The organism is Pseudobutyrivibrio sp. (assembly GCF_015057185.1).
Classification (GTDB): domain Bacteria; phylum Bacillota; class Clostridia; order Lachnospirales; family Lachnospiraceae; genus Pseudobutyrivibrio.
This window is the reverse complement of the sequence record NZ_SVEV01000015.1, coordinates 1-57,671: the sequence shown is the minus strand read 5'-3', so window position 1 is coordinate 57,671 and position 57,671 is coordinate 1. Positions and strand designations below refer to the sequence as shown.

General features: G+C 35.4%; 58 protein-coding genes and 4 tRNA genes (1 of these 62 running past the window's edge). 36 read left to right on the top strand and 26 right to left on the bottom strand.

Going from position 1 to position 57,671, the window contains the following annotated elements:
- From E7276_RS07700 to dnaA, 22 genes are all read right to left on the bottom strand, one after another.
- Positions 1–312, bottom strand: the 5' portion of a protein-coding gene (locus E7276_RS07700; protein WP_294215867.1) for a zinc ribbon domain-containing protein. The gene continues 45 nt to the left of window position 1, outside the view; the window shows 312 of its 357 coding nt (coding positions 1–312); its start codon is at positions 310–312; its stop codon lies off the left edge, out of view.
- Between the two features lie 65 nt (positions 313–377).
- Positions 378–1,367 carry a calcium/sodium antiporter gene (locus E7276_RS07695; protein ID WP_294215864.1) on the bottom strand — a complete coding sequence of 330 codons (990 nt, stop codon included), beginning with the start codon at positions 1,365–1,367 and terminating at the stop codon, positions 378–380.
- 10 nt (positions 1,368–1,377) lie between these two features.
- Positions 1,378–1,968: a manganese efflux pump MntP gene (locus E7276_RS07690; protein ID WP_294215861.1), complete on the bottom strand. Its 591-nt coding sequence runs from the start codon at positions 1,966–1,968 to the stop codon at positions 1,378–1,380.
- 36 nt (positions 1,969–2,004) lie between these two features.
- The gene (locus E7276_RS07685; RefSeq protein WP_294215859.1) at positions 2,005–2,583 is read right to left on the bottom strand and encodes a phosphatase PAP2 family protein; all 579 of its coding nucleotides are present in this window, start codon (positions 2,581–2,583) and stop codon (positions 2,005–2,007) included.
- A gap of 40 nt (positions 2,584–2,623) precedes the next feature.
- A complete protein-coding gene (locus tag E7276_RS07680; protein ID WP_294215858.1) occupies positions 2,624–3,214 on the bottom strand; it encodes a hypothetical protein in 591 nt (196 codons plus the stop codon).
- Positions 3,215–3,393: 179 nt separating this feature from the next.
- A complete protein-coding gene (locus tag E7276_RS07675; protein WP_294215857.1) occupies positions 3,394–5,763 on the bottom strand; it encodes a peptidoglycan-binding domain-containing protein in 2,370 nt (789 codons plus the stop codon).
- Between the two features lie 163 nt (positions 5,764–5,926).
- Positions 5,927–7,147: a tyrosine--tRNA ligase gene (gene tyrS, locus E7276_RS07670; RefSeq protein ID WP_294215854.1), complete on the bottom strand. Its 1,221-nt coding sequence runs from the start codon at positions 7,145–7,147 to the stop codon at positions 5,927–5,929.
- Positions 7,148–7,240: 93 nt separating this feature from the next.
- A tRNA-Cys gene (locus E7276_RS07665) sits at positions 7,241–7,311 on the bottom strand.
- 78 nt (positions 7,312–7,389) lie between these two features.
- A tRNA-Ser gene (locus E7276_RS07660) sits at positions 7,390–7,477 on the bottom strand.
- 223 nt (positions 7,478–7,700) lie between these two features.
- Positions 7,701–9,437, bottom strand: coding sequence for a peptide ABC transporter substrate-binding protein (locus tag E7276_RS07655; protein WP_294215852.1), 1,737 nt, complete (start codon positions 9,435–9,437; stop codon positions 7,701–7,703).
- 65 nt (positions 9,438–9,502) lie between these two features.
- The gene (locus E7276_RS07650) at positions 9,503–10,480 is read right to left on the bottom strand and encodes an ABC transporter ATP-binding protein (protein ID WP_294215849.1); all 978 of its coding nucleotides are present in this window, start codon (positions 10,478–10,480) and stop codon (positions 9,503–9,505) included.
- Positions 10,473–11,477, bottom strand: coding sequence for an ABC transporter ATP-binding protein (locus E7276_RS07645; RefSeq protein WP_294215847.1), 1,005 nt, complete (start codon positions 11,475–11,477; stop codon positions 10,473–10,475). Before E7276_RS07645 ends, E7276_RS07650 begins: the two co-directional genes overlap by 8 nt.
- Before the next feature lie 11 nt (positions 11,478–11,488).
- The gene (locus E7276_RS07640; RefSeq protein ID WP_294215844.1) at positions 11,489–12,547 is read right to left on the bottom strand and encodes an ABC transporter permease; all 1,059 of its coding nucleotides are present in this window, start codon (positions 12,545–12,547) and stop codon (positions 11,489–11,491) included.
- Between the two features lie 18 nt (positions 12,548–12,565).
- Positions 12,566–13,477 carry an ABC transporter permease gene (locus tag E7276_RS07635; protein WP_294215842.1) on the bottom strand — a complete coding sequence of 304 codons (912 nt, stop codon included), beginning with the start codon at positions 13,475–13,477 and terminating at the stop codon, positions 12,566–12,568.
- 57 nt (positions 13,478–13,534) lie between these two features.
- Positions 13,535–14,086 carry a Fe-S-containing hydro-lyase gene (locus E7276_RS07630; protein ID WP_294215839.1) on the bottom strand — a complete coding sequence of 184 codons (552 nt, stop codon included), beginning with the start codon at positions 14,084–14,086 and terminating at the stop codon, positions 13,535–13,537.
- Positions 14,086–14,928 carry a fumarate hydratase gene (locus tag E7276_RS07625; protein ID WP_294215837.1) on the bottom strand — a complete coding sequence of 281 codons (843 nt, stop codon included), beginning with the start codon at positions 14,926–14,928 and terminating at the stop codon, positions 14,086–14,088. Before E7276_RS07625 ends, E7276_RS07630 begins: the two co-directional genes overlap by 1 nt.
- 113 nt (positions 14,929–15,041) lie before the next feature.
- The gene (gene gyrA, locus E7276_RS07620; protein WP_294215834.1) at positions 15,042–17,576 is read right to left on the bottom strand and encodes a DNA gyrase subunit A; all 2,535 of its coding nucleotides are present in this window, start codon (positions 17,574–17,576) and stop codon (positions 15,042–15,044) included.
- Positions 17,577–17,627: 51 nt separating this feature from the next.
- Positions 17,628–19,556, bottom strand: coding sequence for a DNA topoisomerase (ATP-hydrolyzing) subunit B (gene gyrB / locus E7276_RS07615; protein WP_294215831.1), 1,929 nt, complete (start codon positions 19,554–19,556; stop codon positions 17,628–17,630).
- On the bottom strand, positions 19,549–20,649 hold the full coding sequence (recF, locus tag E7276_RS07610) for a DNA replication/repair protein RecF (protein ID WP_294215829.1): 1,101 nt from the start codon (positions 20,647–20,649) through the stop codon (positions 19,549–19,551). Before recF ends, gyrB begins: the two co-directional genes overlap by 8 nt.
- On the bottom strand, positions 20,639–20,854 hold the full coding sequence (gene yaaA, locus E7276_RS07605; protein WP_294215827.1) for a S4 domain-containing protein YaaA: 216 nt from the start codon (positions 20,852–20,854) through the stop codon (positions 20,639–20,641). Before yaaA ends, recF begins: the two co-directional genes overlap by 11 nt.
- A gap of 4 nt (positions 20,855–20,858) precedes the next feature.
- Positions 20,859–21,980 carry a DNA polymerase III subunit beta gene (gene dnaN / locus E7276_RS07600; protein WP_294215824.1) on the bottom strand — a complete coding sequence of 374 codons (1,122 nt, stop codon included), beginning with the start codon at positions 21,978–21,980 and terminating at the stop codon, positions 20,859–20,861.
- A gap of 275 nt (positions 21,981–22,255) precedes the next feature.
- The gene (dnaA, locus tag E7276_RS07595) at positions 22,256–23,641 is read right to left on the bottom strand and encodes a chromosomal replication initiator protein DnaA (RefSeq protein WP_294215823.1); all 1,386 of its coding nucleotides are present in this window, start codon (positions 23,639–23,641) and stop codon (positions 22,256–22,258) included.
- Positions 23,642–24,112: 471 nt separating this feature from the next.
- On the opposite strand from dnaA, the gene rpmH reads away from it, so the two are divergent.
- From rpmH to E7276_RS07505, 18 genes are all read left to right on the top strand, one after another.
- Positions 24,113–24,247: a 50S ribosomal protein L34 gene (gene rpmH, locus E7276_RS07590; RefSeq protein ID WP_015550658.1), complete on the top strand. Its 135-nt coding sequence runs from the start codon at positions 24,113–24,115 to the stop codon at positions 24,245–24,247.
- A 48-nt stretch (positions 24,248–24,295) separates the two neighbouring features.
- On the top strand, positions 24,296–24,634 hold the full coding sequence (gene rnpA / locus E7276_RS07585) for a ribonuclease P protein component (protein WP_294215821.1): 339 nt from the start codon (positions 24,296–24,298) through the stop codon (positions 24,632–24,634).
- A 21-nt stretch (positions 24,635–24,655) separates the two neighbouring features.
- Positions 24,656–24,868 carry a membrane protein insertion efficiency factor YidD gene (gene yidD / locus E7276_RS07580; RefSeq protein ID WP_294215818.1) on the top strand — a complete coding sequence of 71 codons (213 nt, stop codon included), beginning with the start codon at positions 24,656–24,658 and terminating at the stop codon, positions 24,866–24,868.
- Positions 24,869–24,885: 17 nt separating this feature from the next.
- A complete protein-coding gene (locus E7276_RS07575) occupies positions 24,886–26,151 on the top strand; it encodes a YidC/Oxa1 family membrane protein insertase (protein ID WP_294215816.1) in 1,266 nt (421 codons plus the stop codon).
- A 14-nt stretch (positions 26,152–26,165) separates the two neighbouring features.
- Positions 26,166–26,795 carry an RNA-binding cell elongation regulator Jag/EloR gene (gene jag, locus E7276_RS07570; RefSeq protein WP_294215815.1) on the top strand — a complete coding sequence of 210 codons (630 nt, stop codon included), beginning with the start codon at positions 26,166–26,168 and terminating at the stop codon, positions 26,793–26,795.
- Between the two features lie 165 nt (positions 26,796–26,960).
- Positions 26,961–28,331: a tRNA uridine-5-carboxymethylaminomethyl(34) synthesis GTPase MnmE gene (mnmE, locus tag E7276_RS07565; RefSeq protein WP_294215814.1), complete on the top strand. Its 1,371-nt coding sequence runs from the start codon at positions 26,961–26,963 to the stop codon at positions 28,329–28,331.
- Positions 28,332–28,414: 83 nt separating this feature from the next.
- Positions 28,415–30,292 (top strand): tRNA uridine-5-carboxymethylaminomethyl(34) synthesis enzyme MnmG, encoded by a 1,878-nt coding sequence (mnmG, locus tag E7276_RS07560; protein WP_294215812.1) that lies wholly within the window; start codon positions 28,415–28,417, stop codon positions 30,290–30,292.
- 178 nt (positions 30,293–30,470) lie between these two features.
- Positions 30,471–31,190 carry a 16S rRNA (guanine(527)-N(7))-methyltransferase RsmG gene (gene rsmG, locus E7276_RS07555; protein WP_294215809.1) on the top strand — a complete coding sequence of 240 codons (720 nt, stop codon included), beginning with the start codon at positions 30,471–30,473 and terminating at the stop codon, positions 31,188–31,190.
- 36 nt (positions 31,191–31,226) lie between these two features.
- Positions 31,227–31,760 carry a hypothetical protein gene (locus E7276_RS07550; protein WP_294215807.1) on the top strand — a complete coding sequence of 178 codons (534 nt, stop codon included), beginning with the start codon at positions 31,227–31,229 and terminating at the stop codon, positions 31,758–31,760.
- A gap of 298 nt (positions 31,761–32,058) precedes the next feature.
- Positions 32,059–32,829 (top strand): ParA family protein, encoded by a 771-nt coding sequence (locus tag E7276_RS07545; RefSeq protein ID WP_294215805.1) that lies wholly within the window; start codon positions 32,059–32,061, stop codon positions 32,827–32,829.
- A gap of 1 nt (position 32,830) precedes the next feature.
- On the top strand, positions 32,831–33,724 hold the full coding sequence (locus tag E7276_RS07540) for a ParB/RepB/Spo0J family partition protein (RefSeq protein ID WP_294215800.1): 894 nt from the start codon (positions 32,831–32,833) through the stop codon (positions 33,722–33,724).
- A 24-nt stretch (positions 33,725–33,748) separates the two neighbouring features.
- The gene (locus tag E7276_RS07535) at positions 33,749–34,243 is read left to right on the top strand and encodes a DUF4446 family protein (RefSeq protein WP_294215798.1); all 495 of its coding nucleotides are present in this window, start codon (positions 33,749–33,751) and stop codon (positions 34,241–34,243) included.
- A complete protein-coding gene (locus E7276_RS07530; RefSeq protein WP_294215796.1) occupies positions 34,243–35,115 on the top strand; it encodes a DUF3881 family protein in 873 nt (290 codons plus the stop codon). The genes E7276_RS07535 and E7276_RS07530 overlap by 1 nt, the downstream gene beginning before the upstream one ends.
- 38 nt (positions 35,116–35,153) lie before the next feature.
- Positions 35,154–35,227 (top strand) — tRNA-Arg (locus E7276_RS07525).
- A gap of 48 nt (positions 35,228–35,275) precedes the next feature.
- Positions 35,276–36,205, top strand: coding sequence for an AEC family transporter (locus E7276_RS07520; RefSeq protein WP_294215794.1), 930 nt, complete (start codon positions 35,276–35,278; stop codon positions 36,203–36,205).
- 232 nt (positions 36,206–36,437) lie between these two features.
- Positions 36,438–37,046 (top strand): flagellar motor switch phosphatase FliY, encoded by a 609-nt coding sequence (gene fliY, locus E7276_RS07515; RefSeq protein ID WP_294215792.1) that lies wholly within the window; start codon positions 36,438–36,440, stop codon positions 37,044–37,046.
- Between the two features lie 8 nt (positions 37,047–37,054).
- On the top strand, positions 37,055–38,599 hold the full coding sequence (locus E7276_RS07510) for a hypothetical protein (RefSeq protein ID WP_294215789.1): 1,545 nt from the start codon (positions 37,055–37,057) through the stop codon (positions 38,597–38,599).
- Positions 38,600–38,799: 200 nt separating this feature from the next.
- A tRNA-Lys gene (locus E7276_RS07505) sits at positions 38,800–38,872 on the top strand.
- 164 nt (positions 38,873–39,036) lie between these two features.
- Here E7276_RS07505 and trmB read toward each other — a convergent pair.
- Complete coding sequence (gene trmB / locus E7276_RS07500) at positions 39,037–39,681, bottom strand: tRNA (guanosine(46)-N7)-methyltransferase TrmB (RefSeq protein ID WP_294215786.1); 645 nt, start codon at positions 39,679–39,681, stop codon at positions 39,037–39,039.
- 118 nt (positions 39,682–39,799) lie between these two features.
- Here trmB and E7276_RS07495 point away from each other — a divergent pair, with 118 nt between their 5' ends.
- Positions 39,800–41,185: a D-alanyl-D-alanine carboxypeptidase family protein gene (locus E7276_RS07495; RefSeq protein WP_294215783.1), complete on the top strand. Its 1,386-nt coding sequence runs from the start codon at positions 39,800–39,802 to the stop codon at positions 41,183–41,185.
- 127 nt (positions 41,186–41,312) lie between these two features.
- On the opposite strand, the gene E7276_RS07490 is transcribed toward E7276_RS07495, so the two are convergent.
- Positions 41,313–41,825: a hypothetical protein gene (locus tag E7276_RS07490; protein ID WP_294215781.1), complete on the bottom strand. Its 513-nt coding sequence runs from the start codon at positions 41,823–41,825 to the stop codon at positions 41,313–41,315.
- Positions 41,826–42,017: 192 nt separating this feature from the next.
- Between E7276_RS07490 and E7276_RS07485 the strand changes: the two genes are divergently transcribed.
- Both E7276_RS07485 and E7276_RS07480 read left to right on the top strand, forming a co-directional pair.
- The gene (locus E7276_RS07485; protein ID WP_294215778.1) at positions 42,018–42,650 is read left to right on the top strand and encodes a type IV toxin-antitoxin system AbiEi family antitoxin domain-containing protein; all 633 of its coding nucleotides are present in this window, start codon (positions 42,018–42,020) and stop codon (positions 42,648–42,650) included.
- Positions 42,650–43,504 carry a hypothetical protein gene (locus E7276_RS07480; protein WP_294215775.1) on the top strand — a complete coding sequence of 285 codons (855 nt, stop codon included), beginning with the start codon at positions 42,650–42,652 and terminating at the stop codon, positions 43,502–43,504. Before E7276_RS07485 ends, E7276_RS07480 begins: the two co-directional genes overlap by 1 nt.
- Here E7276_RS07480 and mobA read toward each other — a convergent pair.
- The gene (gene mobA, locus E7276_RS07475; protein ID WP_294215773.1) at positions 43,501–44,115 is read right to left on the bottom strand and encodes a molybdenum cofactor guanylyltransferase; all 615 of its coding nucleotides are present in this window, start codon (positions 44,113–44,115) and stop codon (positions 43,501–43,503) included. The two genes, E7276_RS07480 and mobA, sit on opposite strands and share 4 nt — an antisense overlap.
- Positions 44,116–44,162: 47 nt before the next feature.
- Here mobA and E7276_RS07470 point away from each other — a divergent pair, with 47 nt between their 5' ends.
- The 15 genes from E7276_RS07470 to E7276_RS07400 all read left to right on the top strand — a co-directional run bounded on the left by E7276_RS07470 (position 44,163) and on the right by E7276_RS07400 (position 55,744).
- Positions 44,163–45,542, top strand: a complete 1,380-nt coding sequence (locus E7276_RS07470) for an aminotransferase class I/II-fold pyridoxal phosphate-dependent enzyme (RefSeq protein ID WP_294215772.1) — start codon at positions 44,163–44,165, stop codon at positions 45,540–45,542.
- 46 nt (positions 45,543–45,588) lie between these two features.
- On the top strand, positions 45,589–46,176 hold the full coding sequence (locus E7276_RS07465; protein ID WP_294215769.1) for a guanylate kinase: 588 nt from the start codon (positions 45,589–45,591) through the stop codon (positions 46,174–46,176).
- Positions 46,177–46,180: 4 nt separating this feature from the next.
- Entirely contained in the window at positions 46,181–46,621 is a 441-nt protein-coding gene (locus E7276_RS07460) for a YaaR family protein (protein WP_294215768.1), read from the top strand.
- Positions 46,622–46,636: 15 nt separating this feature from the next.
- Complete coding sequence (locus tag E7276_RS07455) at positions 46,637–47,695, top strand: DNA polymerase III subunit (RefSeq protein ID WP_294215765.1); 1,059 nt, start codon at positions 46,637–46,639, stop codon at positions 47,693–47,695.
- Positions 47,692–48,570: a PSP1 domain-containing protein gene (locus E7276_RS07450; RefSeq protein ID WP_294215762.1), complete on the top strand. Its 879-nt coding sequence runs from the start codon at positions 47,692–47,694 to the stop codon at positions 48,568–48,570. Before E7276_RS07455 ends, E7276_RS07450 begins: the two co-directional genes overlap by 4 nt.
- A complete protein-coding gene (locus E7276_RS07445) occupies positions 48,570–49,319 on the top strand; it encodes a tRNA1(Val) (adenine(37)-N6)-methyltransferase (protein ID WP_294215760.1) in 750 nt (249 codons plus the stop codon). The genes E7276_RS07450 and E7276_RS07445 overlap by 1 nt, the downstream gene beginning before the upstream one ends.
- Entirely contained in the window at positions 49,319–50,158 is an 840-nt protein-coding gene (gene rsmI / locus E7276_RS07440) for a 16S rRNA (cytidine(1402)-2'-O)-methyltransferase (protein WP_294215758.1), read from the top strand. Before E7276_RS07445 ends, rsmI begins: the two co-directional genes overlap by 1 nt.
- A gap of 17 nt (positions 50,159–50,175) precedes the next feature.
- Positions 50,176–50,634 (top strand): divergent PAP2 family protein, encoded by a 459-nt coding sequence (locus tag E7276_RS07435; RefSeq protein WP_294215756.1) that lies wholly within the window; start codon positions 50,176–50,178, stop codon positions 50,632–50,634.
- A 32-nt stretch (positions 50,635–50,666) separates the two neighbouring features.
- Positions 50,667–51,425: an NAD-dependent protein deacylase gene (locus E7276_RS07430; RefSeq protein ID WP_294215754.1), complete on the top strand. Its 759-nt coding sequence runs from the start codon at positions 50,667–50,669 to the stop codon at positions 51,423–51,425.
- 158 nt (positions 51,426–51,583) lie between these two features.
- On the top strand, positions 51,584–51,874 hold the full coding sequence (rpsF, locus tag E7276_RS07425; protein ID WP_294215751.1) for a 30S ribosomal protein S6: 291 nt from the start codon (positions 51,584–51,586) through the stop codon (positions 51,872–51,874).
- A 27-nt stretch (positions 51,875–51,901) separates the two neighbouring features.
- Positions 51,902–52,339 carry a single-stranded DNA-binding protein gene (locus E7276_RS07420; protein WP_294215748.1) on the top strand — a complete coding sequence of 146 codons (438 nt, stop codon included), beginning with the start codon at positions 51,902–51,904 and terminating at the stop codon, positions 52,337–52,339.
- A gap of 15 nt (positions 52,340–52,354) precedes the next feature.
- Positions 52,355–52,609, top strand: coding sequence for a 30S ribosomal protein S18 (gene rpsR, locus E7276_RS07415; protein ID WP_028234190.1), 255 nt, complete (start codon positions 52,355–52,357; stop codon positions 52,607–52,609).
- Positions 52,610–52,886: 277 nt separating this feature from the next.
- Positions 52,887–53,324, top strand: coding sequence for a hypothetical protein (locus E7276_RS07410; RefSeq protein WP_294215742.1), 438 nt, complete (start codon positions 52,887–52,889; stop codon positions 53,322–53,324).
- Between the two features lie 2 nt (positions 53,325–53,326).
- Positions 53,327–53,719, top strand: a complete 393-nt coding sequence (locus E7276_RS07405) for a hypothetical protein (RefSeq protein WP_294215739.1) — start codon at positions 53,327–53,329, stop codon at positions 53,717–53,719.
- 354 nt (positions 53,720–54,073) lie between these two features.
- Positions 54,074–55,744 (top strand): HNH endonuclease, encoded by a 1,671-nt coding sequence (locus E7276_RS07400; RefSeq protein ID WP_294215737.1) that lies wholly within the window; start codon positions 54,074–54,076, stop codon positions 55,742–55,744.
- 142 nt (positions 55,745–55,886) lie between these two features.
- Here the strand turns inward: E7276_RS07400 and E7276_RS07395 are convergent, their stop codons facing one another.
- Complete coding sequence (locus E7276_RS07395) at positions 55,887–57,446, bottom strand: ATP-binding protein (RefSeq protein WP_294215734.1); 1,560 nt, start codon at positions 57,444–57,446, stop codon at positions 55,887–55,889.
- Positions 57,447–57,671: the final 225 nt, after the last annotated feature.

Below are 57,671 nucleotides of genomic sequence, written 5' to 3'. Positions count from 1 at the left end.
GTATCTAGAACCATTTTTAACTAATGCACCACAACGTGGACATGCCACGCCACCTTTAAGTGCCATAATATCGTTGTTGATTTCTTCTATTCTAAGGCGAACAGCAGTAATCTCTTTTATTTGCTCGCTATCATCATTTTTGTGCTCTTCGTAGTACTTTTTACCGAGCTTTTCGTAGAGCTTTATAAGCTCATTTTCTTTAACTTTTTTGTCATACTGAAGCTTTGTCATATCTCCAGCATTATGGGCCATTTTGCCAAGGTCCCTAGTTGTATTTGCGATGCTATCTGAAATATCATCAAATATTCCCATACCATTACCTCCCTTCAGGCATAAAAAAACCTTTAAACCTTTTGATTTTATCACAAGTACGTGTTTTATGCTATACCGCCATCACGGATGATAATATAGATTAAATACGCAACGTAAAGGACTAACATCAGTATTCCATCTGGTCTATTGAGTTTTTTCTTTTTAGCACAGAGAATCCAAACTATAACCGACATTACGATTAAAATTGATGCATCAATCGCATTTACTGCAAGGAATGTTATAGGTGAGATAGCAGATGCTGCTCCAAGTATCAGTAATATATTAAAAATATTAGAACCAACAACATTTCCTATAGCCATATCAAGCTCATTTTTTCTAGCTGCCACAATTGATGTTACTAGCTCTGGAAGAGATGTTCCAAGGGCTACTATTGTAAGTCCAACAAGTGTCTCTGACATTCCAAATTTAAGTGCGAGAGTAGTACATGATTCTACAACCCAGTCACCACCAAATTTAATTGCAACAGCTCCACCAACTATGTATATAATGCAAAGCCAAGTTGGTAAATCAACAGTTTTTTCTTCAACATCTTCCTCAGCTAGCATAGCTGCTTCCTTACGAGATTTCTTTGCTGCATTAAGCATTGAATAAAGGAACACAACAAATGCAATTATCAAAATCACACCATCTATATGACCAAGTGTCTTGCCTGTAAATCCTAAAACCACTAACGCAAGTGCACAAATAATTGAGAAAGGAAAGTCCTTTTTAATTGTGTCGTCTGCAACATCTAATGCAGAGAAGAGTGCGCAGCTACCAAGAACGACCATTAAATTAAAAATGTTTGATCCTACTACATTTCCTATAGCAAGCTGATTACTACCAGCAATTGATGCTGTAACAGAAACAGAAAGCTCTGGAAGAGATGTTCCCATTGCAACGATTGTCATACCAATAACAAGTGATGGTACCTTAAGCTTTTTTGCAATGGCAGATGCTCCTTCTACAAAAAAATCTGCTCCTTTAATCAAAAATACAAAACCTACAACCAAAAGTAATATAGCTCCTGGTATAGTTGAAAAAAATTCAATCATTATGTCCTCCTTAAAAACCTATTACAATCCCCATTGTATGTTCTAAAACTATTTTAACTCCAAGGAAAATCAAAATAATGCCGCCCAATAATTGAGCCTTGGCCTTAAATTTATCACCGAAAATATTACCGATGTAAACTGCAACCATAGATAACACAAATGTTGTTAATCCTATGATTCCAATTGCTCGTAAAATATTGAAATCATCATAGAACGAGAATGTTACTCCACAGGCTAATGCATCAATACTAGTTGCAATGGCTAAAAGAGTAAGCTCCTTAAAATCAAGGGGTGGATCCATTTCATCAACAGTATCTTTTTCTTTCCACTCTTTAATGGCGTCGATGACCATTTTTCCACCTACATATCCTAACAATATAAATGCAATCCAATGATCGTAAGCTACAATCATTTTAGCAAATGTTGTTCCAAGTGCCCATCCAATCAAAGGCATTAATGCCTGAAATCCGCCAAAAAATAGTGCTATTACTAGCATCTGTTTTTTATTTACCTTTCTCATGGCAAGACCTTTGCATATAGCTACCGCAAATGCGTCCATAGACAGTCCTACTCCTAAGAGAAAAATGTCAAATATACTCATATCATGACTCCTTTTACTATTTGTGATACTAGATATTTAACCTACCACGTCAATCTTCTTATCAAATTTCTTGTATAGGAAGTTAACAATAAAGTAGCTAATAATGCCGCCGCATACACCAATTGCTATACCAGCAAGTACGTCTGTAGGCCAGTGAACAAAGACGTATAATCTACTTAGGGCAATTGCTGCCGCCAGTATTATTGCAGGAATTCCAAGCTTTTTATTTCTCATGAAAATTGATGTTGCAACTGCAAAGCTTGCGTTTGAATGACCTGACGGAAAAGAATAATCTTTTGGAATTTTAACAAGCAATTCAATTTCTGATTCAATCCAGCATGGTCTTGCTCTCATAATTGATGGTTTTAGTATTACATTACAAACTAACGCTGTAAGAATCAAGGCTACTGCTGCTTGGCATCCAATTTTTCTCTTAGATGGAATAATGAGCAGTAGGAGAGTAACAGCTATCCAAAACCAACCAGCATCTCCTAAAAATGTGATTTTTGGAACTATAAAGTCTAGTAGCGAATTATGAATACTCTGAAACCATTTTAATAAATCATACTCCCAGTCAAAGAAAAAAACATATGAACTTTCTATAATACTTTCCATTTTAACCCTCACTTTTTAGGATCATCTTTATCAGTGAATCCTAATCTTTAGAATAAACTCCATCCATTGTAACATTTCCGCCCATAAGACCCACTACTCCATCAGTACATATATGTAATTGATTATCATATATGTAGAATACTGCATATCCATCATATCCATTTGTTAATTCGGCACAATCTACATCCTTAATATTATTGCATATCGCTAAATTTTCATTTACAAAATACGCATTGCCACTTGCATCGCCTATATTAGGAGCATCTTCTGTATTTGAAATCCCACCATGATGATAGTAAAATGTACCATCAAACTTAAATCCTTTACTCGTCTGATTTGTTATTTTAATATCTCCTGAATGCGTACCTTCTTGCTCAATGCTATGCCACTCACCCATAAAGTTGTCTGCATTCTCAACAATCGATATTTCATTATATAGCGATTCTAAATCACTTGCATTGATATTTTCTTTAATACTTTCACTTGATGGATTGCATATGTCTACTTGAGTTGGTCTCACATCAGCTATATATTCATTTTGGCTTTCATCAGTATCGTTGGTATTCTCTCTGATATATATTACACTTAAACCTATAATGAAACATAAAAGAATTATTATATTTTTCTTCATTTTTAAAATGTTTCCTCCTAGAAGATAAACATAAGCGCACGAATAAAGATTATTCATGCGCCCTTTAATCGTTTTTGATTATCTACTTGAATCAACTATAGATAATTAATTCTAAATTATTCATCATTTTAGTAGTTCTATATTAATAGTAATAGGTGTGTACAATCAATATGTTTTCACTAATGATTTCTTTCATAATCCCCATCAAAGAATAATTCTATTTCATCTAATACTCTATTATTCCATCCATTATGAAAACGTTCCCACTTTGACGATGACGTTCCCTCTTTATAATCGTCCATTATTACTTTTTCCCATTCATCTCTATCCTTACTATTTTTGGAAAGTAAAGTCTCTAAAGCATGATTTTCTGATCCTAAAGTCTCTCGATTATAAACAGAAATTACCAAAGCATCAAACTCATTTTGTGATGCTTTATATCCTGTTCTTTCTAATAGATTCTTTACAATTCCAACATAATGATTCTGATTATCATCATATATTTTATAACAAGTATTTATATCAACATATGAGTCTACTGCTGTGACATCAATACCGTATTTTTCTTTATATTCTGCTATTTTAGCATTATCATCTTTCTTTACTGTATTTCCAATGCCAATTGTATAGCAACCATCACCAGCATCTATAATCTGAATTGAAACTGGATTACCATTATCATCATATTTTGTGTGATCACTTGCTTCATAGTTTGCTAATAGTTTAAACCCTTCTTCACTAAGCGTCCCTTTATTTATATGTTCTGCCGCTTCTGCAGAAATTTCCGCTACTTTTTTTATTGCCTCAGCCACAGTAGTCATATCTGCTACGCCAGTCTCATTTGTTCTTCCTTTTTGAAAACTTCTAACTGCCGCTTCAGTATTCTTTCCGTATGAGCCATCTATAGAACCTTTGAAATAGCCCAGCTTTTTTAGATTTCTTTGCAATGCAGATACACTACTTCCATAATGTCCTCTAGCTATTGAACCCTGTTTTTTATGATTTGCGGATGTATTTATCGCGCTTTTTGTGTACTCACCAACTTGTCCATCAGGAGTTAGCTCCATCGCTTTTTGAAAGCTTATTACAGCTGATTTTGTCGAATCACCAAAATTTCCCTTTGCGTCACTGATTTCATATCCGATAGACTTCAACGTATTCTGTAAGTTCTCTACTTCAGAACCCGTACTACCAATTTTAAGAACACTGCCTGATGCTTTCTTTTTATTGACAGTTGCTGTTATTTCATTTCTTGTTGAACTACCTACCAGTCCATCCACTGTTAACTTATGATTCTTTTGAAATGATTTAACAGCAGCCTCTGTTCCTGCACCAAACACTCCATCTGCTGCACTACTAAGATATCCTAGTGTTTTCAAATCGTTTTGAAGCGAAGCAATATCGTTGCTAATTTGCCCTTTTGATAAAACTCTATTATTTTTATAGTTTAATGCCTTTGCTATAGCCTCTTGCGTACTAGGACCTGCTTGACCATCAGCAGTTAATCCATATGTCTTTTGAAATTTGATTACTGCATCCTGCGTCCCACTACCAAACTGACCATCAGCTGTGCCTGCTTTATATCCTAACGAGTTTAAGCTATTCTGCAGATTTTTTACTTTATCTCCTTCACTTCCTAGTTTAAGAATCTTATTTTCTCTTTCTTTTTTTTCTCTCACAGCTACAACAATCTTTGTTCTAGTTTCACTTCCTACCAAACCATCTTGGGTTAGACCATGATTTTTCTGAAAGGCTTTTACTGCTGATTCTGTTCCAGCCCCAAAAGCCCCATCAGCTGAGCTAGATAAATACCCTAAAGTCTTTAAATCACTCTGTAAATTTTTTACATCGTTACTTACTTGCCCTTTTGACAGTACACCATGTATTTTTTTATAAACTGCGTTAGATATAGCATCTTGTGTTGCCTTACCTGCTACTCCATCTGCACTTAAACCATATGTCTTCTGAAATGAAATAACTGCATTCTTTGTACCATTTCCAAAAGCTCCATCTGGAGTTCCCGCATTATATCCTAAAGTATTTAAATTTCTCTGTAATTCTGTAACTTTTGTTCCCTTGCTTCCTACTTTGAGAATTCCAATGTTAGCTTCTTTCTTCTCTTTTAGAGCCTTTGTGATTGCATTTTGTGTACCCGTTCCTACAATACCATCAGCTGTAAGTCCCTTTGCCTTCTGAAAGGCCATAACTGCCTTCTTTGTTCCATCTCCAAATATACCATCAGGTGTCCCTACTTTATAACCTAAAGTATTTAGATTTTGTTGAAGCTTTTTAACATCCTCACCCTTACTTCCTACCTTTAGAATTCTTGCAACTGCTTTACTTTCCATAAGCATAGCTGAGGATTTAGCAGTTCTTTCTCTGAAATAATTTTCACTCAATTCCAAAGTGACTGCCTGTCCAAAATCGACACTTGAACTTTCCATTTCATCCACTTGATTTCTTTCAAGTACTGCTATAGATTGTATAGTCTCACGACTATTTGTTTGGTTACTATTTCCAGTAGGTAACCAAGTTTCTGTTTTTAACATTATTCTGTCCTCCGTGACATAAAATACTTCGTCGACTCCTTGTCGACTAATATGTTATACCACACAGTCGTTCAATTATGCTATAACAAACTAAATTTTATTTTTGTGGCTATATAAAAAAGAAAGGAACAAATAATAAATATTTGAGTCCTTTCTTTTTTATTTATACTTCAATTTTGCAAAATGATTTTTTACCCTTTTTAAGTAAAAACTCCTCTTCAAAATTTGATTTTTCATAAACTGTAAATGGGTCTGAAACCTTTTCTCCATTAACAGAAACACCGCCTTGCTGAACATTACGACGAGCCTCTGCACGGCTAGCTGAAAGACCAGCTGATACTAAGATTTGAAGGATGTCTACTTTTCCATCTCTGAAATCAGCATCAGTAAGTGTATGTGTTGGAACATTCTCAGAATTAGCTCCACCAGCGAAAAGTGCCTTAGAAGCTTCTCTAGCTTTGTCAGCCTCCTCTGTACCGTGAACCATCTGTGTAAGCTCGTAAGCTAAGATATCCTTTGCCTCGTTGAGCTGTGCACCTTCCCAAGTGTCCATCTTTTCTATTTCTTCGATTGGAAGGAATGTAAGCATACGGATGCACTTAAGAACATCAGCGTCACCAACATTTCTCCAGTACTGGTAAAACTCAAATGGTGAAGTCTTGTTAGGATCAAGCCATACAGCGTTTCCTGCTGTCTTACCCATTTTCTTGCCCTGTGAATCAGTGAGAAGAGTAATAGTCATAGCATGTGCATCCTTGCCAAGTTTACGTCTGATAAGCTCAGTACCGCCAAGCATGTTTGACCACTGGTCATCACCACCAAACTCAAGGTTACAATTGTATTTCTGGAACATGTAATAGAAGTCATAAGACTGCATAATCATGTAGTTGAACTCAAGGAAAGAAAGTCCCTTTTCCATACGCTGCTTGTAACACTCTGCACGAAGCATATTGTTAACTGAGAAGCATGCACCTACCTCTCTAAGAAGCTCTACGTAGTTGAGGTTGAGTAACCAATCAGCATTGTTTACCATGAGAGCCTTGTCATCAGAGAAATCGATGAATCTCTCCATCTGGCGCTTGAAGCACTCAGCATTGTGATCGATATCCTCTCTAGTAAGCATCTTTCTCATGTCAGTACGACCTGATGGGTCACCAATCATAGTTGTACCACCGCCGATAAGAGCGATTGGCTTATTTCCAGCCATCTGAAGTCTCTTCATAAGAGTAAGAGCCATAAAGTGACCGGCTGTAAGGCTGTCTGCTGTACAATCAAAGCCGATATAGAAAGTTGCCTTGCCCTCATTAATTAATTTTTTGATTTCTTCCTCATTTGTTGTCTGAGCAATGAGGCCACGTGCTACTAACTCGTCATAAATCGTCATTGCATTTCCTCCTTACTTTATTTCAATAGTTAGTATATTTCATTATAAACAAAAATCCCTCGCCCCCATTACTAGGGTCGAGGGATTTGAAAGAGGTGCCAACCAGATTTGAACTGGTGATAGAGGTGTTGCAGACCTTTGCCTTACCACTTGGCTATGGCACCAAAAGAAAATAATTTATCCGCAAAGCGGTAAATTGCCTTCCCGCATTTGCTGAGATAGCCTAACAAATAAATCAAGCACGGAGAAGGAGGGATTTGAACCCTCGCGCCGGTTGCCCGACCTACACCCTTAGCAGGGGCGCCTCTTCGGCCTCTTGAGTACTTCTCCAAAGTTGTAGGTAATTCCTTTATTTGTTTGACGCAAGTGTTATTCTACTAGAGTAATGCACCATTGTCAACAATAAATTGGGGAAATCTTTATGATTTCCCCAAAAAATTTTCAAGTCAAATAATTTAGCAAATACAAGGCTACGGGAAGGAACAGCTATTGTATATTCCTTCGGAAATAGAGCTGTTCCGTGAATCAATCAAAATAAGCATAACTGCTTATTTTAATTGATTTGTGCGTGATAGAAGTACTTCATTCCCTCAACAGTACCATATACGCCCTTTACATAATCCTTTACCATGTATGGATCATTGTAGTAGTAAATAGGAACGATACACCATGTGTCCATAAGGTAATCCTCTGCCTCATGCATGAGTTCAGCACGCTTAGCAAGATCAGACTCTGTTCTGATTTCGTCTACGAGATTGTCATAGTATTCCCAATCAAGATCCTTGCTAGAGTCCTTACCAAACTGTGGATTGTTATTACCTGAATTTGTTGTGTACATTTCAAGCATGTTGATAGGATCATTGTAATCCATTACCCAACCTTCACGAGCAACATCATAGTTTCCAGATTTACGTGTCTCCTGGAATACGTTCCACTCTTCCTGCTCAATGTTCATGTTGATACCAACTACTGCAAGGTCAGCCTGCATACATTCAGCAATCTTTACGTGGCTCTCAATGTTGTTTGTAAGGTATGTGAATGAAATATCCTGTGTTAAAGCATCTGAAGCTGTGTCATAAAGTCCAATAGACTCAAGAAGCTGCTTAGCTTCCTCTACGTTTGCCTCATAATCCTCAGATGAAGCTGAGAAATAGCTCTTATCCTTGAATTCTCCGCCGTTACCATCAGAGCAACCTGCAGGGATGAATGAATCAGCTGGTACCTGATTATTCTGAGCAACTGTCTCAATGATATATTCACGATCAATTAAAAGAGCGATAGCATGACGGAATACCTTTGCCTGCTCCTCATCAAGACCAAGGTTTTCGAACATATCTGAGTTGTAGTTAAAGCTCATGTAGTATGTTCCAAGCTGGTCAAGAACATGGTATTCACTACTTGTCTGTGCTGCTGCCATTTCAGCTACTGGAATATCATCGATGAAATCAAGGTCACCTGTCTGATATGCTGTATAAGCAACTGTGTTTTCAGCTGTAAGCATTACGTTAAGCTTTGTAACTGATACTGAATCAGCATCCCAGTAGTAATCATTCTTCTCATATGTCATATCTGAATCATGATTCCAAGATGTAAGCTTGTAAGCACCGTTACATACAAAGTTCTCACCTGCATCATTAGCCCATGAACCAATTGGATCATCAGCTGTCTTAGAAGCCTCAACAGCTTCTTCATTTACAGGGAAGAAGAATGGGAATGCACATAAGTCAAGGAAATATGGGCAAACTGACTTAAGATGAACTGTAAGTGTCTTTCCATCCTCTGAAGCTACTACATCCTCATCACCAAGACCTTCTTCATATGTGAAGCTTGGGAATATTTCTGCAAGGTAGCTGTAATCTGCTGCTGTTTCAGGAGCAGCTGCACGCTTCCATGAGTAAACAAAGTCTGTTGCGTCTAAATCTTCCCCATTAGACCACTTCAAACCATCACGCATAGTGAAAGTATATGTAAGACCATCCTCTGATACTTCATAACTTTCAGCACAAGCTGGCTCAAGCATTCCGTCTGCGTTGTAACGCATTAAACCTTCGAATGAATTTACTGCAAGACATCCGCCATCAACTGCTGAGTTAAGAGCTGGATCAATGTGAGCTGGCTCTGAAGCTAACCAAATGTTAAGAGTTGTCTTGTCTTCCTTTGTTGTTTGCACTTCTGGTGCTTTGCCAGTAGTAGAGCCATCACCGCTATTATCAAAAGCAGACTTACCACAAGCGATTAGTCCAAGTGCCATAGAAGCAACAAGAACTAAAGAGACTAATTTCTTCTTCATACTATCCCTCCTAATTTTTAATCTCTATTTCAATTCCGTATGGAATGGAAACCATAAAATACCTTCTACTTATTCCAACAAGCTACCATGTGACCATTACCTCTGTCAGTAAATGGTGGCATTTCGCAAGCACATTGCTCTGTAGCATAACGACAACGTGTTCTAAATGGACATCCACTAGGCATCTTAAGAGGACTTGGAACATCACCCTCTAAGATGATTCGCTGACTCTTTCTAGCTGTTTCTGGGTCTGGAATAGGAACAGCAGAGAGCAGTGACTGTGTATATGGATGAATTGGATTATCCATAAGCTCATCTGCATCAGCAATTTCCATCATGTGTCCTAAGTACATAACTGCAATTCTGTCAGAAATGTGCTGTACAACAAGTAAATCGTGAGCGATAAACAGATAAGAAAGACCTCTTTCCTTCTGTAAATCTTCAAACATATTTACAACCTGTGCCTGAATTGAAACATCAAGAGCAGATACAGGCTCATCACAAACGATAAACTTTGGATCTACTGCAAGAGCTCTTGCGATACCGATTCTCTGACGCTGTCCACCAGAGAACTCGTGAGCATAACGTGTTGCATGCTCTGCATTAAGTCCTACAGTCTCCATTAAATCAATAATTTTCTTATGACGCTCAGCCTTAGAAGTGTAAAGCTTGTGAACATCAAGAGGCTCACCGATAATATCTTCAACTGTCATACGTGGGTTAAGAGATGAGTATGGATCCTGGAATACCATCTGCATCTGCTTACGATATGGATGCATGTTTACATCAATTTTCTTTTCGCTATCAAAAAGTACATCACCATCAAATACAATACGACCACTTGTTGGCTGATAAAGTCTAAGAAGTGTACGACCAACTGTAGTCTTACCGCAACCTGATTCACCTACAAGACCAAGTGTCTCACCTGCCTTGATTGAAAAAGAAATATCATCAACAGCCTTTAAAGGAACTGTTCTAAAACCATTCTTAATTGGGAAGTATTGCTTTAAGTGGCTTACTTCTAAAATATTCTCGCTACTCATTTACTACTTCCTCCTGCTTCATATTCTTAATATTCATCCAGCATGATGCCATGTGTGTGTCGCTAATTCTGATTTCCTCTGGCTTTTCCTTAAGACAAATCTTCATTGCCTCATCACAACGAGGACAGAAAGCACAACCATCTGGCATGTTTAAGAGATTGATTGGTGTTCCACCGATAGGAACCAATCGCTCCTTGCTATTTGACTTTGTAGGAATAGAACGAAGGAGTCCCTTTGTATACTCGTGGGCAGGAGCGTAGAAGATATCATCTGCTGTACCACGCTCGCAAACTCTACCACCATACATAACAATAATTTCATCGCACATAGAAGCAATTACACCAAGGTCATGTGTAACCATGATGATTGCCATACCAAGCTTTTTCTGAAGCTCTTGCATAAGTTCAAGAATCTGTGCCTGGATTGTAACGTCAAGAGCAGTAGTTGGCTCATCTGCAATAAGAATATCTGGTTCGCATGCAAGGGCCATAGCAATCATAACACGCTGTCTCATACCACCTGAAAGCTCATGTGGATACTGCTTAAGTCTCTTTTCTGGCTCATTAATACCAACAAGTGAAAGAAGCTCTTTTGCTCTTTCTGTTGCTTCTGATTTTTTCTTGTCAGTGTGAAGAAGAATTGCTTCTTTTAACTGATAACCGATTGAAAATACTGGGTTAAGTGATGTCATTGGATCCTGGAAAATGATTGATACACATTTTCCTCTGAAGCCAGCCATCTGCTTTTGGCTCCAATCAACGATATTTTCACCCTTATATAAAACTTCGCCGCCGGAAATTCTACCGTTGTCGGCAAGAATCTGCATAATTGAATAAGCAGTAACTGATTTACCAGAACCAGACTCACCTACGATTCCAAGAGTCTTTCCTGGCTCAAGTGCAAAATTTACACCGTTTACTGCACATACCTCTCCACGCTCTGTCTTGAAGGTGGTATGTAAATCTTTTAATTCTAAAATGTATTTATAATCTGCCATTTCTACCACCTCTACTTAGATAACTTAGGATCGAATGCATCACGAAGACCATCGCCTAATAAGTTTAATGCAAGTACAATCAAGCAGATTGCAAATGCTGGGAACAACAATCTTTCAGGATATGTCTGCATACCTGATCTTGCTTCGTTTGCAAGTGAACCAAGTGAAGGCATTGGAGCCGAAACACCAAGTCCAAGGAATGACAAGTAGCTTTCTGTAAAGATTGCTGATGGAATCTGAAGGGCAGTAGTAATAATAATTACTGATAAGCAGTTTGGTAAAATATGTCTTCTGATTGTACGAGCTGTTGATGTACCGATACACTGAGCAGCTAAAACATATTCATTTTGCTTTATTGTAAGAATCTGACCTCTGATAAGACGGGCCATACTTACCCAATACAATAATCCAAATACGATGAATAACGAAATCATATTTGTTCCAAGCTTCTCTAATACAGTACCCTTAATGAAATCACCAAGTGTTTCTCTAAGTACAACTGATAAGAGGATGATAAGTAACATATCTGGAAGAGAATAGATAATATCTACAATTCTCATCATTACAAGGTCAACCTTGCCTCCAAGGTATCCTGAGATTGAACCGTAAAGCATACCAATGATAAGTACAAGGATTGATGCAAAAATACCAACAATAAGTGAAACTCTGGCACCGTATACAACACGGATGAAATAATCTCTACCAAGAGAATCTGTTCCAAAAATGTGTGGGAATACTGATTCACCAGCATCGATTGCTTTTTGCTCTGACATACTATATTCAAATGGATGCAAGTTAGCAGTTCCTTTTACAATGTCATCATATCCGTAAGGTACGATTATTGGAGCAAAAATAATAACTAATACAAGTAAAAAAAGTATAAAAATTGACAACATAGCAAGTGGATTCTTACGAAGACGTCTCATACTGTCTTTGAAGAATGTAGTAGGCTCGCCCATTACATCTTGCTGTTTTTTCTCTTCATCTGTGGCCTTTTCAAAATCCTGCATAGAAAACTTGCTAAGATTAATCTGTGCAGAGAAAGGCGCTTTCTCAAAATTCTCTTTCATGCAAATAACTCCTTTTTCTTAGTCAAGTTTAATTCTAGGATCAACGAATTTGTAAACGATATCTGTAATAAGGTTTGCAATTACCATCATTACAGCAAGGAACAATGTTGTTGCCATAATAAGTGTGTAATCACGGTTTGTGATAGCGCTAACAAATTTTGAACCAAGTCCACCAAGATTGAAAATTGCTTCTACCACCATTGAACCTGTAAGAATACTTGCTATCATTGGTCCTACATAAGTGATAACTGGAATTAATGCATTTCTAAGTCCATGTACGAAAATAACTTTTCTTGAAGAAACACCCTTTGCTTTTGCTGTACGAATGTAGTCCTGACCTAAAGCATCAAGCATTGAAGTCTTTGTAAGTCGAGTAATATATGCCATAGGAGAAAGTGATAAAGCTATTACTGGAAGTAAAGTCATGTTTTCACCAGCTGAAAATGCTGAGAACAATCCAAGCACCATACAAAAATAGTAGAGTAGTAATGTTGCAATTACGAAGGATGGCATGGATGTGACTATGGTGATAAAGAATATAATTACTCTATCAGGCCACTTATTTCTCATAAGCGCAGCTATTGAACCAAGTATAATTCCTAAGAATATAGCTATTGCAGCTGCAATCAAACCAACCTTTGCTGTAATTGGGAAACTCTCTGCAAATATATCACTAATCTCACGGTTATTTTTGAGGGAAACTCCAAAATCACCATGAGCAATATTTTTCATATATGTTATATATTGCTCTCCAAGAGGCTTATCCAAATTATATCTTGCCTCCAATTGCTTAATAACCTGTTCACTTACAGCCTTTTCTTTGTTGAATGGTCCACCTGGGATAGCATTCATAGCAAAGAATGTAATCAAACTAATGATTACTACTGTAACAGCAGCTAGTAAGACTCTCTTTACTACATATTTTACCACGATGTAAATACTCCTTTTCTATTTCTTTCTTTATATAAAATCTTTGTCTAAAGATTTTTATACCCTTTTAAACTCGTTTATTGCAGTTTCATAAAGGTTATTTCCTTCAGAATCTACAACAACAATTACTGGAAAGTCCTCTACATAAAGCTTTCTAATAGCCTCTGCCCCTAAATCGTCATAGCAAATAACCTCTGAAGATTTGATGCATTTAGATAAAAGTGCTCCAGCGCCACCTACTGCTGCGAAGTAAACAGCCTTATTTCTAACTATTGCATCGATAACTTCTTTTGTTCTTTTTCCTTTGCCAATCATGGCTTTGAGTCCAAGATCAAGAAGAGTTGGTGCATACTTATCCATACGGCTAGCCGTAGTAGGACCTGCGGAACCTATTGGTCTGCCTGGACGGGCAGGTGATGGTCCCATGTAATATATTGTTAAATTTTCAATTGGAATTGGTAATTCCTCTCCCTTTTTAAGAGCTTCATTCATTCGGCCATGAGCGGCATCCCTTGCTACGTATATTTCGCCAGTTATGTAGCAATAATCCCCTGCATGAAGCTTAGAAGTAACTTCTGATGTTATTGGTGTTGTAATTTTTTGCTCCATTAAAGTACCCTCGTTGTATGTCTGTTTACATGACAGCAAATATTAATAGCAACTGGTAGTCCTGCGATGTGAGTAGCATAAGTATTAATATTTACTGCTAGAGCAGTAGTAGTACCACCAAGTCCCCCTGGACCAATACCAAGTTTATTTATCTTTTCAAGCATTTCATCTTCTAGGTCCTTTACCCAAGGAATAGAAGGTCTTGCTGAAAATTTTCTAGTAAGTGCTTCTTTTGCCATAAGTGCTGATTTTTCAAAGGTGCCTCCGATGCCAACACCAACAACCATTGGTGGGCAAGCATTTGGACCTGCATCCTTAACTGCTGTAAGAATAGCTTCTTTTACGCCTTCGATACCATCAGCTGGCTTTAGCATAAATATTCGGCTCATATTTTCTGAACCAAATCCCTTTGGGGCGAGAGTGATTTTAAGATTATCACCTGCCACAATGTTGTAATGTATGATAGCTGGTGTATTATCTTTTGTATTGATTCTTTCAATTGGATCACCAACTACTGATTTTCTAAGGTATCCTTCGGTGTAACCCTGACGAACACCTTCGTTAATAGCATCTGTTAATAAACCGTCTTCAATATGAACTTCCTGACCAATTTCCACAAAGAAAACTGCCATTCCAGTATCCTGACAAATAGGGATTTGCTCCTTGTCAGCAATATCTAGGTTTTCTTGAAGTTGATTTAGAATTTTCTTTCCAAGCTCAGATTCTTCTTTACTTGCAGCATCCTTTAATCTCTTAGTCATGTCTTCGGACAAATAATGATTTGCCTCAATGCACATTTCCTTTATTGCGTTAGTAATATCTTGGGTCTTAATATTCTTCATTATATTATCCTGTTATCGCTTCAATGTATCGCCACTTTAAATGACTAAAGTGAGAAAATCCAACAAAATAGGAGCTGTCACTTTCCTAACAGCTCCATCGCTATTACTCACTTTTATGATTCAGTTGTTGAATCTTCATTTAATTCTTCAACCTCTTCCGAGAGTATTGTATCACTTTTTCTAACTTTTGCAATACTAATTAACTTAGTATTTTCTTTTAAATCTATTAACTTAACACCTGAGGTGATTCTGCTAAGAAGAGCAGTACCATCAACTGGTATTCTAATAATTGTGCCAGCTGTGTTAATAAGCATTACCTCGTCATCTTTTTCGACTGCCTTTGCACCGATAAGATTTCCAGTTTTTTCTGTTATCTTGTAACACTTAACACCCTTACCACCACGGTGTATTGTATTAAACTCTGTCATTAAAGTGCACTTACCAAGACCATTTTCTGAAACAGTCATGAGGCTTTCACCCTGAGAAATCATCTGCATTCCTATGATTTCATCATCAGCAGAAAGGTTCATACCGATAACACCCATAGTAGCACGACCTGTTGGTCTTACTTCTGTTTCACTGAATCTGATAGCCTGGCCATATTTTGTTACCATGATAACATCCTCGGCACCATCAGTAAGTTTAACCTCAATTAACTTATCATCATCTCTAAGAGTGATAGCAGTAAGTCCGTTTTTCCTGATATTCTCGTACTCTGTAATCTTTGTCTTCTTAACAAAACCATCAGCTGTTGCCATGAATAAGTATTTATCCTCGTGATAATCCTCAACAGGAATCATTGCTGTGATTTTTTCATCAGGCTGAAGCTGGAGAATATTAACAATTGCAATTCCTCGGCTAGTACGGCTTGACTCAGGAATCTCGTATGCTTTGATACGATATACACGGCCCTTGTTAGTGAAGAAGAGCAGGTAATCATGAGAAGACATCATAAGCATTTCAGTAACATAATCTTCATCGATGGTCTCCATGCCCTTGATTCCCTTGCCACCTCTGTGTTGAGCCTTGAAGTTGTCCTCATTCATGCGCTTGATGTATCCAAGCTTTGTAAATGTAACAACTGTATTTGTAACTGGAATCATGTCTTCCATGCTGATATCAAACTCATCAAATCCGATTGATGTACGTCTGTCATCACCATATTTATCAGCAATTTCTGTAATTTCTGTCTTGATTACACCAAGAAGAACCTTTTCATCTGAAAGAATCAATTTTAATTTTCCAATAAGAACCTGTAATTCGTTGTATTCATTTTGAATCTTGTCACGCTCCAAGCCTGTGAGAGCACGAAGACGCATATCTACGATGGCCTGTGCCTGAGCATCTGAAAGACCAAAACGCTCCATCAATGTAAGCTTTGCTGTAGCAACATCTTTAGAATTACGGATAATTTGAATTACTTCGTCAATATTATCAAGGGCAATAAGTAATCCCTCTAAGATATGAGCACGTTCCTCAGCTTTGTTAAGCTCGTACTTTGTACGACGTGTAACAACATCCTTTTGATGATTCAGATAGTGCTTAAGCATATCCTTAAGTCCAAGGATTTTTGGCTGATTGTCTACAAGAGCAAGCATAATTACACCAAAAGTATCCTGTAACTGAGTATGCTTATAAAGCTGGTTGAGAATAATATTAGGATTTACGTCACGACGTAATTCAATACAAATTCTCATACCTTCACGAGATGATTCATCACGAAGATCTGTGATACCATCTATTTTTTTATCCTTGTGAAGCTCGGCAATTTTTTCAATAAGACGAGCCTTGTTAACCATATATGGAAGCTCTGTAACAACAATTCTGCTCTTTCCATTATCCATTGGCTCAATTTCAGAAACAGCACGAACTCTAATTTTAGCTCTACCTGTACGATAAGCTTCTTCAATTCCGGCCTTTCCTAAAATTACACCACCTGTTGGGAAGTCAGGACCCTTAACTATATCAAGAAGTTCCTCGATTTCAGTGTCTCTATCTTCCTCAATTTGGTTATCAATAATTTTATTAACAGCACCAATTACCTCACGAAGGTTGTGTGGTGGAATGTTTGTAGCCATACCAACGGCGATACCAGTTGTGCCATTAACAAGAAGGTTAGGGTAGCGGGCTGGAAGAACTGTTGGCTCTTTTTCTGTCTCATCAAAGTTTGGCATGAAATCAACGCCATCCATGTCGATATCTTTACCAGTGGTGAATTTATCATCTTTGTAATTGATACCGAACATAGTCATGGAAATCTTTGAAAGACGTGCTTCTGTGTATCGCATGGCAGCGGCACCATCACCATCCACAGAACCGAAGTTACCATGTCCGTCTACAAGTGGATAACGTGTGTTCCACTCCTGTGCCATGTTGACAAGTGCACCATAAATAGAACTATCACCATGAGGATGATATTTACCCATTGTATCACCGACAATACGAGCACATTTTCTGTGAGGTTTGTCGGGACCATTATTTAATTCAATCATGGAGAAAAGAACTCTACGTTGAACTGGTTTTAATCCATCTCGGACGTCTGGAAGAGCACGAGATGCAATTACACTCATGGCATAATCAATGTAGCTTGTTTCCATGGTTGCTTTTAGATCAACATCATGAATATTATCAAAAATTTTGTCGTCCATCTTTTTCCTTTTTTCTTTCTACGGGCGAAGCCCGAAAATTTTTTGAAAAATTTAGATATCTAAGTTTTGTACGTATTTTGCGTTAGCTTCAATGAATTCACGTCTTGGTTCTACCTTATCACCCATCAAAGTAGAGAATGTAACGTTAATTTCAGAAGCATCCTCATCATCAATAACAACTCTCTTTAAGATACGCTTCTCTGGATCCATTGTTGTTTCCCAAAGCTGCTCAGCATCCATCTCACCAAGTCCTTTGTATCGCTGAATTTTGTTATTATTATCACGACCAACTTCTGTAAGAATATTATTTAATTCCTCATCAGAATATGCGTACCAGATTTTTTTATTTTTCTCCAACTTGTAAAGTGGAGGAGTAGCAAGATAAACGTAACCCTGCTTGATAAGCTCTGGCATAAATCTGTATAGGAAAGTAAGCATAAGTGTTGCAATATGAGCACCGTCAACATCGGCATCAGTCATGATAATAATCTTGTGATAACGAAGCTTTGTGATATCAAAGTCCTCATGAATACCTGTACCGAAGGCAGTAATCATAGCCTTAATCTCGGCATTACTATAAATTCTATCTTCTCTAGCTTTTTCTACGTTAAGAATTTTGCCTCGAAGTGGGAGAATAGCTTGTGTTGCTCGGCTTCTTGCAGTTTTTGCAGAACCACCAGCGGAATCACCCTCTACGATAAAGATTTCACAGTTCTTTGGATCCTTATCTGAGCAATCTGCAAGTTTTCCAGGAAGAGACATTCCTTCAAGAGCTGTTTTTCTACGAGTAAGATCACGAGCTTTACGAGCTGCATCTCTTGCTCGCTGCGCAAGCAGCGATTTTTCGCAGATACTTTTAGCAATTGTAGGGTTTTGCTCTAAAAACCATGTAAGTTGCTCTGAAACTATAGCATCAACAGCACCTCTAGCTTCTGAGTTACCAAGCTTTTGCTTTGTCTGTCCCTCAAACTGTGGTTCTTCAATTTTGATAGAGATGATAGCTGTAAGACCTTCACGAATATCATCACCCTCAAGCTGTGGATCAGAATCCTTTAAAATCTTGTTATCTCTAGCATATTTATTAAATACTTTTGTAAGAGCTCCTCTAAATCCAGTAAGATGAGTACCACCTTCTGGTGTTACGATATTATTAACGTAACTGTATGCTTGATCTTGGTATCCATCGTTGTGCTGCATAGCAACTTCAACGTAAATATTGTCCTTTGTACCTTCGCAATAAATAACTTCATCGTAAAGTGCTTCATTACCACGATTTATGTATTGTACAAATTCTTTAATACCACCTTCGTAGTGGAAGCTTTCTTCCTTTGGTTCTTCTTCTCTTGCATCTGTAAGAGTAATACGAAGACCCTTTGTAAGAAATGCTGTCTCACGAAGTCTAACCTTTAATGTCTTAAAATCAAAAATTGTAGTTTCGAAAATTGTTCCATCTGGCTTAAAAGTAACCTTTGTACCAGTTTTTTTTGGATCACATGTGCCAATTTCTTTAAGTGGATACATAGTTTTTCCGCGCTCATATCTCTGCTTAAAGATTTTGCCTTCTCTTTTTATTTCAACCTCTACCCAATCAGATAGAGCATTAACAACAGAAGCACCTACACCGTGAAGACCACCTGATACTTTGTAGCCGCCACCGCCGAACTTTCCTCCGGCATGAAGAACGGTAAATACTACTTCAACAGCAGGTATTCCAGCTTTACTGTTAATACCTGTAGGAATTCCACGTCCATCATCAATAACTGTTATCGAATTATCTGGATTAATTGTTACCTGAATATGGGTACAAAATCCAGCAAGTGCTTCATCTACTGCGTTATCAACAATCTCGTAAACCAAGTGATGAAGACCTCTTTCAGATGTAGAACCAATATACATACCAGGTCTTTTTCTAACAGCTTCAAGACCTTCAAGGATTTGTATTTGGTCCGCACCATATTCCTGATTAACTTCTTTACTCATTTAGTTCCTCCGTAATTAAATCTATAGAACCGTTTTTAACATTGTAAACTGTATTTAAACTAAATCTGTTTTTTATAAATTCATCGATACCAGTACAAGTAATAATTGTTTGAGTATCAACAAGATTATCTAGCAAATAGCTTTGTCTATTTTTATCAAGCTCTGATAAAACGTCATCTAATAAAAGAATTGGTTTATCATTAATTGTATTTTCAACTAATTTTATTTCTGAAAGCTTTAATGAGAGAGCACAAGTACGTTGTTGTCCCTGACTTCCATACTTTCTAATATCAATTCCATCAACTGTAATCTTAATATCATCTCTATGTGGACCAACAGAAGTCTGGCAAAATCTCATATCCTTTTCTTTGTTTTTAACTAATTCATCAAGAAAAAATATATCTTCGATGTTTGGCTCATAGCTAACATCTATATTTTCTTTGCCACCTGTTATCTTATAGTGGATATCTTTTACGATAATGTTGATATCATTAATAAATTCTTGTCTTCTTGTGATTATTTTTTTGCCATAATTAATAAGCTGCTCATCCCAAATTGAAAGAGTTTCTTTTAAATCTGGCTTATATACAATCTCTTTTAATAGAGCATTTCTTTGATTAAGTGCTTTATTATAATTTGATAAATCCGAAAGATAAATCTTATCAATTTGACAAAGCTCAGCATCCATAAATTTTCTTCTCTCGGAAGGACCATTTTTAATAATATTCAAATCCTCTGGAGAAAATAAAATTATATTAATTAGTCCAAATAAATCTGTTGCCTTTTTAATTGGAACTCTATTAATAGCAATTCCCTTAGATTTATTTTTTCTAAGATGAATATCAATTTGATAATCTCTTTCATTTTTTGAAATAATTGTTTTGATATGACTTTCTGTTTTATCAAACTTTATTATTTCTTTATCACGGCTCCCTTTATGGGATTTTGTAGTACCACTAATATAGGCAGCCTCTAAAATATTTGTTTTTCCTTGCGCATTGTCCCCGAAAAGAATAGTAGTATTTTCATCAAAAGTAATATTTAATGAATCATAATTTCTAAAATTTTCAAGTTCAATGGATTTAATTATCATTAGTTACTGTTACGCTTTCACCATTAAATTCAACAACATCACCAGGGTAAACCTTTTTACCACGGCGAGTTTCAACCTCGCCGTTATATTTTACAAGTCCTTCCTCAATGACTTCCTTTGCCATTGCTCCAGACTCTACTAAATTTGCTAACTTTAATAGTTGACCTAATTTAATAAATTCGTCTCTAATTTGAATAGTATCCATAATTCTAATTTGCTCCTGGATTATTGAAGTTTACTGGAAGTACGATGTAAATGAATGATCCATTATCGTCCTTAATAAAACATGGAGTCTTTGAATTTAACATATAAAGATTAATTTCTTCATCATCAATAACTTTGAGGGCATCCATAACAAATTTTGGATTAAATCCAATCATGATATCCTTGCCTTCTTTGTCAATATCAATATCCTCAGTCATATATTCGTTATATGATGATATTGAAAGTGACATAATATTATCTGATACATTGATAATGATTGGCTTTTTATCTCCTTCATGAACATAAGGAGTAGTACGATCAATAACTTCAAATAATTGCTTTTTATTAATTCTAATTTTTGTTTCGTAGTTATCAGAAAGCATCTGTTCGATTTTAAAGAACTCACCCTCTATAATTCTTGAAACAACAGTAGTTTTATCAAATTCAAATATGATGTGACTATCAGTAACGTAAATTCTTACTTCATCATCAATTCCACCATCTATAATTTTGATAATTTCATTAAGAGTTTTCTTTGGAACAATAACCTTAACATCACTTGTTGGATTTTTAAGTTCAACATTTCTAATAGATACTCTATGACCATCAAGAGCTACAACTTTAAGCTTGTTATCTTTAATTTCAAGAAGCTCACCAGTCATAAGTTTATTTGTATCATTATCAGCAACTGAGAAAATTGTCTGTCTTACAATTTCTTTTAATGTAAGCTGAGAAAGAGTAATAGCTTGATTTCTTTGAATTACTGGAATATATGGAAAATCATCACCTGGTTTACCAATGATTCTTTGTTTATTTCCAGCTTTTTCGTAACTAATAAATGTTTCAAATGAAGAGTTTGTTTCTATAGTAATTTCTGTATCAGGAAGCTTGCTAACGATTTTTGATAAGAAATTTGCATCAAGAGCAATAATACCTCTTTCTATAATTGTTCCATTTATGATTGTTTCTATACCTAATTCTAAATCATTAGCTGTAAGTTTGATTTCACCAGAAGATGCATCAATAAGAATACATTCAAGTATTGCCTTTGTTGTTCTAGTTGGTACTGCTTTAGAAACAATATTAACACCTTTATTAAGGTCTGCCTTTTGACATGTGATTTTCATTTTGATTGCTCCCTTTCTTAAAAATAAAAATAATATATTTAAAATTCTAAGTATTATTCTTATAGGCTGTGGATATGTATATAACTGTGAAACACCAGTATCTATACGTAAAACATGGAATAATAACTTCTAAAAAACTGTGAATTATCTATTGATAATGTATGGATAATTTGTGAATAAAAAATGGAGTAATTTTGTTTTGAAAAATTATCCTCATGATTTAAACAGCTTACTAACATGTTATCCATATTGTTATCAACAAGTTTTAAACAATATTAGTTTGGATTGATTTTCTTTTTTATTGTTTCAACTAGGTTTTTTGTGTTTTCATCCTTTTCAATTTCTTCACCAATTTTATTGGCTCCATGAATAATTGTTGAATGATCTCTACCACCTAGTAGTAATCCAATTGCCTGTAAAGAAGAATCAGTCATTGTATTACATAAGTACATGGCAATCTGTCTAGGTCTTGCTACATTATTAGATCTATTTTTAGATGCCATTTGATCTACAGTAAGATTGAAATGTTCTGAAACTACTTCAATAATTAATTGTGGAGTAATTTCTCTTGAAATGTTAGGAGTAATAAAGTTTTGTAATTCTCTTTCAGCAATATCCATTGTGATTTCACTTTTTTCAAGGCGAGAGAATGCAATAAGTTTATTTAAAGCTCCTTCGATTTCTCTAACGTTTGATTGAATATTTTCAGCAATATATTTTCTGATAGATTCATCAAGGGTAAATCCTTTTTCTTCTATCTTTTTATTAAGAATTGCCATTCTTGTTTCGTAATCTGGATAACCAATGTCAGCCATAAGACCCATATCGAATCTTGATTGGAATCTTTCATCAAGAGTTTCCATTTGTTTTGGAGGTTTATCTGATGAAATGACAATTTGTTTACCCATAGAATGTAAAGCATTGAAGGTATGGAAAAACTCTTCCTGAGTTGCTTCTTTTCCTATTATAAATTGAATATCATCTACCATTAGTACATCAACAGTTCGATATTTATCTCTGAACTTTTGCATTGCTGTAGCATTATTGGTAGTTCTCATGTTTTCAATAACTTCGTTTGTAAATTCTTCTGAAGTTACATATAAAATATGAGCATTTGGATTTTGTTTTTGAATGAAATTTCCGATGGCCTGCATCAAGTGAGTTTTACCAAGTCCAGGTCCTCCATATAAATAAAGAGGATTGTAGAATTCTCCAGGAGATTCAGCAACAAGTAATGCAGCTGATTGAGCATATCTGTTATTTCTACCTACGACAAAATTGTCGAATGTAAACTTTGGATTAATAGTTGAATTTCCAATACTTTTATTTTCGATTGGATGAATTTCTTCTATATTAATATGTTCAAGATTTTTTTCTTTTTTAATTTGATTAGCATTGTCTTGGGAAATAACTAATATTTCGTCGAATTTTGTTCCGGTGATTTCTGCTATTGTAACCATAAGTGGAGTAGCATATTTTCTAGTAACGTAACCTAATGTCATTTGATTTTGATCACCGTTGTATGTAAGATATAATTTATTATCTTCTATTTGAAATAATTCAAGAGGTTTTATCCAAGAATCATAAGATACATCTGTGATTGCATATTCATTCTTTAGATATGTAAGGATTTCATCCCATTTTTTAACAATTTCTTCCATATATTTTCCCTTTTATCCACATTTTAAACTATTTTATATTCTAAACTAAATAAGCCTTTTTAGCAATATTTACTATGAAATGGTGTAGGGGATTGTTTAAAACATAAAATGGCTTATTTTCTAAATTTGGGGCTTTAAAAATGAAATTATACTTATCCACAGCTATAAAATAAAGTTATCCACAAAATAATTGCCTATTTTAAGGTATTTTATTTGTTCAATGTGAATAAAATGAGAATAATTAACATTTATCCACAATGTTATCCACAGTATGTAGATAACATTAGAAAAATTTTTTGAGATTTTTTACTATATTTAGTATTTAACTTTTAGCATTATATTTAGATATTGTGTTTTTTAGTTATCCACAGTTACTTCTATATTTAATTAGTTCATTTTTTATTGACTTTATAAGATTTTCACTATATAATTTCAACTGATGTTTTCTCATAAAGAGGAGGTGGATATATTATGAAGATGACATATCAACCAAAAAAGAGACAGAGATCCAAAGTACATGGATTTAGATCTAGAATGAGCACAGCAGGTGGACGTAAGGTTCTTGCTGCTAGACGTGCAAAAGGAAGAAAGAAATTATCAGCTTAGGCCACAGACCATGTGGTCTTTCTTTCTATTTAAAGGAAAATAATTGTTATGGAATTTAGTGAATCACTTAAAAAGAATAAAGACTTCACTTTGGTATACAGACGAGGTGTGTCTAAAGCAAACCGCCAGTTAGTTATGTATATTTACCATAATAATACAGATCGAAATCGAATTGGAATTTCTGTTAGTAAAAAGGTTGGAAATTCAGTAGTTAGGCATCATTTGACGAGACTGATAAGAGAAAGTTATAGACTAAATGAAGAGATGTTCAATAGTGGTTTGGACATTGTAGTCGTTGTAAGAGAAGCTGCGGCATCTGCTAATTTCGCGGAGATTGAAAAATCTCTCCTTCATCTTGCAAATCTTCACAAGGTAACTCGTAAATAAAATGGAATCATCGTTTCTATTATGTTGAAGAAGTTATTTATATTTTTAATCAAGTTATATCAAAAATATTTGTCTCCAATGAAGACTACAAAGTGCCCATATTGCCCTACATGCTCAGCTTATGGTTTGCAGGCCATTCAAAAGCATGGGGCAGTTAAGGGTGGTGCACTTACTCTTTGGAGACTTGTTCGTTGTAACCCTTTTTCACATGGTGGTTATGATCCGGTTCCTTAAAAACTGGAGGTTTTACATTGAGCGAACTTTTATTAACCGCGTACAACGGTTCCATTCTTGGACCTATCGCTAAGGTTCTTGGATGGATTATGGACAAGATCTATATTTTACTTTCTAATATTGGAATTGAAAATATAGCTCTTACAATTATTGTTTTTACTTTTGTAATTTATATTTTGATGTTCCCTCTTACTTATAAGCAGCAGAAATTCGCTGTCCTTACTCGTAAGATGCAACCTGAAATGAAAGCTATTCAGGATAAATACAAAGGTAAAAAGGACCAGGCTTCTATGCAGGCTCAGCAAAATGAGACTCAAGCACTTTATGACAAGTATGGTATTTCAATGACTGGTTCATGTGGATACATGCTTATTCAGATGCCTATCTTATTTGCACTTTATAGAGTTTTCTATAATGTTCCTGGTTATATTACTTCTGTAAAGAATATTTTTTCTGGATTAGTTGATGGTATTGCTGCAACTGATGGAGCAGCAGAAGTTATGCAGACTATTCATGATACTTATGTAAAGTCTGTTACTTTTGATTCTTCTGCTACAGGTGATGCTTTAAAGAATTATTTTATTGATGTTTTATATAAGCTTCCTGATGCAGGCTGGGATGAGGTTATTTCAAATTTCCCTTCATTAACTGATTCAATTCATTCAGTTACTAGCGCGCTTTCACACATTAATTATTTATTTATTCTTAACATTTCTGATACACCACTCAATCTTATTAAGACTGCATGGTCAGATAATAAGAATTTTGGATTAATTATTGCAGCGTTACTTATTCCTATTATTTCTTATGTTTCTCAGATGATTAACATTAAGATTAGTCAGGTTAATTCAACGGCAGGTCAGTCTGATCAGATGGCTGCTCAGATGAAGACAATGAATCTTATGATGCCACTTATGTCATTATTCATTGCATTTACTGTTCCTGTTGGTCTTGGTCTTTATTGGATTGCAGGTGCTGTTATTCGTACTGTACAACAGTTCTTCCTTAACAAGCATTTTGAAAAAATTGATCTTGAGAGCATAATTGAAGCAAATAAAGAAAAGGCCGCTAAAAAAGCTGAAAAGCGTGGTATTCGTCAGGCTCAGATTTATGATGCAGCTCGTATGAATACAAAGAAGACTTTGTCAGAAAAAGCAAATCTTGTTAATGAAGATGCTGAGGTTCTAAAGAAGGCTGATGAATTTAGATCAAAAGCAGCTTCTGGTTCACTTGCTTCAAAGGCAAATCTTGTTAAAGAATTTAACGAAATGAATAATAAATAAGGGGGAATTAAATAATGGAATATATTGAGTTTTCGGGCAAAACCGTTGATGATGCTATTACTAATGCTACCGTAAAGCTTGGTGTTACATCTGATCAGATTAAATACGAAGTTATTGAAGAGGGAAGCAATGGTTTTCTTGGAATTGGTTCGAAAGATGCTTTAATTAAAGTAGTTATTTCTTCAGAAGAAGACCCTAAGGAAGTTGCTAAGGAATTTCTTGATGGTGTGTTCGAAGCTATGCAGCTTGAAGTTAACATTTCAATGGAGTTTGATGAAGCTGACAATACACTTTGTATTGATTTAGCTGGTCCAGAGATGGGAGTTTTGATTGGAAAACGTGGTCAAACTCTTGACTCACTTCAGTATCTTACAAATCTTGCTGTTAATCGTTCTTCTGAAAATTATACAAGAGTGAAAATTGACACCGAAGATTACAGACGTCGTAGAAAAGAAACTTTAGAGAATCTTGCAAGAAATATGGCTAGCAAAGTTAAGAGAACAAAGAAAGCTGTTACTCTTGAAGCTATGAATCCTTATGAGAGAAGAATTATTCATTCTGCACTTCAGAATGATAATAATGTAACAACTCATTCAGAGGGTGAAGAGCCATATCGTTATGTTGTAATTACTCTTAAGAAATAATTATTGATTTTTTAGGGTTAGTCTTTTATTTTTAGACTAACCCTTTATAATCTTTATTTTATATTTTTAATTATAAGGTTAATGCAAATATTTTATTTCTTTTTCTTGTAGTAGATTTCAATTATTGGAATTTATTCCAAGGTAAAGAATAGTTTGGAGGTATAAATGTACCAATCAGATACAATTTGTGCTATTGCAACATCATTAAATAGTTCTGGTATTGGAATTATCAGAGTTTCAGGAGAAGAATCCCTTACAATAGTGGATTCTATTTTTCGTGGAAAAAATAAATTAGTTGATTGTGATACTCATACTATTCAATATGGACATATTTATGATGATAATGAACTTATAGATGAAGTGCTTATAATGATTATGAGAGCACCTCGTTCTTATACAACTGAAGATACTATTGAGATTGATTGTCATGGTGGTATTTTAGTTCTAAAAAAAGTTCTTTCTTTATTAGTAAAAGCTGGTGCTCGTATAGCGGAGCCAGGAGAATTTACTAAGCGAGCTTTTTTAAATGGAAGAATTGATTTATCTGAAGCAGAATCTATTATGGATTTGATTTCTTCTAATTCTGAGCTAGCTATGAAAAATTCAGTTAAACAGCTTTCAGGTTCTTTGAAGAAAATTATTGATGGATTAAGAGATAGTATTATTTATGAAACTGCTTACATTGAATCTGGGCTCGATGATCCTGAGCATTATGATTTAACTGGTTATCCAGAAGAACTATCTATCAAAGTAAAAGAGTTGATTTCATCTGTCGATGGATTACTTGATTCATTTAATTCTGGTCATATTTTAAAAGAAGGAATTAATACACTAATTTTAGGAAAACCTAATGCTGGTAAATCTTCTCTTTTAAATACTTTATCTAGAAGAGAGCGTGCTATTGTTACAGATATTCCAGGTACCACACGAGATACCTTGGAAGAACAGATTACTATTAATGGAGTTTCTCTTAATATTATTGATACAGCTGGTATCAGAGAGACAGAAGATATAGTAGAAAAAATTGGTGTTGATAAAGCATTAGATTGTATAGATGATGCTGATTTGATTCTATTTGTTATTGATTCCTCAAGACCAATAGATGAAGCAGATGAATTTATCATGGATAAGATTTTTGATAAAAAAGTCATTATTTTGCTTAATAAATCTGACCTCGATACGGTAATTAGCGAGGAAGATATATGTAAAAAATATAATAAACCTGTTATTTCTTTCTCATCTGTTAGCTTAGATGGATTGAAGACACTTGAGTCTACTATTACTGATATGTTTTTCTCAGGTCAGGTTAAAACAGATGATACTTTGTATATTACTAATTCACGACAAGCAGCATGTTTATCAAATGCAAAGAATAGTCTTTTAAATGTTTTAACAAGTATTGATAATATGATGCCAGAAGATTTCTTTTCTATAGATTTAATGGATGCTTATAATTTCCTTGGGGAGATTACAGGTGAGACAATAGAAGATGATTTAGCAAATAAAATCTTTTCTGAGTTTTGTATGGGAAAATGATACAAAAAACTTTTGCGAAGCAAAATTTTTTGTGTCAGGAGCAATTTATTTGCAACAAAAATGATACATAAAAAGGAGTACTTATGTCACACGTTGAAGAATCCTATGATGTTGTTGTTATAGGTGCAGGTCATGCTGGTTGTGAAGCAGCTCTTGCTTCAGCTCGCATGGGTCTTAATACAATTTGTTTTACTGTTAGCATGGATTCTGTTGCATTAATGCCATGTAATCCAAACATTGGTGGTAGTTCAAAAGGTCATTTGGTAAGAGAGCTTGATGCACTTGGTGGACAGATGGGTATTAATATCGATCATACTTTTATTCAGTCCAAGATGCTCAATTCTTCAAAAGGACCTGCCGTTCATTCACTTAGAGCTCAAGCTGATAAATCTGCTTATTCTCTTAGAATGAGAAAAACAATGCAAGAAACAGAAAATCTTACATTAAGACAAGCAGAAGTTACTGAATTAATTGTTGAAGATAATAAAGTATGTGGTGTAAAGATTTTATCTGGAGCAACTTATCATTCTAAAGCAGTAATAATTTGTACAGGTACATATCTTAAAGCTAGATGTTTGTATGGTGATGTTATTGAACATTGTGGCCCTAATGGATTAAAGGCAGCAAACCATCTTAGTGATTCATTACTCGCTAATAATGTAGAATTAAACCGCTTTAAAACTGGTACTCCTGCAAGAATTGATGGTAATTCTATTGATTATTCTAAGATGGAAATTCAACTTGGAGATGATCCAGTTATTCCATTTTCATTTAGTACAAAAAGAGAAGATGTTCAGATTGAACAGGTTCCTTGTTATCTTACTTATACAAATGAAAAGACACATGAAATTATTAGAGCAAATCTAGATAGATCACCTATGTACTCAGGTGTTATTGAAGGAACTGGTCCAAGATATTGTCCTAGTATTGAAGATAAAGTTGTTCGTTTTGCAGATAAGAATCGTCATCAGCTTTTTGTTGAGCCTGAGGGACTTAATACTAATGAAATGTATATTGGTGGTATGAGTTCTTCAATGCCAGAAGATGTTCAGTACGCAATGTATAGAACAGTACCTGGTCTTGAAAATTGTAAATTTGTTCGTAATGCATATGCCATTGAATATGATTGCATCAAAGCAACTCAATTAAAAGCATCACTTGAGTTTAAAGATATTGATGGATTATTTGCTGCTGGTCAGTTTAATGGAAGTAGTGGATACGAAGAAGCAGCAGCTCAAGGTATAGTTGCTGGTATAAACGCTGCATTAAAGGTTCAGGGTAGAGAGCCTATGATCCTCGATAGAAGTAATTCTTACATTGGAGTTCTTATTGATGATTTGGTTACAAAGGAAACAAAAGAACCTTATCGTATGATGACTTCGAGAGCAGAGTATAGACTTTTACTTAGACAAGATAATGCAGATTTACGCCTCTCTAAAATCGGTTACGAGGTTGGTCTTTTATCAAAAGAACGTTATGATCATGTAGTTGAAAAGGAACGTTTAATTAATGAAGAGGTTGCCAGAGTTAAAGAAATTAACGTTGGTGCTCGTAAAGAAGTTCAAGCTCTTCTTGAATCATATGGAAGTATTCCTTTATCAAATGGAATCAAGTTAGTTGATCTAATTAGAAGGCCTGAACTGGATTATGATAAGCTTGCTCCTATTGATCCAGAGAGACCAGACCTTTCAGATGAAGTCAGAGAAGAAGTAAATATTTATATTAAGTATGAAGGATACCTTACAAGACAGGAAAAACAGGTAAAACAATTCAAAAAATTGGAATCTAAAGTTTTGCCACAAAATATAAATTATGAGGAAATTCCTAGTTTGCGTATTGAAGCAAGACAAAAGTTATCTAAATTACGTCCTGCTAATATAGGACAAGCATCTCGTATATCTGGAGTTAGTCCAGCTGATATTTCTGTACTTTTAGTTTACTTAGAAACTTTTAAGGGTTAGTTTTAAGGGTAGGATTTAATTAAACATCAAGTTTAATTAAATCTGTATTAGCAATACATTTTATGTAATAAAATGTATTGTCCCCTGAAAGGGGATTAAAATGCAGTTTTCTTTTACTGCATTTTAACCTACTTCTATATACCCTTGAAACATATCATTTTTTTGAAATAGGAGATTTATGAGTAGAGATTATTCATATTTAGTAGATACTTTATCTACATGGAATTTTACTTTATCGGATAAAAAGATACAGCAGCTTGATTTATTTTATGAATTATTAGTAGAAAAAAATAAGGTAATGAATCTTACTGCTATTACTGAATTTGATGAAGTAATTGTAAAGCATTTTGCTGATAGTTTATCTATATGTTCTGTACTACCAAGTGATGTAGAAAATATTTGTGATCTTGGAACAGGTGCAGGGTTTCCTGGTATTCCTATGGCTATTGCTTATCCTGATTTAAAGTTTACACTTATAGATTCACTTAATAAACGTATTAAGTTTTTACAGGAAGTAGTAGATGCTTTAGGTTTAAATAATGTAACACTTATACATGCCAGAGCAGAAGAGGCTGGCAAAAATAAAATATACAGAGAACAATTTGATTTAGTGGTTAGTAGAGCAGTAGCTAATATATCTACTTTATCAGAGTATTGTTTACCACTAGTAAAAGTTAATGGATATTTTATTAGCTATAAGTCAGGTGATATTACTGAAGAGATAAATGCTTCAGGTTCAGCTATTAAGAAACTTGGTGGTTCCATGAATAAACCAGTTTATTTTAAATTGCCTAATACAGATATTAATCGTTCCTTTATTATCATTAATAAAGAAAAGAATACTCCAAAGGCATATCCAAGAAAAGCTGGAACACCTAGTAAGGAACCACTTAAGTAATGGTTTCACATGAAACAGATAATGGGGGATTGTTATATGATTAATGACTTCCTAAAAAAATATCAGGAAGAGTTGATTTCTGAAAAAATCCAATTAAAAGAAGATATGGATTTATTAGAAACAAAAATAAAAGAAGAAACTAAGTTTCTTGATATTCTTGAACAGTCTAATGATTCGGTTTTTAAAGAATTATCTCCTAGAGATATTAATGCAAAAAATAATGAAAAGGCAGCAGAAGTTCGTTTGATTATTGAAGATTTAAATAGTCAAATGAGTTCAAAAAATAATCAAATGAAGTTCTACGATGGAAGATTAGTAGAAGTTAATGCATTGATTAATAATACTGCTGTTTTAAATAAGCCTGTTATTGAAAAAGTTGAAGAAAAGAAAGAAGAAGACAAAACACTTACAGAAGATTCTAATGTACAGGAAACAAATATCAACAAGGATAATTCATGTGATATTGTACGAAGTGAGTTAATTGCACAGCTTTCTAATATAAAAAGTTTGATATTATTGGACCCATATAGGGCTCAAATTGAATTAGATAATATTATTTCTAATATATAAATAATAACTAACCTATATATAGAAATGTTTCACGTGAAACATTTTTGTATTTTACTCTTATAAAACACAAAATATAGTATTTAGATTTTTGATTCAACTCCAAGATATTGCTATTTTATATTAATAATGTTTCACGTGAAACATTATTACAATAGAAAAGTATTTACTATATCTAGTAAATATAGTGTAGAAGAGTAGTAATTCAAACAGATTTTCTTGGTAGAATTGATTTTTTTGGAATGATATAATTCTAAGAGTTGAAGAGATAATGTAAAAATAAAGTGAGGGAGATAATTAAATGAAGAGAGTAATTGCTATTGCCAACCAAAAAGGTGGTGTTGGTAAAACTACAACTAGTATTAACCTTTCAGCTTGCTTGGCTGAAGCAGGAAAAAAGGTTCTTGTAATTGATACTGATCCACAGGGAAATGCCACAAGTGGACTTGGTTTAGATAAGGATGAGTGTGAGAACACTGTTTATGATTTAGTTCTTGATCAATGTAGCATCAAGGAATGTATGTATCAGGTTGAAAATATTCCAAAACTTACAGTTATTCCATCAAATGTAGATTTAGCTGGTGCTGAGATTGAACTTCTTGGTATTAATGAGAAAGAATATATTCTTAGAAATGCAGTAGATTATGTAAAGGATGATTTTGATTATGTAATTATCGATTGTCCACCATCTCTTAATATGTTAACTATTAATGCAATGACTACTGCAGATTCAGTTCTTGTTCCTATTCAGTGTGAGTATTATGCGCTGGAAGGAATTAGTCAGTTGATTCATACAATCGACTTAGTTCAGCAAAGACTTAATCCAAAACTTAAGATTGATGGAGTAGTATTTACTATGTATGATGCAAGAACAAACCTTTCATCTGATGTAGTTGATACAGTTAAGAATAATCTTAATGCAACTGTTTATCAAACTATTATTCCAAGAAATGTACGTCTTGCAGAAGCTCCATCTCATGGACTTCCAATTAATCTTTATGATTCAAAGTCAACAGGTGCAGAGAGCTATCGTAATTTAGCAAAAGAAATTATTGGAAGAAAGGATTTATAAAATGGCTACAAAAAAGGGAGGATTAGGTAAGGGATTAGATTCTCTTATTGTTAATAAAAATGAAGGTGTAGTTGCTGTTAATCCAGAACAGCATGGGGCACCAGTTGAAGTAGATATTAATAAGGTTGAGCCTAATAAGCTTCAGCCTAGAAAAAATTTTGATGAGGATAAGCTTCAGGACTTAGCTGAAAATATTAAAATACATGGAATCATAAATCCACTTATTGTTCAGGACCGTGGAAACTATTATGAGATTATCGGTGGTGAGCGTAGATGGAGAGCAGCAAGAATTGCTGGTTTCAAAAAGGTTCCAGTTACAATTATGAATCTTAGCGAGCAGGAGTTCGTTGAGATTTCACTTATTGATAATATTCAGCGTGAACAGTTAAACCCAATCGAAGAGGCTATGGCTTTTGCTCGACTTATTGATGAGTTCAAGTTAAAGCAAGATGAGGTTGCAGAGAGAGTATCAAAGAGCAGAACTACAATTACAAATGCTCTTAGATTATTAAAGTTAGATAAGAGAGTTCAGGACATGATTGTTGATGATAAGCTTACAACAGGTCATGCCCGTGCAATGCTTTCAATCACAGATTTAGATAAGCAGTATGAATTTGCTGAAAGAGCATTTGATGAGAAAATGTCAGTACGTGATGTTGAGCGTGAAGTTAAAAAGTTATTAAATGACAAGGGCGCTGACAAGAAGAACAAGTCAAATGAATTAGATCCTCAGTTAGCTGCTGTTTATCATCAGACACAAGAAAAGCTTAAGAGCGTACTTGGTACAAAAGTATTTATTAATGCTAAGGATAATAAATCTGGAAAGCTTGAAATTGAATACTATTCTCAGGATGAGCTTAATAGAATAGTAGAATTACTTGAAAATATAAAATAGAACATTTGTTTGTAGGAGACAAGAATGATAGAACAATACGTAGGAATTAGCACAGATTACATCGTAATAGGACTAGCAGCTTTAGTTTTAATTATGATGATTCTCTTAATAGTTTTCATTGTACAAATGTCAAAGCTAAAAAAGAGATATAAAATCTTTATGCAGGGAAGCGATGCAAAGTCATTAGAGGATACATTAGTTTATAGACTTGAGCAGGTTGATGAACTTATTGAGGCTAATGCAAGTAATGAGAGAAATATAGATACAATCTTCAAAAACATGAAGGATTGCTTCCAAAAAATTGGTCTTGTTAAATACGACGCATTTAATGAAATGGGAGGAAAGCTTAGCTTTTCACTTTGCTTATTAAATGAGAATAATTCAGGATTTGTAATTAATGCTATGCATTCTAGAGAAGGATGTTATACTTATGTTAAAGAGATAATTGATGGAAATTCAATTATCCAGCTTGCAGAAGAAGAAGAGCAAGCATTAGAACAAGCACTAGGTGGAAATTAATGCATCAATATTTGCCAGCCATTGGATTTAGTAAATTAAATAAAAAGACCTTGGAAAATCTTCTCCAGGAAATAAGACTTAGGCCTGATTATCATGAGTCTGCAATAGATCTTGATGGAAATCAATTTGTTGAACTTAGATGTATGGTAGCTGATAATGTGGGCCTCGTTCTTAGAGGCGTTTATAATGAGGATGATGAGTTCGTATTAGATTACTATTATCCATCTTATTTTGGAGAGTCAGTTTCAGCTAAAAATGATGTTGAAGTAATTAAACAATCTGATAAAGATAATTACCTGGTTATGTGTGATGAAATAAGATTAGGTGTTAATCTTATTTTTCAATTGCAGAACATGGGTCAGTTCCTTAGAAATAATCTTAAGGATAAAAAAATCGAAAAGAAAGATATTAGATTGGCTGCTTTATCTTTAGACGCCAAAATTATTCTCCCTTTGTATGACAATGAAAAAAGTCGTATAAAGGCTAAAATGAATAATCAAAAAAGAATTGATCTTGTTGAGCAGGCGAGAGAGGGAAATGAAGAAGCTCTCGAAAGCTTGACTATGGATGAGATTGATTTATATCAAAGAATTTCGAGAAGAGTTACCAGGGAAGATATTCTCAGTGTAGTAACAAGTTATTTTATGCCTTATGGTATCGAAAATGATAAGTATGAAATACTTGGTGAAATTCTAGATATAAAATCTTTGATTAATCACATTACTATGGAAGAGCTTTATGTTCTTACAGTTGATAGCAACGATGTGATTTTAGAAGTATGTATTAATAAAAAGAATCTGTACGGAGAACCTTTAGTTGGTAGACGTTTTAAGGGTATTATTTGGCTACAGGGAACGGTTGATTTTTCATAACTATTAGATTAAAATCTAATAGTTGTGTAAAATCGTATGTTTGAGTAGCTCAGCTGGATAGAGCGTCCGCCTCCTAAGCGGAAGGCCGTGGGTTCGAATCCCATCTCGAACATTTTTTATTGGAGCCTTAAGGGCTCCTTTTTTTAGAGAGGATTTACAAATGGATATTATAGTGATTTTTCAAAGAATGTTAATGTTACTTGCTATGATGGGGCTTGGCTATTTGAGCTATAAAAAAGAATGGCTTGATGATTACAGCTATAAAAAGCTCTCTGTTATAGTTGTTAATATTTTTAATCCAGCCCTTGTAATAAATGGAGCTCTTTCAGCAATTTCTGCAGGTGGCGCTGATTTAAATCTAATAAAAGAAAATTTTATGTTTATAGTGATTTATTTTACTATGAATATTATATTAAGTTATCCAATTGCTATAGCCCTTTCTAAAAATGATAATCAGAAAAATGTTTTTAGATTGATGACTATTTTTTCAAATGTAGGGTTCATGGGAATACCAGTAATCTCTAGCATTTATGGAGAAGAGTGCATTATCTATATAACATTTTATATTCTTGTATACAATGTGGTCTTATATACACTTGGTACTTTCATTGCTCAGAAAAATCTTCCAAAGGAAGAAAGAACAAGTGGAATAAAAGGAATGATCAATATTGGAACTGTATGTTCCTTAATTGCAATCATAATATATTTTCTCGGGTTCCAGTTTAATGACTCAGTGTTATTATTCTTTGATTATATAGGTGATGCAACGATACCACTTTCAATGATTGTTATTGGAGTTTCAATTGCTAAGATTCCACTTAAAAAAGTATTCCAAGGTGTACGCCTTTATTTATTTGCATTAATCACACTTGTAATAATACCAATTATAGTTTCATTTGTTTTTAGAGGCATGGAACATGACAAAACAATATTTGGCGTATTTGTTTTAATGTTTGCTATGCCAGTTGGGAGCATCGTCACAATGTTCATTAAAGAATATGGTGGAGATGAGAGCCTTTGCAGTAAGGCGACAATAATTACGACTTTATTATCTATAATCACAATACCAATTGTGGCATCATTTATTTAAAGACTTAGCTTGCTAAGTCTTTTTTTGTTTCTTAAATAATTTCCATAGATGGCTCAAAATAATTAATGAATAAATAAGAAAAAATAATAAATTAACCACATAATTTTCGCAATATTGAGTTAGAATACAATAGAGTATATAAGTAGTCTTAAAAATAAAGATATTGTATAATCAAATTTAGAATGTAATACGCAAAATAGGGGGAAAATAAATAAGAGGAGGATGAAAATGCATGGCAGATATCGAATTAACAAAACAGCAGCAAGATACTTTGGGGGAAATTGCTAATATAAGCATGGGTTCGTCAGCAACCTCTTTAAGTGCTTTGTTAAATAATTTAAAAGTAGATATTACAACACCAAAAATTGAATTTATTAGAAAAAGCGAAGCTTTAGACGATTATCATAATGTATGTGTGTTGGTTCATATAAATTATGTAAAAGGTTTATCAGGAAGTAACGTATTAATATTAAAAGAAAATGATGTAAAAATAATCGCAGATTTAATGATGGGAGGACAGGGAGTAGCAGGTCCTGACGAAATTGGTGAAATACAATTATCAGCAGTTTCAGAAGCAATGAATCAGATGATGGGAAGTGCGGCATCTTCAATGTCTCAGTTACTGAACAGAGTGGTCGATATTTCTCCACCAAAAACAGACAATATCGATGTTGAAAGTGTAAAGATTTTTGAGAGATTATTTGAATCTCCAGAAATAGATTTTGTAAAGATAACATTTAATTTGAAAATTGGTACAGTAGTAGATTCTGTTATGGTGCAGCTGTATCCTATTTCGTTTGCAAAGGATATGGTATCTCTATTCGAAAATAGTAATGACTAGGGGGCGACATGGACGAGAACGGAAAAAGAATTCAAAGAGAAATTGCCAAGGATAAAATCCAAATTATTCTAGCTAGTATTGCTGTGGCGGTACTCATTATCATGGAATTATATATCATGATAAATTACAAGAGCAATTTTATGGGGATGGCCGCTGGAATACTATTGATGATTATTGCGCTTTTTTTCCTTATAAGCGGCGTTTTAGACATGTCTTTGAAAAGTAAGGACATGGAAGAACAGAAATATGAGGATATTTATAATGCGCAAAAGGCATCCTATCTCGTCATAAGAAAAAGCTTTGATGAACTTGATCAAAGACTTAGAGCAATAGAAGAAAATAGCTCACTGCCAGCAGAAGATATTATTAATGCCCAAAAGGCAGTAGCAAAGGTTACAATTTCCAGAAGTAAGGAAAATACAGATGCTTTAATGAATTCCAATGATGAGCTTATCAATCAAATGATAGCCATCCAGGAGAAGCTTGAAAATAATAACAATTCAATTATTGAAAAGCAACAGTCATTGTTGAAGGAAACGAATTTTGATATTCAGCAAAAGATTGCTGAAATTACATCTCAGTTATCTAGCTTAGAAGGAAGAATCCAGGGTCAGATGTCTGCAATTGCAGCTCAGCCTGTTCAAGTAGTTGTTCCACCTGTTGTAACAGAAGTTGCATCGGAGCCGGCAAGTGCTCCTGAGATGCCAGTAATGGAACAAACTCCAGTGACAGAAGAGATGCCAGTGATGGAAGAAGCCTCAATGGCAGAAGAAATGCCGACGATGGACGAAGCCCCAGCGGCAGAAGAAATGCCAGTGATGGAAGAAACTTCAGTAGACGACCTGGGATTAGATTTAGATGCTATAGTAGAAGAAGATGTGCCAGCTGAAGAACCTGTAATTGAGGAGTCAGCCTCTGATGATGTTGGATTAGACTTAGATGCAATGGTTGAAGAAGAACCAGTTGCAGATGAAGCCCCTGTAGATGATTTAGGACTTGATTTAGATGCAGCTACTGATGAAGGTGCTGTAGAAGATTTAGGATTAGATTTAGATACTGCAGTTGAGGAAGCTCCAGCAGATGATTTAATTGAAATCCCAGATGGCGAGCCAGTGGTAGAAGAAGCAGTAGAAATCGCAGCCGAGGAACCGGTGGCAGAAGAAGTAACAGAAATGCCAGCCGAGGAGCCGGTGGCAGATGAAGTAGCAGAAATGCCAGCCGAGGAGCCAGCGGCAGAGGAAGTAGTAGAGATAGCAGCTGAGGAACCGGTGGCAGATGAAGCAGTAGAAATACCAACTGAGGAACCAGCGGCAGAAGAAGTTGTAGAAATTGCTGCATCGGAGCCGGCATTAGAAGAAGCCCCAGATTTAGATGCATTACTTGCTGAGGTTGGTGGTCCAGTTGATGAAGAGCCAGCTCCTGAACCTGAGCCAGAGCCACCAAAGGAAGAAGAATCAGATGATGTTGTGATTCCTGATGTTGGTGTTGATTTATCAGATCCAAATCGTGTAATGTCAGCTGAAGAAATTGAAAAGCTATTTGCTAGCATATAAAATAGATACCTGTCTCATAATAGGGGCAGGTATTATTTTATTCACGGACAACTGATTCTATCAATGTATTAGATATAGAAAATTCAGAAATAAGAAAGAAAAAAACTTCGAAAAATATGTAAAATTAATAAAAAAACACTTGCAAAAAGTGGAAACAGGCTATATACTTATATTCGTTGCTGAGGCAATGAATTGAATATGCGCGACTAGCTCAGCTGGCAGAGCACCTGACTCTTAATCAGGGTGTCCAGGGTTCGAACCCCTGGTCGCGCACGAAAACGTCGAGTTTATCTCGGCGTTATTTTTTTATATTCACATTTCTTAAATTTTAATAGCCATCCCCTTGTCCCGAAAGGAGGATGGATACTTAGTACTATTTGAACTGTGAATATAAAAAATGCTGCAGCAAAGACTCGACGCTTTGTGCAGCATATTGGTTATCTGGATGCGATTAGTTTAAAGATTGGGTTACCCATACTAGAAAACTTTTCTTCGTATTCTGTCATAACGTTGCCTTCGTTCATGGTAGCATCATTATGCAAATCGTATGTTAACGAATCAATTTTCCAGATTGGATGATTGTTGATTTCCTCAACAGAAAAATCGAATAAATCCTTGTTGTCGGTTTTAAATTCAATGTGTCCATCCTTGGCAAGAATAGCATTGTATCTGTTTAAGAAAGTAGAAGATGTAAGTCTTCGTTTGCTGTGTCTATCCTTTGGCCATGGATCAGAAAAATTAAGATAGATTCTATCCACTTCGTAGCATGAGAAAATATCAAGAATATCTGTTGCATCGAAGCAAATGAATCTAAGATTAGGAATTTCTTCTTCCTGAACCTTTTGGATAGCTCTAAGTAAAACGCTAGTGTAGCGCTCAATACCAATGTAATTGATGTTAGGGTTCTGCTTGGCAAGAGTAGTAATAAACTGACCCTTTCCCATTCCTATTTCGATGTGAAGCGGATTATCATTTTCAAAAAGTTGTGATTTATATAAACCCTTGTATTTAACAGGATCTGAAATGCAATAAGGGCTGTTTGAAACCACCTCATCTGCACCAGGTATGTTTCGTAATCTCATATTTACCTCCGAACTAAATTATAAACATAGCATATAATAACATCTTTATGAAAAAAACGAAAGAATAGTATTGCGTGACTTAGAAATAAAAAGTTATACTATAGACCGAGGTAAAAAAATGAAAAGTAAAATTGCGAAGGCTTTAAGCCTTATATTTATAGTTAATTTATTTCTTTCTATTCCAAGCTTTAAAGTGCAGGCCGCTGATTATTGGCCAAGTAGCGTTAGTGTTACAGCAGAATCAGCCATTGTAATGGAACAAGAAACAGGCACTATTCTCTACGAGAAAAATATGGACGATGTTCATTATCCTGCAAGTATTACAAAGATAATGACTGCGTTGATTGTGCTTGAAAATTGTGATTTGGATGAAACTGTTACATTTTCTGCAGAAGCTGTATATGGAACTGAACTTGGTTCATCTAGTATTGCAAGAGATGTTAATGAGGAAATGACTGTTGAGCAGACCTTGTACGGAATGATGCTTGAGTCGGCCAACGAGTGTGCTTATGCATTAGGTGAGCATGTTGCAGGAGATATGGATTCTTTTGTGGATATGATGAACGAAAAAGCAAAGGAATTAGGCTGCAAGAATACTCATTTTAATAACTCAAACGGTTTGCCTGATGAGGAGCATTACACAAGTGCTTATGATATGGCATTGATTTCCCGTGCTGCTTTTGCTATTCCAAAGTTTGCCGAAATAGTTGGAACAAAGAGCTATACAATTCCACCTACTAATAAGCATTCAGAGGCTACAATGCTTAACAACCATCATTGCATGCTTCATTATTACAAAACTAATCAATATTTATATGATTATTGCTTAGGTGGAAAAACAGGTTATACAGTTGTGGCAGGTGCTACACTTGTTACATACGCAAAAAAGGATGGAATGACCCTTGTATGCGTAGTAATGAAGGATCAAACGGGACAGCAGTATGTAGATACCACAAATCTTTTTGAATACTGTTTCGATAATTTTAGTAAGTACAATGTTTCTGATTTTGCATCGATTTCTGAAGAGAACACAGATGTAACAGGAATTCTTAGTGAGAAAAGCGAATTAATCAAAATCGATGATAAGGGATTGATTGTAATTCCAAAGGCTGCAAGTGTACTAGATGTTACATCTACAGTGGTGCCGTATTCTGATGAAAGCAATTCATCAATTGTAGGTCAGCTTAGATATACTTATGCAGACCGAAGCGTTGGTTATGCTAACCTATTGTTTACAAATGCAGAGACAGGCAGCTATCCATTTGATAATTTGCCAGTAGAGCAGGGCGGTAGCGGAAAAGAATACATACAGGTTGACTATCCAAAAATTGGATTAGTAATACTATGTATTATTGCAGTGATTGCCTTGGTATTTTTCATAAAGAGTAAATCAAGTAACATTCTATTGTATAGACATAGGTTTAAAGAAAGGCACGCAAAGCCAGCTAAAACTAACATGACTATCATTAGAGATAATGGAAAACGTAGAAAAAGACGTAGATAACGACAATAATTGTCTTACATATTTATAATAACGACAAAATAATAAAAGAACGACAGTGATTAATCTAAATACTGTCGTTCTTTTTTATTGTAGACCGCGAAAATATTTTCATGTTTAGAAAAACAAATTATCTATTTATCAGACTATTAATCATTATTTCTAATTGATGTTTATTATTCGTATACAATATAACACCATTAGAAGTCTTGATCATAGTGATTATTTTATCTGCAAAGGTTTCTGATTCGCAAAGTAGTTGAAACAGATAATCTAGATACTGACCGCTAGCTTTCAAAAAAACAGTTTCATATTCTTCCAAAGGAACCAAGCTGGCATTGCACTTACTCATTAAAAAAGCAATTTCCTTATCTTGATTTAGCTGTGCCTCGGTTTTATTAATAATAAAATATCCGCGCTCATCCTTTGGCATATTAAGTGCCTTCACTGCACGTTGAACCTGTTTAGTTAAACTGCTACTTGCAGGATAGAGCGATTGAAAATAGCTCATAAAATCAGAAGCGCTTTTGAAGTGTTCATTGGTGCCACGTTCAAGAACCTCTGTCATGAGTATTTTCTTTATTACATTTTCACATTCCTTGCGAGATGGATTTTTTCTAAGAGTAATAGTTGATTCAGACATAACTCCCCCCTTAAAAGACAAAATCAATTGAACTAATAATATTATAAGACAAAATGTAAGACATCTAAAGACAAATAATTGCTAAAGGGCTAATATTCAAGGAAAAACCAGGCACCAAGAATTGACAGATAATTGATAGAATGGGATAATTACATCAATAATTACCTCGCCAAAGGAATAGGAGTGGAAAAAATGGAAATGCTATTATCTCGTGACGAAAAAAAGCAATACCAGTTAGAACAGATTAATGACTTGGTTGAAAACAATGGGGGACTAGTGAAAACTAGCGAAATAGAAGCTCTTGGAGTTGATTATCGCAGAGTCCTTACATTTGTAGAGGAAGGCTATTTAATTAGAGTAAAAAGTGGCTATTATACAACCAAGTATTTTGAATGCACAGAGGATCAGTGGATTTTGAAATTGTTTGGCGAGGACGGAATTCTTACAATGGAAACCGCCATGTATGTGTATGGCTACTTGAAGGATAGACCTTACAAGTGGAATGTTGCCATTAACAAAAATACAAGCAAATCAAGATTCAATATAGATTACCCAATTGTAGTTCCTTACTATACTGAGCCTGAGGTCTTGGAGCTTGGTGTTACCGAGACAGAGTTTGCCGGTGGGAAAATGAAGATATACACAAAGGAACGCTTAATTTGTGATTATCTAAAATATCAGGAAAAGGTTGATAGAGAGGATTTCAAAAAAGGCGTTTGGGCTTACATTATGGATGAAAAAAAGGATGTAGCCAAATTGATGGAGTATGCAAAGGAACGTAAGGTCCTTAAGAAAGTGCAGAACATGGTAGGTGTGTGGCTATAATGATTAATAGATTTAAGATAAAGGAAAAATCAGAACAACTTAATATTCCTTTTAAAAATTTATTATCTGCAGCAGTTGCTGAAATCATCATAGGTCTTATTGCTGACGGGAAATATTGTAACGAGCTATATCTATGCAATACCTCGGATTTCAATCCAGATATTTACAGGGACTTATGCATAGGCAATATTTATTATGAGTATGTAAGAGACCTAGATGAGAAAATGGCAGTTCTATATATGCGTGATATTCTAAAAGAAATCATGGCAAAGGCTGCATTAGAAGGATTTGCTGTAAACGGCTCCGTTGAGGAGGGAGTAATTCACCTTAAGATAACTGTTGATGAAATGTACATTCCTCTTCAGATTTATTTTGAAAAGCATAGAGCTGCCCATGAGCCAGAAAAAATGGATCTAAAGCTAACAGCCTATGAAAATAGAAATGTAATTGTTCTTACTAATCCAAAGGAAGAAGAGCTAAGCAAACACCTAATTGAAATAATCGAAAAATTAGAATTAATAAATGACATGGACCATTATTACGAAGCCTATAGAATTCTTACCACTCATCCAGTAAATGGTCGAAAGGTAAAAGAGCGAGTGGCTCAATTAATGGAAGAGCGTGGAGTTTCTTTAGATGATTCAAGAATAAAAATGCTCGAAGAATATAAGGACTATACCTACATGAAAAGAAAATGGAAAGTAGAGTTACGCCAAAAGAAAAAGTCTGAACCAAAATGGGAAGACGTTAATATTTGTCTCATTAACTTTATAAGACCTATTTGGCAGGCAATTAGAGACAATGTAGTCTTCTTGGGTGATTGGATGCCGCAGCTAAAACGATTCCTAGATTAGCATACAAAGTTGTGCTTGAGGATAGAGAAAACAGCATAGTAGTAGGAATTTCTATCATTAACTTTGTAGAATTGTTGCTCCATGGAAACCACAGAAATATCCTGGATTTCTTCCATATCGATAATATTTGTGTTGCAACGATTCAAAATAAAACTAAGATTTGCGCGCTTGTAGAAGATACCTTTAAATAGAGTACCAATACATTTTTTGCTAAGAACACCGCAGATAGTTAGATTGTCATCACTAAAATTAAAGGTGGTGATGTCGTAATCATCGGAATGATCATAGAGATATACCGCAATACGTGGATCCATAAAAGGTGTATCAACAGACATGAAAAAGGCTTTTTTACCTGACATCATAGTAAGACTAGATAGAATCGCACCGTAAGGGCCGGCATTTCTAGAAATATCTGGAATCTCTGTAGCATCGAGATTTAGGTGCGCCAAATCACCTCTCTGATTTACAGAAAGATAGATTTTATCGAAATATGGTGAGAATTTATTATAAATGTATTCAACCATAGTCTTATCTTCAAATGGTAAGAGGGCTTTCTTTGTGCCCATTCGTGAGCTGTCTCCGCCGCAAAGTATAACTAAAGTTCTATTCATGCCAACCTCCTGTAGATTACAAATATTATATAAATAAAGTAAGTAAAATGAAAGTAACAAAGCAAAATATGAACCTAAAGAAAACTCTAGACGAATATTCCAAGTCAAATATGTACCCATTTCACATGCCGGGGCACAAGAGAAATCTTGATGGAGTATACAAGATTGATATGACAGAGGTTGAGGGTGTGGATGATTTACATGACCCTAGTGATGTCATTGCTGGTGAACAGGAAAAAATGGCAAGGCTCTTTGGGGCAGACGAAAGCTTTATTTTAGTAGGTGGCTCTACAGTTGGAAACTTGGCTGCAATATACGCTGCTTGCCAAGAGGAAGATAAAATTATCATCCAACGAAATTCCCATAGAAGTGTTTATAATGGGGCGATGATTCGAAATCTAAAGGTAGAATATTTAAATCCAAAGCTTGATGAACAGGGAATTTATGAAGCTGTAACTCCAGAAATGGTTGAAAAGGCATTGCAGGAAAATACAGATGCAAAGGCTGTTGTAATAACAAGTCCAACCTATGAAGGTTATCATACCAACCTGGAGATTATCGCAAAGATATGCCATGAGAAAAATATATGCCTTATAGTAGATGCTGCCCACGGTGCCCATTTAGGATTTCATAGTGAATTTAAGCATAGGGCAACTGAGTTTGCAGATATAACCGTGCAAAGCTTGCACAAAACATTGCCAAGTCTTACTCAAACGGCAGCGCTTCACATAAAGGGCAAAATAGCTGATGGAAGAAAAATTCGAGAAGCACTAGATATTTTTGAAACTAGTTCGCCTTCCTATGTGTTGATGAATTCGGTAAGTGAATGCTTGGATTATCTGGAAAAAAGCGTGGATTCCTTTGATAACTATGTGGAAAACTTGAAGGATTTCTATAGTAAATGTGGAGAACTAAAGCATCTAAAGGTCGTTGATGAAGATAGTGAAATCAAGGACCCAGGGAAAATAATTATTTCAACCAGACAGACAAATGTCACAGGTATTGAACTTGCCAGAATTCTTAGAGAAAAATATGAACTTGAAACTGAAATGTCCAGCTTTGCTTATGTTTTGGCAATGACCAGTGTTATGGATACGAAGACTGGATTTGATAGGCTAGCAAATGCCCTAATAGAAATTGATAAAAGTCTAGAGCTAGGTACATTTGAATTTCCAAGCATTTACATCAGGTCAACCAAGAAAATGGAAATGTTTGAGGCAAAGGCCAAGGGTTCAAGGGTAATAGATTTACAAGATTCTATTAATCATGTTTCGGCGGCAATGGTTTGCCTTTATCCACCGGGAGCGCCAGTGCTGGTTCCGGGAGAATTAATCACCACAGAAGCTTTGGAATTAATCAAAAAAGCAAAGAATGTTGGAATTCATGTTACAGGCTTAAGCGGAAATGGGGTTTCCGTTGTCAATTAAGGGTTTGTGAATTATACTAAAATTATTAAAATATGAAGAGGAAATAATGGGACGTATTTATTGCATAATGGGCAAAAGCTCATCAGGAAAAGACACAATATTTAAGCTTTTGCTTGAGAGGGAAGATATTAATTTAAAAACAATTGTATCCTATACAACACGCCCTATCAGGAGTCATGAAAAACCAGGGGAAGAGTACAATTTCGTTTCTGTTCAGGAGAAAGACAGATTGATAGAAGCAGGAAAGGTAATCGAAATCCGAAAGTACGACACAATTCATGGGCCATGGTTCTATTTTACAGTGGATGATGGCAGTATAGATTTAGCAAATCACGATTACTTGATTATCGGAACCGTAGAAAGCTTTGTAAAAATACGAGACTACTACGGTGAGGACAATGTTATTCCGATATATATAGAAGTAGATGATGGTACACGCCTCACAAGAGCTTTGGAGCGAGAAAAGCTACAGGAGCATCCAAAATTTGAAGAGATGTGTAGACGTTATTTAGCTGACCAGCAGGATTTTTCTCCAGAAAATCTTGAAAAGGCCAGAATTACAAACGTATTTAATAACGATGATGACAGTTTAATTACCAGTGATAGAATAGCAGCATTTATTAACGGTAGGTGAGCTTATGGATATTAGAGTAAGTGATGTTAATCAAGTTCAACAGACAGAAGCTACAACAGCCAAAGCGCCAGTAGATGATACATTCAAATTCACTTTGGCTGCAGCAATTGACGATGCAGACTTACAGGAAAAGCTAACTAATTTGATGAATGATATTGCTACACAGGGCAAACTTTTATCAGAGCATATGGATATTCGCGACATGAAGCGATACCGTGGATTGGTAAAAGACTTTTTAAACGAGGTAGTAAATCGTAGCCACAAGTTTTCGCGAGAAAATTTCTTAGATAGGCGAGGTCGCCACAGAGTTTACGGCATGATAAAGCTTGTTGATGAAAAAATGGACGAGCTTGCAACAGCACTTGTAAATGACGAAAGAGATCACATAGATATTTTAAATAGAGTTGATGAAATCAGAGGTTTGCTCTTAGATATCATCACATGATTTGGGAGAATTTTAATGAGCTTTGCAGATATTATAGGCCAAGAGGACGCCAAAAGTCTTCTTACAAATGCAGTACAAACAGGCAAACATAGTCACGCCTATATTTTCAGCGGAGAAAAGGGTTCTGGAAAAATGATGTTGGCTGAAGCCTTTGCACAAATGCTTCAGTGTGAAAACCCAGGTGATGACGCCTGCGGTGAGTGTCCAGCATGTGCACGTACAATAAGTCACAATAATACAGACGTTATTTATATTTCTAGAGAGTTTGATAGCAAAACCAAAAAGTTCAAAAGAAATATTACAGTAGACCAGATTCGTGAACAGCTGATTAATGATGTTGATATAAAGCCTTACTATAAAAAGTTCAAAATCTATATTATTGAAGATGCAGAAAGAATGAATCCACAGGCTCAAAATGCCCTTCTTAAAACAATTGAGGAGCCACCAGAGTATGTAATTATTATTCTTTTGACATCCAATCACAATGCATTCTTGCAAACCATTTTATCCCGTTGTGTCTTAATTCAAATGAAGACAGTTGAAAAGGAAAGTATCAAAAGACTTTTGCAGGAAAAGTATGAGTCTGTTGATTACCAGGCCGAGATGGTTTCCACATTTTCTCAGGGAAATGTAGGGAAAGCTATTGCCCTTGTTAGGGATGAAAACTTTAACGAGGTTAAAGGCAAGGTCGAGTCTCTCTGTAAAAAAGTCGGCAAAATGGATGAGTTTCAGATATCTTCTGAGGTTGCCGAGATTAAACAATTTAATGATCGAGACAAGAAAGAGGACGCTGCAGAAGGGGAGAAATTCCAGGGTTTTATAGACCAAATGCTAGATTTAATAACCCTTTGGTACAGAGATGTGCTATTATATAAAGCGACATTGAATGATGGAAATATAATCTTTAAAGAAGATTTGTATGATATTCATGAGCAGGCACAGACATGCAGCTATAATGGAATTAATCAAATTATAGCTACCATTTCTGAGACTAGAGCCAGACTCAATGCAAATGTCAATTTTGATTTGGCAATTTTGCTTCTTATACAGGCAATGAAGGAGAACACTAGATGATAAAAGTTATCGGCGTGCGCTTTAGAGGCGGCGGAAAAGTATATTATTTTGATCCAGCTGGAGTAGAGCTCAAGCGTGATGATCAGGTTATTGTTGAAACAGTTCGCGGTGTTGAAATTGGAACAGTTTTACTTGTAGATAAAGAAATCTCTGATGATGAGGTTCCAGGACCTATCAAGAAAATCATGAGAAAAGCATCTGACGAGGATGTTAAAAAGGCTGAGAAAAATGTTGAAAAAGAAAAAGAGGCTATGAAGATTTGCGAAGAGAAAATCGCAAAGCGCGAGCTTGATATGAAGCTTGTTGGAGCTGAGTATACTTTTGACAACAATAAGCTTATTTTCTATTTTACAGCAGACGGACGTATAGATTTCCGCGAGCTTGTTAAAGACCTTGCAGCAGTATTCCATACACGTATCGAGCTTCGTCAGATTGGAGTTCGTGATGAGACAAAGCTAATGGGCGGTATCGGTATTTGTGGTAGAGAGCTTTGCTGCAAGAGCTACTTGACTGATTTCGTGCCAGTATCTATCAAGATGGCAAAGGAGCAGAACCTTTCTTTGAATCCTACAAAGATTTCTGGACTTTGCGGTAGACTTATGTGCTGCCTTAAGAATGAGCAGGAGACATACGAGTACCTTAACAGCAGACTTCCTGGCATCAATGATACTGTTACAACACCAGATGGTTTCAAGGGTATTGTTCAGTCAGTTAATGTACTTCGCCAGACAGTAAAGGTTCTTTTCGAGGATGGCGATTTAAAGGAAATCAAAGAGTATCCTACTAGCGAGCTTAAGTTCAAGCCTCGCAAGAAAAAGGTACAGGTATCTAAGGAGGAGGCCAAGGAATTGGCTGAATTGGAGGATAAAAATTAATGGAAAATCTTGTGCGCTCTGATGAGCGAGTAGATGACCTGCAAATAAATGACTACAAAATTATTCAGCATCCTGACAAATTCTGTTTTGGCATGGATGCTGTCTTGCTATCAAGCTTTGCAAAGGTAAAAGAGGGTGAGGTTGCACTTGATTTAGGAACAGGAACTGGTATTTTGCCAATTTTGCTTGAGGCTAAAACTGATGGTGCACATTTTACGGGACTTGAGATTCAGCCAGAAAGCGCTGAGATGGCAAATCGCTCTGTTTTACTTAATAATTTGCAGGACAAAATTGATATAATAGAAGGTGACATCAAGGAAGCCTCAAAGCTTTTTGGCAAGGCTAGCATGAATGTTGTCACTAGTAATCCACCATATATGACCAATCATCATGGGCTTAAGAATCCAAATGATGCAAAGGCTATAGCGAGGCACGAGCTGCTATGTTCTCTAGAGGATGTAATCAGGGAGACCTCAGCAGTGCTTAAGCAAATGGGCAGATGTTATTTTGTTCATCGACCATTCAGGTTGGTGGAGATTATTACACTTATGAGACAGTACAAGCTAGAGCCAAAGCGCATGAGGCTTGTTTATCCATTTGTGGACAAGGAACCAAATATGGTTTTAATTGAGGGTGTAAAGGGCGGCGGTCCTCAGCTTACAGTGGAGGCACCACTTATTGTTTATGACAGCCCAGGTCAATACACCAAAGAGATATACGATATTTACGGTATGATTATGGAGAGATAATGAGCGGAACACTTTATTTAGTTGCCACCCCAATCGGAAACCTAGAGGATATGACCTTTAGAGCAGTCAGAATTCTCAAAGAGGTTGATTTGATTGCAGCAGAAGATACTAGAAATTCAATAAAGCTACTTAATCATTTTGAGATAGATACACCAATGACTAGCTATCATGAGTTTAACAAGGTGGACAAGGCTATCCAGCTGATTGCCAAGCTTAGAGATGGGCAGAACATTGCTGTTATCACAGATGCAGGTACACCGGGTATCTCAGATCCTGGAGAAGAGCTTGTGGCAATGTGTTACGAGGCAGGAATCGAGGTTACTTCAGTGCCGGGCCCAGCTGCATGTATCACAGCAGTAACAATGTCGGGACAGGCCTGCAGACGCTTTGCTTTTGAGGCATTTTTACCAAAAGACAAAAAGGAACGTCGTAGAGTCCTAGAAGAGACTAAAAATGAAACTAGGACAATCATCATTTATGAGGCGCCTCATCACCTAATTGGCACACTGAAGGAGTTAGCTCAGGTGCTTGGTGAGGATAGAGGAATTACTTTATGCCGAGAGCTTACTAAAAAGCATGAGGAAAAAGAGAAGACTACCATAGGTGGAGCATTAAAATCCTACGAGACCAAGGAACCTAGAGGCGAGTATGTTCTCGTCATTGCTGGCAAATCAAAGGCCGAGGTTATCGAGGAGGCTAGGGCTGCTTTCGAAGATATGAGCATTCAGGAGCACATGGATATGTACTTAGCTCAGGGAATGGATAAAAAGGACGCAATGAAGGCAGTTGCAAAGGACAGAGGAGTTAGTAAGCGAGATATTTACAACGCTTTACTTTAAAACTGGCAGGAGAAGATATGAATATAATATTGGGAATAATTACAAACAAATTCTTTTTAGCACCTATGGTTTCATGGATTGTTGCCTATTTGCTAAAGGTTGTAATAGACAGTGTTCGAAGTGGATTTTGCAAGGAGCGAATAGTTGGCGGTGGCGGAATGCCAAGTAGTCACGCAGCATTAGTCACAGCTCTTGTATGCATAGTAGTAGCTTTAAAGGGAGCAGATTCCTTTGAATTTGCAATTGCATTATTTTTCGGGCTGACAGCAATGTATGATTCTAGAAGAGTAAGGTTCGAAACTCAGCGACAGGGAAGAGCTCTTAATAATCTTAACGAAGAGAGAAGCGAAGAGGGCAAGCAGCCCCTTGATGTTGTAAAATTTAGAGAAAAAGTAGGACATACTATTCCAGAGCTATTATTAGGAGCTGTAATAGGTGTCATTTGTTCAATAATTGTTTATCATATTCAATTTTAAATAGAGCTGAATAGTAGAAAGGGGGAAGAGTATTGGATAATATCGAAAAACTAAAAGAAATGATTGATGAGTCATCAAAAATCTGTTTTTTCGGTGGAGCAGGGGTTTCTACAGAAAGTGGAATACCAGATTTTCGTAGCAAAGACGGACTTTACAATCAACGAGATGTTCAGTTTGATAAGTATCAACCTGAGTATTTACTGAGTCATAGTTGTTTGATTCATGAGCCAAAGGTTTATTTTGAGTTTCATAGGCAAAAGATGGACACAAGAAAAATTGAGCCAAACAATGCTCATAAATATTTGGCAAAGCTTGAAGAGACTGGAAAGCTCATAGGTGTTGTTACCCAAAACATTGATGGTCTTCATCAGAAGGCAGGCAGTAAAAAGGTTTTTGAAATTCATGGAAGTGCCCTGCGCAATTACTGCATGAATTGTGGAACCACCTATCCTGTGGATTTCATTTTTGATTCAGAGGATGAGATTCCAAGATGTGATTACTGCGGAGGCGTGGTAAGAGCCGACATTACCCTTTATGAAGAGGGGTTGCCTGATGACCAGGTTAACGGAGCCATCGATGCCATCAGTTCAGCGGACATGATGATAATAGGTGGCACATCACTTACAGTATATCCAGCAGCATCCTTCATCAATTATTTTAGAGGCAAAAATTTGGTAATCATCAACCGTGACCCTCTAAATATACGTGTTGGTGAAAATGTACTCGTAATAAACGAAAAGATAGGCGAAGTATTTACAAAACTAGCAAAGCTTCAAGGGATAACTCTTTGATGTGTGGATATTTTGTCAAAAACAGAAGAAATTAGGAAATAAGCCTTGAAAAACGCATAGGTTCATGCTATTATCTTAATTCGTGGTATAAATAATTATATCCTTGCTAGGTTACTTGAAAGTAACTTGGCCTATAGACCAAAAGGAGGTAGAAAAGCATGAACAAGTATGAATTAGCACTCGTTGTTAATGCGAAGATCGAAGACGATGCAAGAACTGCCACAGTTGAAAAGGCAAAGGAGTATATCACTCGCTTTGGTGGCCAGATCTCAGACGTCGATGATTGGGGCAAGAAGAGACTTGCTTATGACATTCAGAAGATGAATGAAGGATTCTATTACTTCATCCACTTTGATGCTGAGGCAGGCGTACCTGCACAGATCGAAGAGAATGTTCGCATCATGGACAACGTACTTCGTTTCTTATGCGTTAGAGCTGACGAGGCTTAATAGTATAAGACAAGGAGATTAATTATTATGAATAAAGTAATTCTTATGGGACGTCTCACTAGAGATCCAGAGGTTCGTTACGGTGGAGCAAACAACAGCGCTGTTGCAAGATTCTCTCTTGCAGTTGATCGTAGATTTAAGAGAGAGGGCGATGAGCAGACAGCTGATTTTATCAACTGTGTAGCTTTTGGCAAGACAGCAGAGTTTCTTGAGAAATATGCTCGCAAGGGCACAAAGTTCGTTGTTGAGGGTCGTATTCAGACTGGCTCTTACACAAACAAAGAAGGACAGAAGGTTTACACCACTGATGTAGTTTGCGAGAATGTCGAGTTCGCAGAGAGCAAGAATTCTCAGAGCGGCGGAAGCAGCTTCGACGGTGGCGCAGGTTTCGCACCAAGCTCTGACGCAGGCGACGGCTTCATGAATATCCCTGATGGAATTGACGAGGAATTACCGTTCAATTAAGTAGGAGGTTAAATCATGGCTTTTAATAAGACAGGCGATGGTCAGCAGAGAAGAAGACCAATGCATAGAAGAAAGAAAGTCTGTGTTTTCTGTGGTAAAGATAACGTTATCGACTACAAGGATACAGCAAAGCTTAAGAAGTATATTTCTGAGCGTGGAAAGATTCTTCCACGTCGTATCACAGGCACATGTGCTAAGCACCAGAGAGCTCTTACAGTAGCTATCAAGCGTGCTCGTCACGTTGCACTTATGCCTTACGTACAGGATTAATTCTTGAAATGATTATAAAGCACTTTCTAGGGAAACCTAGAGAGTGTTTTTTTTATGTTTTAACATCTAAATCAGCCTTCCATAATTTGTGTTTTTGGTGATGAAACCATCAAAGAAAAGGAAAAAAGCTATGGCAAAGGTAATCGCAAGTAGTAGCTACTACATAGCAGAATAAAATCATGATATAGCAGTTGGTTTATAGTTGACACGATTGCACGACACTCATATAATACAAATTAACATGGTTGCACAACACTCATGTAGAAGGAGGTATTATATGCCAAGAGTTAATTTATCGTTGAATGAAGCAGTTTATGGAGACTTGAAAGCAGAGGCTGATGATAAGGGAATAAGTGTTAATAATCTTGTATATAGCATTCTTAAGGATCGCTATGGTTACAATGGGTTTGATATATTAGTTGAATTTGAAAATTTAAAAAGGGAAGCTAGGGCGCAGAAAGGTTTTTTTAGCCTTCATGCGCTTCCTACTTTCCAGAATCTTGAGAAAAAGTTGGAAAATACAGGCTATCCAGAGTCTGCAGCGCAGGTAAGGGCTAGACTTGGTAGAATGTTCCAGGATGCAGTTGAAAAGAATTTAGTTTGGGATATAGATAGAGCAGTTACTGTAGATCAAGATAAAAACGAGGTTGCTAAAACAGCAGCACGTGCAGCAGTATATGCAAGCAAGCTATCAGATGCAATGAAAGGGGAGTAGTTATGGATAATGGTAAAATGGCTGGAGCAGTAATAGGTATCTTTGGTACATTGGCAATGTTTGCGATAACCATTGTTCTGTTTTTACTAGGACATTTTTACATTGTTAATGGCTTGATAGTAGGTTTCTTACCTTTTTTGATGATGATAAGTGCAGGATATAGCGAAGCAGTATGCTGGGGTGTTTATGGATTAATTATTCTGGTATCAGTAGTGCTTCAGTTGAATTTTAAGGTAGCTAGATTTGTATTTGGAATAATATCTTGTGGTGTGGTGTCATTGTTTATTTGGGATAAGTACAAAGAAGTGGCATTAAAAACACAAATTATGTATATAGGAATAGGAGTTGTAATTACTGGCTTGCTTAATTTTGTAGGATATTGTAAGGAATATTAATGATATTTAATGTCTAGAAATAATTATATTTGTTCTCTTAAGTTAGGACTTAATTAAGCTGATATTTTCATATATCAGCTTTTTGAATGAAGAAAAATGGAAGAAAAAAGAAGAAAAAAGGGGATTTAGGTGTCTATGTTAAAATTGTGCTGTCCGATAAAATGCCATTGAAAGTGATATTATAATAATCAAAACAGGAGGTTAGCGCAGCGGAGAGGCGCAGTGTACTTAGTACAAAGGACCCGAGTTCGACTCTCGGACCTCCTATTTCCCATTGGAATAATTTTCAATTTTTTATATTGAGGATGTTTTTGGTATAATTTTAATAATAAAAACAAATGAGGTTGTAGTTTTATGGGTATCTTAATATTTGTATTGATTATTGCAGTTATTCTTATTATTAAGAAAGAAAACGAAAAAGAAAAGGCAAGAGTGTTTCGAGAAAATGAAAGATTGCGTCGTGAATTATATGATGAAATACTTAGATATCTGCATTTATCTAATATAAGTTCTCTTATTAAAAATACTGATGATACAGTTAAGGTTAAAAGTCGACAAACACTTGAGAATTATGATGACATTAAATATCTAAAGGAACATGATGACTGTATTGATAAGATTAAACAAGTCACGATGACACGCAAAGATGTAAAAAATATTCTTGAAGATTTCTTAAAAGAGAATGAGTTTAAAGAGCGGCCACAATACAATAATGTTGCAATTGATCTTCGTAGGTTATTAAATATAGCAACAGGTTATAGAGTTAAAGTAGTTTACATCACGTCAGCTGGTAATCGTAAAGGTGAAAAATTATTAAATTTTTCAGAATCACGAATTAAAGAGATAGAAGAACATCCTGAATGGCTGATGACAAAAGCAGAGTATAATAAACTTCTGAAGGAAGAAGCGAAAAAAGAGCTTGAAAACAAGAAGCATGAGTATTATGAAAAAGTCAATTCTATTATTGACTTTGCGAATGACTCTAAAGATAAGCTTATTGTTAAAGCTAGGAGCAAAAAACTTGATGAATTGATTCAGCAGCTATTTGATAGAACTATCAATAGTATTCAAAAGATTAAACAAAATGATAGTGAAGAATGGTATATGCTTGAAAATTTCATTATCAACATTGAGACTCAAGTAAGGAAAATAGTTGATGATGATAAAAAGATTAGTGAGTACTACGCTTCAGATGATTTTGCGAAGATTAAAGAAACTTGTAACTCATTAAATCTTTCGCGCAAAGAATTTAATGAATATATCGATGAGAAGGCACAGTCTATATCGAAACTATTTGGTACTAGAGTTGTAAGAAATGAAACTCAACACGAAGATACATATAATTATATTCGTGCTTACAAGAAGAGTATTACACCATTTACAGCTGAAGTTTCATCAAATGTATTTGGTAGTGCTGAGAATAATCCAATTAATTATATCATCAAGTATTTCTATCCAAACAAAAGTCAGTACAAGGAGCAGATTCAGAAGTTAAAGATACTTATTGAAGAACTGGAAACCTTGAAAGAAGCGAAAGTCATTATTGATAACTATAAGAAAGACTATGAACAATATATCCAAAATGTTCCAGCATATGTTTTAGAGAACGATGAAGACGGCTTTTATTCGAGATTAGGTCTTGCAATAATTGATGAAGCCATTCTTAATGTGGAATATAAGTTTACATATACGAGTGATGGTGGTATGGCACAACGCTCTTTTACAGTTCCAATGAATGAAGAAAACATAATTGAACTTGTTAATGCTCTTGAAAGTAAATTGTCAATTGAGGCATTGGCAAAAGAACAAAGAGCTATGATGACATCGAAGCTAAGAATGTTTATCAAAGAACGTGATAAGTTTACTTGTTGCCAATGTGGAAATTCAACAAGTGCAGAGCCTAATTTATTGCTTGAAGTTGACCATATAATTCCAATTGCTAAAGGAGGATTAACTCAAGAAGATAATCTTCAGACACTATGTTGGAAATGTAATCGTAGTAAAGGTGCAAAAATAATATCATAAAAAATGAAGAGAGAGCTTTAATTTGAAGCTCTCTCTCTTTCTTTATAAATGAGTAGTAATATGATATTTCTATAGTTTTTTGAAACTGGAGAAGTTATATTTTAGAGCCTTTGAAAAAATCCCTTTTATTGTTAATACGATATTATGATTTAACTCCAAGGTTTTTCCATGTATCAGTAACAAAATTATAATTATTACCGTTAGAATCTAGCTGTTTGTTAATTTCGGACACTAATTTAATTACCCATTCAGGATGCTCATCTGCGACTAAAATTCCGCAAGTAGGTGTGGTGCCATCGTTAATTAAACCGTCCCAGTACATTTTTAATTGATAAACATCCTGAGAATCAGTTTTATTGTATTTACCTTCATAAATATTTACATCACCTGATATAGTACATTCATATAAATCAATTCTAGGTAATTTCTTTTCATCTGTACTAATGGCATGCCATACACGTTGTTCAACAGAAACGGTAGGTTTGGATGATGAGTGTAAAAAAGCTCGTTCCTTATCTTCCTTTAGTTTGTTAAAAAGTTCGATTTCACTTGTGCTCTTACTCATGGATTTAATTGGGTTAGGCATCTTCTTTTTAATCCATCCGTAAAGTGCTTCGATTTTTTCATCACCCTCATTTAGACCATTTTTTGAAGTGGTCGTTCCTGGTAATAATGATGCATCATCTGTTTGTAAATCAATGATAACAAGCAAAGAATTATAAGAGTTATGTTTTTCAGTAGCCCATACATCATCAAAAATATTGTATTTCATGACTCGACCATTAAATCGAATTTCTATACCAGAAGTCGACATATTGGCTTTGTAATATTTACATGATTTTGTGTTATCAAATAATTCTGAGTCATTTTTTGGAGTGTCTTTACTCTCAACCTCAAGAAATTGGTAGTTAATTGTGAGTTTACCATTTCTATCAGGGATATATGAATTACTATCTTCGTCAAATGAAACTGTTTCACTAGAAATTCCTGGTGGATAGACACTTTTTTGACTAGGAACTAAGGCGCTCAAATTATAACTTGCAAAACTTTTACCTTTTTCTTTAACCTTTAATTTCATGGAAATTGAAAGAGTTTTGATAATACCAGCGTATGTAAAGCCTAAATCTTCATAAAGAAGAGCGGCAAGCTTAATAAATCTAGATTGATCACCTTTGATACCACGAGAAACAGTTTTAAAAAGGGCATGAGAACAGGTAAATTCGATATATGTACCAGTTGAACTGAACTCTCCAGGCCAATCAGTTTTCGAATCATCAATAATCATATCTTTGTTAAATGTATATGGAGCAGAGACTTCATCATAAGTAGCTGATGAAGCGTCTGTACGTGTGCATAAGCGCCATGAACTATTTTGAGGATCTGCAGCAGCAAAGGCTTGTTTCATTCCAAATCCGTGTTCATTAAGGGGGGAATCTTGGCGAGATTTAGCACCAATGCCAAAGGCGTTGGAGAAGTCAGAGATTCCTGTACCAGAATCCTCTATTGAAATTTTAACATCGCTTGTATCTAATTCTTCTAAAGTAATAATAATACTATTGGTATTTAGTGAGGGATGGCCTTTAAAGTTTGATATAGAATTATCCACAAATTCATTTATAACTTGTGAAATAGAAGTATATTGTGTTCCTAAGCCGGCCCATAAGTTACTGTTTTCTGTGTTGGCTGTAAAAGTACGAGACATGTTAACCTCCCAATTTTTTTATAATATACATTACACTAATACTATCATATCTAATCGTTAAATAAAAAGGATTATAAATACTTGTTTTCATCGTACAATTATTATGCAATTTATGCAATTTATGTAAGGAGCCCTATTTATAGGACTCCTTTTTTTGGTTTGCGCGCCATGGGCGCGCTCTAACGGGTGAAAGTCCCGAACACGCCCAGATAGTGGGAAGTGTAT

Coding starts and splice junctions, on each gene's coding strand:
- E7276_RS07695 (WP_294215864.1), bottom strand. CDS start 1,367: ATGATTGAATTTTTTTCAACTATACCAGGAGCTATATTACTTTTGGTT.
- E7276_RS07690 (WP_294215861.1), bottom strand. CDS start 1,968: ATGAGTATATTTGACATTTTTCTCTTAGGAGTAGGACTGTCTATGGAC.
- E7276_RS07685 (WP_294215859.1), bottom strand. CDS start 2,583: ATGGAAAGTATTATAGAAAGTTCATATGTTTTTTTCTTTGACTGGGAG.
- E7276_RS07680 (WP_294215858.1), bottom strand. CDS start 3,214: ATGAAGAAAAATATAATAATTCTTTTATGTTTCATTATAGGTTTAAGT.
- E7276_RS07675 (WP_294215857.1), bottom strand. CDS start 5,763: ATGTTAAAAACAGAAACTTGGTTACCTACTGGAAATAGTAACCAAACA.
- tyrS (WP_294215854.1), bottom strand. CDS start 7,147: ATGACGATTTATGACGAGTTAGTAGCACGTGGCCTCATTGCTCAGACA.
- E7276_RS07655 (WP_294215852.1), bottom strand. CDS start 9,437: ATGAAGAAGAAATTAGTCTCTTTAGTTCTTGTTGCTTCTATGGCACTT.
- E7276_RS07650 (WP_294215849.1), bottom strand. CDS start 10,480: ATGAGTAGCGAGAATATTTTAGAAGTAAGCCACTTAAAGCAATACTTC.
- E7276_RS07645 (WP_294215847.1), bottom strand. CDS start 11,477: ATGGCAGATTATAAATACATTTTAGAATTAAAAGATTTACATACCACC.
- E7276_RS07640 (WP_294215844.1), bottom strand. CDS start 12,547: ATGAAAGAGAATTTTGAGAAAGCGCCTTTCTCTGCACAGATTAATCTT.
- E7276_RS07630 (WP_294215839.1), bottom strand. CDS start 14,086: ATGGAGCAAAAAATTACAACACCAATAACATCAGAAGTTACTTCTAAG.
- E7276_RS07625 (WP_294215837.1), bottom strand. CDS start 14,928: ATGAAGAATATTAAGACCCAAGATATTACTAACGCAATAAAGGAAATG.
- gyrA (WP_294215834.1), bottom strand. CDS start 17,576: ATGGACGACAAAATTTTTGATAATATTCATGATGTTGATCTAAAAGCA.
- gyrB (WP_294215831.1), bottom strand. CDS start 19,556: ATGAGTAAAGAAGTTAATCAGGAATATGGTGCGGACCAAATACAAATC.
- recF (WP_294215829.1), bottom strand. CDS start 20,649: ATGATAATTAAATCCATTGAACTTGAAAATTTTAGAAATTATGATTCA.
- yaaA (WP_294215827.1), bottom strand. CDS start 20,854: ATGGATACTATTCAAATTAGAGACGAATTTATTAAATTAGGTCAACTA.
- dnaN (WP_294215824.1), bottom strand. CDS start 21,980: ATGAAAATCACATGTCAAAAGGCAGACCTTAATAAAGGTGTTAATATT.
- dnaA (WP_294215823.1), bottom strand. CDS start 23,641: ATGGAAGAAATTGTTAAAAAATGGGATGAAATCCTTACATATCTAAAG.
- rpmH (WP_015550658.1), top strand. CDS start 24,113: ATGAAGATGACATATCAACCAAAAAAGAGACAGAGATCCAAAGTACAT.
- rnpA (WP_294215821.1), top strand. CDS start 24,296: ATGGAATTTAGTGAATCACTTAAAAAGAATAAAGACTTCACTTTGGTA.
- yidD (WP_294215818.1), top strand. CDS start 24,656: ATGTTGAAGAAGTTATTTATATTTTTAATCAAGTTATATCAAAAATAT.
- jag (WP_294215815.1), top strand. CDS start 26,166: ATGGAATATATTGAGTTTTCGGGCAAAACCGTTGATGATGCTATTACT.
- mnmE (WP_294215814.1), top strand. CDS start 26,961: ATGTACCAATCAGATACAATTTGTGCTATTGCAACATCATTAAATAGT.
- mnmG (WP_294215812.1), top strand. CDS start 28,415: ATGTCACACGTTGAAGAATCCTATGATGTTGTTGTTATAGGTGCAGGT.
- rsmG (WP_294215809.1), top strand. CDS start 30,471: ATGAGTAGAGATTATTCATATTTAGTAGATACTTTATCTACATGGAAT.
- E7276_RS07550 (WP_294215807.1), top strand. CDS start 31,227: ATGATTAATGACTTCCTAAAAAAATATCAGGAAGAGTTGATTTCTGAA.
- E7276_RS07545 (WP_294215805.1), top strand. CDS start 32,059: ATGAAGAGAGTAATTGCTATTGCCAACCAAAAAGGTGGTGTTGGTAAA.
- E7276_RS07540 (WP_294215800.1), top strand. CDS start 32,831: ATGGCTACAAAAAAGGGAGGATTAGGTAAGGGATTAGATTCTCTTATT.
- E7276_RS07535 (WP_294215798.1), top strand. CDS start 33,749: ATGATAGAACAATACGTAGGAATTAGCACAGATTACATCGTAATAGGA.
- E7276_RS07530 (WP_294215796.1), top strand. CDS start 34,243: ATGCATCAATATTTGCCAGCCATTGGATTTAGTAAATTAAATAAAAAG.
- E7276_RS07520 (WP_294215794.1), top strand. CDS start 35,276: ATGGATATTATAGTGATTTTTCAAAGAATGTTAATGTTACTTGCTATG.
- fliY (WP_294215792.1), top strand. CDS start 36,438: ATGGCAGATATCGAATTAACAAAACAGCAGCAAGATACTTTGGGGGAA.
- E7276_RS07510 (WP_294215789.1), top strand. CDS start 37,055: ATGGACGAGAACGGAAAAAGAATTCAAAGAGAAATTGCCAAGGATAAA.
- trmB (WP_294215786.1), bottom strand. CDS start 39,681: ATGAGATTACGAAACATACCTGGTGCAGATGAGGTGGTTTCAAACAGC.
- E7276_RS07495 (WP_294215783.1), top strand. CDS start 39,800: ATGAAAAGTAAAATTGCGAAGGCTTTAAGCCTTATATTTATAGTTAAT.
- E7276_RS07490 (WP_294215781.1), bottom strand. CDS start 41,825: ATGTCTGAATCAACTATTACTCTTAGAAAAAATCCATCTCGCAAGGAA.
- E7276_RS07485 (WP_294215778.1), top strand. CDS start 42,018: ATGGAAATGCTATTATCTCGTGACGAAAAAAAGCAATACCAGTTAGAA.
- E7276_RS07480 (WP_294215775.1), top strand. CDS start 42,650: ATGATTAATAGATTTAAGATAAAGGAAAAATCAGAACAACTTAATATT.
- mobA (WP_294215773.1), bottom strand. CDS start 44,115: ATGAATAGAACTTTAGTTATACTTTGCGGCGGAGACAGCTCACGAATG.
- E7276_RS07470 (WP_294215772.1), top strand. CDS start 44,163: ATGAAAGTAACAAAGCAAAATATGAACCTAAAGAAAACTCTAGACGAA.
- E7276_RS07465 (WP_294215769.1), top strand. CDS start 45,589: ATGGGACGTATTTATTGCATAATGGGCAAAAGCTCATCAGGAAAAGAC.
- E7276_RS07460 (WP_294215768.1), top strand. CDS start 46,181: ATGGATATTAGAGTAAGTGATGTTAATCAAGTTCAACAGACAGAAGCT.
- E7276_RS07455 (WP_294215765.1), top strand. CDS start 46,637: ATGAGCTTTGCAGATATTATAGGCCAAGAGGACGCCAAAAGTCTTCTT.
- E7276_RS07450 (WP_294215762.1), top strand. CDS start 47,692: ATGATAAAAGTTATCGGCGTGCGCTTTAGAGGCGGCGGAAAAGTATAT.
- E7276_RS07445 (WP_294215760.1), top strand. CDS start 48,570: ATGGAAAATCTTGTGCGCTCTGATGAGCGAGTAGATGACCTGCAAATA.
- rsmI (WP_294215758.1), top strand. CDS start 49,319: ATGAGCGGAACACTTTATTTAGTTGCCACCCCAATCGGAAACCTAGAG.
- E7276_RS07435 (WP_294215756.1), top strand. CDS start 50,176: ATGAATATAATATTGGGAATAATTACAAACAAATTCTTTTTAGCACCT.
- rpsF (WP_294215751.1), top strand. CDS start 51,584: ATGAACAAGTATGAATTAGCACTCGTTGTTAATGCGAAGATCGAAGAC.
- E7276_RS07420 (WP_294215748.1), top strand. CDS start 51,902: ATGAATAAAGTAATTCTTATGGGACGTCTCACTAGAGATCCAGAGGTT.
- rpsR (WP_028234190.1), top strand. CDS start 52,355: ATGGCTTTTAATAAGACAGGCGATGGTCAGCAGAGAAGAAGACCAATG.
- E7276_RS07410 (WP_294215742.1), top strand. CDS start 52,887: ATGCCAAGAGTTAATTTATCGTTGAATGAAGCAGTTTATGGAGACTTG.
- E7276_RS07405 (WP_294215739.1), top strand. CDS start 53,327: ATGGATAATGGTAAAATGGCTGGAGCAGTAATAGGTATCTTTGGTACA.
- E7276_RS07400 (WP_294215737.1), top strand. CDS start 54,074: ATGGGTATCTTAATATTTGTATTGATTATTGCAGTTATTCTTATTATT.
- E7276_RS07395 (WP_294215734.1), bottom strand. CDS start 57,446: ATGTCTCGTACTTTTACAGCCAACACAGAAAACAGTAACTTATGGGCC.